At 69.2% G+C, this 40,975-nt stretch carries 38 protein-coding genes (1 of these 38 running past the window's edge); 20 read left to right on the top strand and 18 right to left on the bottom strand.

Translation table 11 applies throughout. From position 1 onward, the window contains the following. The 12 genes from RCO38_RS21930 to RCO38_RS21985 all read right to left on the bottom strand — a co-directional run. Positions 1 to 914, bottom strand: the 5' portion of a protein-coding gene (locus RCO38_RS21930; protein ID WP_308330584.1) for a hypothetical protein. Its footprint begins 505 nt before the window's first position; only the first 914 of its 1,419 coding nucleotides appear in the window; its start codon is at positions 912 to 914; its stop codon lies off the left edge, out of view. Positions 915 to 917: 3 nt separating this feature from the next. Then, on the bottom strand, positions 918 to 2,054 hold the full coding sequence (locus tag RCO38_RS21935; RefSeq protein ID WP_308330585.1) for a glycosyltransferase: 1,137 nt from the start codon (positions 2,052 to 2,054) through the stop codon (positions 918 to 920). After that, positions 2,051 to 3,535, bottom strand: coding sequence for a mannose-1-phosphate guanylyltransferase/mannose-6-phosphate isomerase (locus RCO38_RS21940; protein WP_308330586.1), 1,485 nt, complete (start codon positions 3,533 to 3,535; stop codon positions 2,051 to 2,053). The genes RCO38_RS21935 and RCO38_RS21940 overlap by 4 nt, the downstream gene beginning before the upstream one ends. A 76-nt stretch (positions 3,536 to 3,611) precedes the next feature. Then, entirely contained in the window at positions 3,612 to 5,189 is a 1,578-nt protein-coding gene (gene wbaP / locus RCO38_RS21945) for an undecaprenyl-phosphate galactose phosphotransferase WbaP (protein WP_308330587.1), read from the bottom strand. 397 nt (positions 5,190 to 5,586) lie between these two features. Then, complete coding sequence (locus RCO38_RS21950) at positions 5,587 to 6,429, bottom strand: polysaccharide biosynthesis/export family protein (protein ID WP_308330588.1); 843 nt, start codon at positions 6,427 to 6,429, stop codon at positions 5,587 to 5,589. Between the two features lie 254 nt (positions 6,430 to 6,683). Further along, positions 6,684 to 7,160: a hypothetical protein gene (locus RCO38_RS21955; protein WP_308330589.1), complete on the bottom strand. Its 477-nt coding sequence runs from the start codon at positions 7,158 to 7,160 to the stop codon at positions 6,684 to 6,686. Between the two features lie 54 nt (positions 7,161 to 7,214). Next, complete coding sequence (locus RCO38_RS21960; protein ID WP_308330590.1) at positions 7,215 to 9,158, bottom strand: carboxypeptidase-like regulatory domain-containing protein; 1,944 nt, start codon at positions 9,156 to 9,158, stop codon at positions 7,215 to 7,217. Next, a complete protein-coding gene (locus tag RCO38_RS21965; RefSeq protein ID WP_308330591.1) occupies positions 9,155 to 9,940 on the bottom strand; it encodes a COG1470 family protein in 786 nt (261 codons plus the stop codon). The genes RCO38_RS21960 and RCO38_RS21965 overlap by 4 nt, the downstream gene beginning before the upstream one ends. Before the next feature lie 9 nt (positions 9,941 to 9,949). Further along, on the bottom strand, positions 9,950 to 10,408 hold the full coding sequence (locus RCO38_RS21970) for a hypothetical protein (RefSeq protein WP_308330592.1): 459 nt from the start codon (positions 10,406 to 10,408) through the stop codon (positions 9,950 to 9,952). After that, positions 10,405 to 11,037 carry a hypothetical protein gene (locus RCO38_RS21975; RefSeq protein ID WP_308330593.1) on the bottom strand — a complete coding sequence of 211 codons (633 nt, stop codon included), beginning with the start codon at positions 11,035 to 11,037 and terminating at the stop codon, positions 10,405 to 10,407. Before RCO38_RS21975 ends, RCO38_RS21970 begins: the two co-directional genes overlap by 4 nt. 89 nt (positions 11,038 to 11,126) lie before the next feature. Then, positions 11,127 to 11,720 carry a hypothetical protein gene (locus tag RCO38_RS21980; RefSeq protein ID WP_308330594.1) on the bottom strand — a complete coding sequence of 198 codons (594 nt, stop codon included), beginning with the start codon at positions 11,718 to 11,720 and terminating at the stop codon, positions 11,127 to 11,129. 200 nt (positions 11,721 to 11,920) lie between these two features. After that, positions 11,921 to 12,430 (bottom strand): Lrp/AsnC family transcriptional regulator, encoded by a 510-nt coding sequence (locus RCO38_RS21985; protein WP_308330595.1) that lies wholly within the window; start codon positions 12,428 to 12,430, stop codon positions 11,921 to 11,923. 180 nt (positions 12,431 to 12,610) lie between these two features. Here RCO38_RS21985 and RCO38_RS21990 point away from each other — a divergent pair, with 180 nt between their 5' ends. From RCO38_RS21990 to RCO38_RS22010, 5 genes are all read left to right on the top strand, one after another. Then, positions 12,611 to 16,204, top strand: coding sequence for an indolepyruvate ferredoxin oxidoreductase family protein (locus RCO38_RS21990; protein WP_308330596.1), 3,594 nt, complete (start codon positions 12,611 to 12,613; stop codon positions 16,202 to 16,204). Positions 16,205 to 16,349: 145 nt separating this feature from the next. Further along, a complete protein-coding gene (yajC, locus tag RCO38_RS21995) occupies positions 16,350 to 16,673 on the top strand; it encodes a preprotein translocase subunit YajC (protein WP_066159282.1) in 324 nt (107 codons plus the stop codon). Between the two features lie 24 nt (positions 16,674 to 16,697). After that, entirely contained in the window at positions 16,698 to 18,578 is a 1,881-nt protein-coding gene (gene secD / locus RCO38_RS22000) for a protein translocase subunit SecD (RefSeq protein ID WP_308330597.1), read from the top strand. A gap of 14 nt (positions 18,579 to 18,592) precedes the next feature. Beyond that, a complete protein-coding gene (gene secF, locus RCO38_RS22005; protein ID WP_308330598.1) occupies positions 18,593 to 19,549 on the top strand; it encodes a protein translocase subunit SecF in 957 nt (318 codons plus the stop codon). Between the two features lie 92 nt (positions 19,550 to 19,641). Next, entirely contained in the window at positions 19,642 to 22,050 is a 2,409-nt protein-coding gene (locus RCO38_RS22010) for a DUF1631 family protein (RefSeq protein ID WP_308330600.1), read from the top strand. Between the two features lies 1 nt (position 22,051). Here the strand turns inward: RCO38_RS22010 and dprA are convergent, their stop codons facing one another. Next, on the bottom strand, positions 22,052 to 23,143 hold the full coding sequence (dprA, locus tag RCO38_RS22015) for a DNA-processing protein DprA (protein ID WP_308330602.1): 1,092 nt from the start codon (positions 23,141 to 23,143) through the stop codon (positions 22,052 to 22,054). Positions 23,144 to 23,152: 9 nt separating this feature from the next. Then, positions 23,153 to 24,487 carry a LysM peptidoglycan-binding domain-containing protein gene (locus RCO38_RS22020; protein WP_374694574.1) on the bottom strand — a complete coding sequence of 445 codons (1,335 nt, stop codon included), beginning with the start codon at positions 24,485 to 24,487 and terminating at the stop codon, positions 23,153 to 23,155. 227 nt (positions 24,488 to 24,714) lie between these two features. On the opposite strand from RCO38_RS22020, the gene def reads away from it, so the two are divergent. The 8 genes from def (at position 24,715) to RCO38_RS22060 (ending at position 31,547) form a co-directional block, all read left to right on the top strand. After that, the gene (gene def, locus RCO38_RS22025) at positions 24,715 to 25,236 is read left to right on the top strand and encodes a peptide deformylase (RefSeq protein WP_308330603.1); all 522 of its coding nucleotides are present in this window, start codon (positions 24,715 to 24,717) and stop codon (positions 25,234 to 25,236) included. Positions 25,237 to 25,241: 5 nt separating this feature from the next. Beyond that, on the top strand, positions 25,242 to 26,210 hold the full coding sequence (gene fmt, locus RCO38_RS22030) for a methionyl-tRNA formyltransferase (protein WP_308330629.1): 969 nt from the start codon (positions 25,242 to 25,244) through the stop codon (positions 26,208 to 26,210). Beyond that, positions 26,210 to 26,947 (top strand): AzlC family ABC transporter permease, encoded by a 738-nt coding sequence (locus RCO38_RS22035; RefSeq protein WP_308330604.1) that lies wholly within the window; start codon positions 26,210 to 26,212, stop codon positions 26,945 to 26,947. The genes fmt and RCO38_RS22035 overlap by 1 nt, the downstream gene beginning before the upstream one ends. Next, complete coding sequence (locus RCO38_RS22040) at positions 26,934 to 27,269, top strand: AzlD domain-containing protein (RefSeq protein ID WP_308330605.1); 336 nt, start codon at positions 26,934 to 26,936, stop codon at positions 27,267 to 27,269. The genes RCO38_RS22035 and RCO38_RS22040 overlap by 14 nt, the downstream gene beginning before the upstream one ends. A gap of 113 nt (positions 27,270 to 27,382) precedes the next feature. Continuing rightward, positions 27,383 to 28,174 (top strand): glycosyltransferase family 2 protein, encoded by a 792-nt coding sequence (locus RCO38_RS22045; RefSeq protein ID WP_308330606.1) that lies wholly within the window; start codon positions 27,383 to 27,385, stop codon positions 28,172 to 28,174. Then, positions 28,158 to 28,841, top strand: a complete 684-nt coding sequence (locus RCO38_RS22050) for a TVP38/TMEM64 family protein (RefSeq protein ID WP_308330607.1) — start codon at positions 28,158 to 28,160, stop codon at positions 28,839 to 28,841. Before RCO38_RS22045 ends, RCO38_RS22050 begins: the two co-directional genes overlap by 17 nt. Further along, on the top strand, positions 28,825 to 30,546 hold the full coding sequence (locus RCO38_RS22055) for an ArnT family glycosyltransferase (RefSeq protein WP_308330608.1): 1,722 nt from the start codon (positions 28,825 to 28,827) through the stop codon (positions 30,544 to 30,546). Before RCO38_RS22050 ends, RCO38_RS22055 begins: the two co-directional genes overlap by 17 nt. After that, the gene (locus RCO38_RS22060; protein WP_308330609.1) at positions 30,543 to 31,547 is read left to right on the top strand and encodes an NAD-dependent epimerase/dehydratase family protein; all 1,005 of its coding nucleotides are present in this window, start codon (positions 30,543 to 30,545) and stop codon (positions 31,545 to 31,547) included. The genes RCO38_RS22055 and RCO38_RS22060 overlap by 4 nt, the downstream gene beginning before the upstream one ends. On the opposite strand, the gene RCO38_RS22065 is transcribed toward RCO38_RS22060, so the two are convergent. Continuing rightward, positions 31,532 to 32,281, bottom strand: a complete 750-nt coding sequence (locus tag RCO38_RS22065; protein WP_308330610.1) for a phosphatase PAP2 family protein — start codon at positions 32,279 to 32,281, stop codon at positions 31,532 to 31,534. The genes RCO38_RS22060 and RCO38_RS22065 overlap by 16 nt on opposite strands. Before the next feature lie 98 nt (positions 32,282 to 32,379). Here RCO38_RS22065 and RCO38_RS22070 point away from each other — a divergent pair, with 98 nt between their 5' ends. The 3 genes from RCO38_RS22070 to RCO38_RS22080 all read left to right on the top strand — a co-directional run bounded on the left by RCO38_RS22070 (position 32,380) and on the right by RCO38_RS22080 (position 36,300). Further along, on the top strand, positions 32,380 to 33,111 hold the full coding sequence (locus tag RCO38_RS22070; RefSeq protein ID WP_308330611.1) for a response regulator transcription factor: 732 nt from the start codon (positions 32,380 to 32,382) through the stop codon (positions 33,109 to 33,111). After that, entirely contained in the window at positions 33,108 to 34,469 is a 1,362-nt protein-coding gene (locus RCO38_RS22075; protein ID WP_308330612.1) for a sensor histidine kinase, read from the top strand. Before RCO38_RS22070 ends, RCO38_RS22075 begins: the two co-directional genes overlap by 4 nt. Positions 34,470 to 34,548: 79 nt before the next feature. Further along, positions 34,549 to 36,300 carry a phosphoethanolamine transferase gene (locus RCO38_RS22080; RefSeq protein WP_308330614.1) on the top strand — a complete coding sequence of 584 codons (1,752 nt, stop codon included), beginning with the start codon at positions 34,549 to 34,551 and terminating at the stop codon, positions 36,298 to 36,300. Here RCO38_RS22080 and RCO38_RS22085 read toward each other — a convergent pair. Genes RCO38_RS22085 through RCO38_RS22095 form a run of 3 tightly spaced genes read right to left on the bottom strand, consistent with a single transcriptional unit; the run spans position 36,278 to position 38,683 of the window. Further along, positions 36,278 to 37,663, bottom strand: a complete 1,386-nt coding sequence (locus tag RCO38_RS22085) for a sensor histidine kinase (protein WP_308330615.1) — start codon at positions 37,661 to 37,663, stop codon at positions 36,278 to 36,280. The two genes, RCO38_RS22080 and RCO38_RS22085, sit on opposite strands and share 23 nt — an antisense overlap. 7 nt (positions 37,664 to 37,670) lie before the next feature. Further along, a complete protein-coding gene (locus RCO38_RS22090; protein ID WP_308330616.1) occupies positions 37,671 to 38,333 on the bottom strand; it encodes a response regulator transcription factor in 663 nt (220 codons plus the stop codon). After that, positions 38,330 to 38,683 carry a PepSY domain-containing protein gene (locus RCO38_RS22095; RefSeq protein WP_308330617.1) on the bottom strand — a complete coding sequence of 118 codons (354 nt, stop codon included), beginning with the start codon at positions 38,681 to 38,683 and terminating at the stop codon, positions 38,330 to 38,332. Before RCO38_RS22095 ends, RCO38_RS22090 begins: the two co-directional genes overlap by 4 nt. A gap of 109 nt (positions 38,684 to 38,792) precedes the next feature. Here RCO38_RS22095 and RCO38_RS22100 point away from each other — a divergent pair, with 109 nt between their 5' ends. The 4 genes from RCO38_RS22100 to pgk form a co-directional block, all read left to right on the top strand. Then, a complete protein-coding gene (locus RCO38_RS22100; RefSeq protein ID WP_308330618.1) occupies positions 38,793 to 39,197 on the top strand; it encodes a DUF1924 domain-containing protein in 405 nt (134 codons plus the stop codon). A 23-nt stretch (positions 39,198 to 39,220) separates the two neighbouring features. Beyond that, entirely contained in the window at positions 39,221 to 39,739 is a 519-nt protein-coding gene (locus RCO38_RS22105) for a diheme cytochrome c (protein ID WP_308330619.1), read from the top strand. Between the two features lie 16 nt (positions 39,740 to 39,755). Then, positions 39,756 to 40,508 carry a cytochrome b/b6 domain-containing protein gene (locus RCO38_RS22110; RefSeq protein WP_308330620.1) on the top strand — a complete coding sequence of 251 codons (753 nt, stop codon included), beginning with the start codon at positions 39,756 to 39,758 and terminating at the stop codon, positions 40,506 to 40,508. A 54-nt stretch (positions 40,509 to 40,562) separates the two neighbouring features. Next, positions 40,563 to 40,975 (top strand): phosphoglycerate kinase (gene pgk / locus RCO38_RS22115; protein WP_308330621.1); only part of this gene is annotated, 413 nt, incomplete at its 3' end.

The following is a 40,975-nucleotide window of genomic DNA, read 5'->3' on the forward strand; positions in this document are numbered from 1 at the left end:
CACCACAGCAGCGCGGTCTTGGTGAACGGGGTCTTGCGCACGCTCACGTCGCCCCAGAGCCAGTCCACCAGCACCAGCACCATGAAGACGCCCACGCACACCATGGCGGCCGACGAGGTCGAGAGCAGCGCCATCAGCACCAGGGCCAGCACCAGGGCCATGTTCTTGGCATAGCCCAGCGGGTCCTTGTGCACGGACAGGCGGAGGAAGTACAGCAAGGACAGGAAGAAGACGCACACCGCCCCGTAGGACGAGGCCTCCGGCGTCAGTCCCACGGTGCGCTTGTTGCCGAACACCTCGTTGGTGGTGAGCAGCGCGTAGGTGGCGGTGCGGAACGGGTCGAGCAGCGCATCCAGGTTGACGAAGTTGCTGGCGTAGTCGAGGGCGCCGGTCGCGACGGTGATGAATGCGCCGACCCGGATGGGGCCGAGCAGGTCGGCCACATTGAAGTGCCGGCTCGTGAGCCGCACGAAGCAGAACACGCCGAACACCGAGACGGAGAGGTAGGCCAGCTGGGAAATGTTCTGGGTGGTCGGGTGCAGCAGCTCCTCCACGATCATCTCGGCCGAGCGCACCGGGAAGATGGTGACTTCACCCTCGAAGATCCGGGGCATGAGCAGCGTCGCCGCGCAGGCGACCAGCCAGAACGCCGTGAGGTAGACGGTGCCGCTCTTGGACAGCGCGATGCGGGCCAGCGCGCTGCGGTCGTCGCGGTTGAGCAGCAGCCGCAGCCCGATGAGCAGCGCGATGATCGGCGTGGGCGTGAGGGTGAGCCCGCCGGTCAGGTTGGTGGGCACCACCGCCAGGGCGCCGAACGGGATGGAGCCGAAGAAGATGCTCAGGCCGGTGCGGGTGCTGCCGATCAGCACGCGCACCGCCAGCACCCAGAACAGACCGATGACCAGGGCTTCCATGGCTTAGCCCCATCCCTCGGCGGGCGTCTGCGGCGCGGCCCTGTGCAACGCCAGCGCGCCCTCCACGGCCCGCAGGAACCGGTGCTGGAAGACGCTCTTGTCGAAGCCCGCCGCATGCTCCCGCAGCACCCCCACGTCGAAGCGGTGATGGCCGGCCTCGAAGCCGCGGACCGCGGCTTCGAGCGCCTCGGGGCTCTGCTCGTCGAACAGCAGGCCGGTCTTGCCATGGACGATGGTGTCCAGCGCGCCGCCCTTGCCGTAGGCGATCACGGGCGCGCCGCTGGCCATGGCCTCCACCGGCACGATGCCGAAATCCTCCAGGCCCGGGAACACCAGCGCCTTGCAGGTCTCCAGCTTCTCCTTGACCACGCCGAAGGCCTGGCGTCCCATCAGCTGCACATTGGGGCCCGCGACGGCCCTGAGCCGGTCGAGCAGCTCGCCCTCACCGATCACCACCAGGGGCAGACCCAGCCGGTTGAACACGTCGACTACCATGTCGGCCCGCTTGTAGGCCACGAGCTGGCCCAGGCACAGGTAGAAATCGCCGCGCTCGCGGCGGTGGTCGAAGGCCGTCACGTTCACCGGCGGGTACACCACCTCGGCGGGGCGCCGGTAGAACTTGCGGATGCGCGAGGCGACGAAGCTGGAGTTGGCCACGAAGTGGTCCACGCGGTCGGCCGAGGCGCGGTCCCAGACGCGCAGCCAGTGCGCCACCCACGGGAACAGCGCGCGCACGAGACGGCCGGCGCCCTGCAGGTAGCTGGGGTACATGTCCCACACATAGCGCATGGGCGAATGGCAGTAGCAGACATGCAGCGCGTCGGGGCGTGTGACCACCCCCTTGGCCGGGCCCGACTCGCTGCTGATCACCAGGTCGTAGGCGGAGAGGTCGAGCTGCTCCAGCGCCACCGGCATCAGCGGCAGGTACTTCTGGTAGTGCCGCGCCGCGCCCGGCAGGCGGGCGATGAAGGTGGTGATCACCCGGCCCCGGAAACCCGTGCCCAGGGTCTTGCGCACCAGCGCTTCGTCGCAGACATGCACGAACAGGTCGGCCTCGGGATACAGCTCGGCGATGGCGGCCACGACGGCTTCTCCCCCGCGGTTGCTGAGCCACCAGTAATGGACGATGGCGACCTTCATCGGGCGAGGGCTGCCCGCGCCGGGGTCTCGGGCGGCGCGGCCCGGGGCGCCGTGGCGCGCCCGTAGGTGTCCTCGAAGCGCACGATGTCGTCTTCGCCGAGGTAGCTGCCCGACTGCACCTCGATCATCTCGAGTTCCATTCGGCCGGGGTTGTGCAGGCGGTGCAGCTCACCCACCGGGATGTAGGTGGACTGGTTCTCCGAAAGCAGGAACGTCTCCTTGCCGCGCGTGACCTCGGCCGTGCCCTTGACGACGACCCAGTGCTCGGCGCGGTGGTGGTGCATCTGCAGGCTCAGGCTGGCGCCGGGCTTGACGCCGATGCGCTTGACCTGGAAGCGCTCGCCCAGGTCGATGCTGTCGTACCAGCCCCAGGGGCGCGCCACCTTGCGGTGGGTCAGGGCCTCGGCGCACTGCTGGTCCTGCAGCCGCGCGACGATGTCCTTGACCTGTTCGACGCAGTCCTTGTGGGCCACCAGCAGCGCATCGGGCGTGTCGACGATCAGCAGGTCCTGCGTGCCCAGGGCGACCACCGGCCGGTGGGGCGCGTGGATGTAGGTGTTGCGCGCCTGGTGGTGCAGGCCCTGGCCCTGCACGCGGTTGCCGTCGGCGTCGGCGGTGCTCAGGTCGGCCACGGCGTTCCAGCTGCCCACATCGCTCCAGGCGCCCGGGTAAGGCACCACGGCCACGTTGTCGTGGTGCTCCATCACGGCGTAGTCGATGCTCTGCGAGCGGCAGGCGGCGAATTCGGGCGCCGTGGGGGTGATCCACTGCGGCGCAGCCCCGGGGGCCGGCGGTGTCATCGCCGAGGGCGGCGCGGGCAGGGACTTGCGGCCGGCGGCCAGGATGTCGGGGGCGTGGCGCTCCATGGCCTGCAGCAGGACGCTGGCCCGGCACAGGAAGATGCCGGCGTTCCAGAGCACGCCACCGCCCAGCAGCAGCGCCTGTGCGGCCTCGGCCTGGGGCTTCTCGATGAAGCGCTCCACCTGCTGCGCGCCGTCCGGGCGCCGCGCGCCGTGGCGGATGTAGCCGTAGGCCGTGCTGGGAAAGCTCGGCACGATGCCGAAGGTGACGATGGCGCCGCCCTCGGCCGCGGGCACGCCCTCCCGGACCGCGCGCACGAAGGCCTCCGTGTCCGGGATGTGCTGGTCGGCCGGGCAGAACAGCAGCAGCGCGTCGGGCTCACCGTTGTCGGTGGCCTGCAGCGCCGCCAGGGCCATGGCCGCCGCGGTGTTGCGGCTGACCGGCTCCAGGATGGCCTGGGTGCCGACCGGCAGGCCCTGCAGCGCGTCCGACACCATGAAGCGGTGGCTTTCGGAGGCCACCACCATCAGCTGCGCACCGAGCGGACACACCCGCTGCAAGGTCAGCTGCAACAGGCTCTTGCCTTCGATCAGCGGCACGAACTGCTTGGGAAAACTTTTGCGGCTCAGGGGCCACAGGCGGGTGCCGGAGCCGCCGCAGAGGATGACGGGGGTGATCATGATGCGCTGCGAAGAAAGAGGGGTGAAACGCTGCCGACGGCAGGCCTGGGCGATGCGGTGCGGGGTGTGGACTGGTTCAGACGGCGCCCTCCTGCTTGAGCACCACGCGCACCGTGCGCAGCATGATCACGAGGTCGTACCAGAGCGACCAGTTGCGCACGTACCAGGCGTCGAAACGGATGCGCGAGACGTAGGTGGTGTCGCTGCGACCGCTCACCTGCCACAGGCCGGTCATGCCGGGGCGGGAGGTGAGGTAGTAGGTGACGTCCTTGCCGTAGCGCGCCAGTTCGTCGTGGATGAGGGGGCGGGGCCCCACCAGGCTCATCTCGCCGATCAGCACGTTCCAGAGCTGGGGCAGTTCGTCCAGGCTGGTGCGGCGCAGGAAACGGCCGATCTTGCTGATGCGCGGGTCGTTGCGCAGCTTGAAGTCCCGCTCCCACTCCGCCCGAGCCTCGGGGTCGCTGGCCAGCAGCTTCTTGAGCTGCTCCTGGGCGTCGACCACCATGGAGCGGAACTTGTAGCACTTGAAGGGTTTGCCGCCCTGCCCGACGCGCACATGGCCGAAGAAGGGGCTGCCCCCGTCGCGGGAGATCTTCCAGGCGAAGTACGCAAACAGGGGCGAGAGCAGCAGCAGCAGCGAGGCCGAACCGACGATGTCCAGCGTCCGCTTGAGGATTTGCGGCCCCGGACGGTGCAGGTTGTTGCGCGCGCGCAGGAACAGCACGTCGTGGCTGAAGAGGTGGGACGCTTCCATGCCGTACATCGGCAGGTCGCCCAGGGCGGGCACCATCACGAGGTCGTCCCGGGTGTGCATCAGCTCCTCTGACAACTCGCGCAGCCAGTTGTTGTCCCGGATGCCCAGCACGCCGACCAGCTGGTAGGCGCCGGGCCGGGCCAGAAACTCCCTCACGGCCGGTGTGAGCGGCGTCGGGGCCACCACCGGCCCGTTCTTGAACGCCACCAGGCGCTCGCCGGGATGGGGGCACACCACCGCCACCGGCTGGTAGCCCAGCAGCGGTTCGCTGGCCAGGGCGGCGGCGGCTTTCTCCACGTCCTCGGGGTGGCCGATCAGCACATAAGGCTGGGTCAGCAGCCCGGCGCGCAGCAGCCGCCGGCGGATGGCCAGACGGGCCAGCGGCAGGCCCAGCAGGATGAGCGCCCAGGTCGCACCGGTCCAGAGGCGGGACAGCGGCCACTGGGCGCTGTAGATGATCATGGCGTCGATCAGGGCCGCGCACAGCACCACATGGATGATCTGGCGCACCTCGTCCCACCAGGGCTTGCGGCGGTGGGCGTTGTAGTGGCCCTGCACCGTCCCCATCCAGGCGATCATGCCGGCCACGATGACCATGAACAGGGTCAGGCGCAGCTGGCCGTTGTCGGCCCACCAGACGTTCAGCGCCTGCGGCAGTGTGGCCTCGCCGAGCAGCCATGCGGGCAGCCGGCCTGCAACGAAACAGCACCACAGCACGCTGAGGTCGGTGACGATCAGCCGTGCGCTGACCCAGCGCTGGCGCCGCGTGAGCTGCGCCCACGGGGCGAGGCTGCGGGCGAGATCGTGTTCGTTGTACAGCGAGACAACCGTGTCGCCACCACTTTCCGTGGACGGCTGCTGCGGCGCTGCTTGTGGCAACGGCGATGGACGAGCGTTCATGGCACCTCCCTCTTTGTGCTGCGAACCGGTGCGTGACAGACTTCACGCAGGAATCAGCAAACTTCAGGCCAGACACTGCTGGACGGGGGCGAAGTATTAGTCCGAAAGGGTCTATTTGCTGCAATGCAGCACGAAACTTAGGTAACACATCGTATTTACAGGGTAAACACGGGATGTGACGTTGGTGTGGCCGCCGCGAACATCGGGCCGTAAGTCTTTCGTGCACCAGCGTGGCGGCCCGCCTGTTGCACCTGCAGACGAAAGAAACAGATCCCGGACATGTCAGGCCCCGATAGCGGGCGCCGCACTGCAAATTGGTGCGTCGGAGGGGCGGGTGGAGGGCGGGTCCGGGCGCCCGGCCGCTGCCACGAAGAAAGGGCTCTGAGGGCCCTTTTCTTTATTTGAAGGGGTTGATGGTGTCCAGAATGTCGCGGAACAGCGAGTCGCGCAGCGCCGTGCGTTTGGGGTTGCGCTTGACCACGATCACGTCGTCCGACTGCACGAGGGGGTCGGGCACTGCGCCCGAGCGGATCTTTTCGAGGTCGAACACCAGCGGATCGGCCGGCCGGCCCTGGGCGTTTCGGAACAGCATGATCTCGCTGAGTTCGGCGTACTGGGCCCCGCCGCCGGCCAGGGCCAGGGCGCGCAGCAGCGTCAGCTGGCCGGTCACCGGGTAGATGCCCGGTTTGGCCACCGCGCCCTCGATCGTGATGCGCTGCGTCGTGAACTCCTTGATGAAGACCGACACCTGTGGGTTCTGCAGGTAGTTTTCGCCGTACTTCTGGGCCAGCTGGGCCTCGGCCTCCTGGGCCGTGAGGCCGGCCAGCTGGACGCTCCCGATCAGCGGCAGCGAGACCGCGCCAGAGCCGTTCACCCGCACCGAGCGCTTCATGTCGGGCACCCCGAACACGTCGAACTCCAGCAAGTCGTTGGCACCGATGCGGTAATCGGACTTGACGGCGGCCAGCGAGTTCAGAGGTGCCACATCGGCCGGGGTCGGGGCCGCCCCCGCGCCCTTGGTGGTGCCGACGGCGGCCGCGCTCTCGGTGACCACCGGGCGGGCCGGCTGCCGGCTGCTGTCCACCGGGGTCTGCAGGGGCTCCTGCTGGAGGGGCTGCACGGGCGTCTGGGCGAACGCCGCGCCCGCAAAGACGGAACCGAGCAGCAGCGCCCGCCGGAAGGGCTTGAGGTGCGGTCGGGAGGTCCCGGTGCCGCGGTGGTGCGTGGTGTTGATGTCCATGTGTTCCAGTTCCCTGAACTCCTGCGCCCGAGCCCGTCGGGGAAGGTGCTGGTGTGCCCGTGGACCGGGGCCGCGCGAGAAGGAGCGTTGCAGAAAGAGCAAGACCTGCGCCAAGAGGGTGCCAAGAGGTCTTTTGACTTCAGTCGATCATGGCACACCGTCGCCCCGTGTGGGGTGCGCTGTTTCCATTCCACACAAGAAACCGGGCGTGCTGACGCACCCTGCCCATGGCGGGACGGAGGGTGGCGGCTGTCTCAGATGGCCGAAATATCGGTCTGCACCGGCCAGTGCATGGCCTGGGCGCCCGGTGCGTGCACGCCGAACTCGTGCCGCAGCACCATGGTGTAGCGCCCGGGGCGGTCGCTGCACAGGCGGTAGGCCTGGCCCGCTGATTCAAGGGTCACGCCGGGTTCGGGGACCGCCTGCACCTGCCACTGCTCGACCTCGGGCGATCGCAGCCGCAGCGTGACGCAGAAGCCCCGTTTCATGTTCGAGAGCACCACCAGGCGCTGCTGGCCCCCGAGCGAACCGTCGGCGTCGCTGGTGAGCTGAGGCGGGTGGCTGTTCTCCAGCACCCGCATCACGGGCGGCACGATGATGCGGAAATCCAGCGCCCCGCTGGCGGCCGGCGCCGTGGTCGCGAGCTGCGCTTCTCCCTGGCCGGCCACCGGGGCCAGCACCAGGCCCAGGCAGACAACCAGGGCAGACAGACGGCGGTGTGCGGGCTTCATGCCCGCTGTATCGGCGCGCCGGGCGCGGACTTGACCGCTTGCCGATGTGCGGCGTCAGCGGGGCCGCTGCACCGGCAGGCTCAGTCGGGTCGTCTCGCGCAGGCGCACATCGATCGTGACCTGTCCGTCGTCGACCACGCTCCAGGGCAGCGGCAGGGTGTCGTTGCGCACGCTCACCGTGCGCGGACCGGCGGCCACGAAGGGGAAGCTGAAGCGGCCCTGCGCGTCGGTGCGCACCGCGTACCGGTTGTCGAGCGCGACGGTCACGCCGGGCGCCCCGGTTTCGCTGGCGTCCTGCGTGCCGCTGGCGTTGTCGTCGAAATACACGATGCCTTCGATGCGGCCACCGCCCTCCTGGGGCCGGCCGCCCAGCGGAACATTGCGGCTGCCCGCTTCGTCCTCGTACCGCAGCAGCACCAGGAAGCTGCGGTCGCTGTTGCCGGTGGTGGTCGTGGGCAGCGGCGCCAGCGGGTCCAGCGGCCGGCGCTCCGGCGTCTGACCGATTGCGCGGGTGTACTGGCCGCTGATGCTCCAGTGGCGGTTCAGGCGCCACTGGGCGCCCAGGTTCAGGTTGTGGCGCTGCTGGCCGTTGTCGCGCCGCTCGGTGCCGAGCTGGCCGCGCAGGTCGGCACCGTTGCTCAGCGGGGCCTGCAGCGCGAGCGCACCGGACCAGAAGTTGTCGCTGCCCTGATTGGCGGCGTAGCGGCCCATGCCCAGGGTGGACGAAAGGGTCCAGCCCAGTGGCACGTCCCATTCCTGGTCGTAGCTCAGCACCCGCGCGGGGCCCTGGAGGTCGGCGCCGCCGGCCAGTTCGAGCCGCCATCCGCTCTGGCCCCAGTCGTTGGTGCGGCGCCAGTCGGCGAAGCTGTTCCAGGCCTGGCCATCGAAACGGCGCAGTGCGGCACCGGCGCTGAACTGGTTGTCCCGGTCGATGCGCCAGCGCGCGCTGGCCGAGGCGTAGCTGCCGTTGCCCACCCGCCCGCTGACCGAGCGCAGCCAGTCGTAGGAGGCTTCTGCCGACCACTGGCGGGTGCGCCACTGGCTGCGCAGGGTGGCGCCCTGCACGTCGGACGGCATGGCCTGCGCGGCCCAACTCAGACCGGGGTCGAGCCGGTACAGGCTCAGGCCGTGCTGGCGCGGGCCCTCGTCCCATTCGCTGTCCACCCAGACGCCCTGGGCGCTCACGCCCCCCGCGCCGGTGCGGCTGCTCACCAGCTGGGCCTGGCTGCGGTGGCTGGCGCTGTCCCGCCGCAGGGCGAGGTGGCTGGCGTCGGCGTCGGTGCGTCCCGAGGGGTTGTCCAGCGAGGCGCTGGTGAGCACATCGGTGGCGCGTTCGTGCTGCAGGGCGAGCGTCCAGCCGTCGGGTTCGGTGGCGCGCGCGCCGGGGCTGCGCCACTGCGCGCCAGCCAGGTGGCGCCGTCCGCCCAGGCCCTGGAACCCGGTCACCGGCTGGCTGGTGAGCTGGCCGGGCTCGCCGCCCGCGGCCAGCAGCTGCAGCCCCTGTCCCGTGTGTTCCCACTGGCCGCCGAGCCCGCGCAGCTGGGTACTCGGGAGCAGCACGCGCGAGGGCAGGCGCGACAGGTCGGTACCGGGGGCGGTGATCACGCCCAGATCGTGGTCGCCGGTCCAGCCGCCGGGCAGCGGCAGTGCGCGCTGGCGCAGCGTCAGGGTGTATTCGCGCGGGCTGGGCGAGACGCTGCCGTCCATCGACAGCATGCCGTGGTTGGGGGTTTCGATCAGGCCTTCCAGGGCGTAGGCCAGGCGGGCGCGGCGCGAGGCGTCAAAGGCCTGGTTGCCGAGCCGGGTCTCCAGGCGCAGGTAGCGCGGCCAGCCGCCGCGGTCGTAGTCGTTCTGGCCGTCGTTCTCGTCGGCCAGTGGCGCCAGGCCCTCAATGATCCGGTCCTCGTAGGGCGCGGGAGCGGGGGCATTGGCCGCGGTCTGCGCCTGCGCTGCGCCCAGTGCCAGGGCGCCGGCCAGCAGCCACCCTCCCCGGATCATGGGGCGAAGCTCGCGTCCAGCGGCAGCTTGTTCTTGCCGGATTCCAGCTGGCCCCGGACCTTGATCGGAAAACGCAGCGTGGGTGCGTTCTTGCCGTCGACCGCCACCGGCGCGAGGGCGATGCGGCGGGTCTCGCCGGGCAGGATGGGCAGGTCGGCGGGCGACATCTCGGCGCTCTGGCCGGCAGCGTCGGTGGCGTCCAGGAAACCCTCGACCCGGCCGGTGGCGGTGCCGGTGTTGCGCACCCGCACGGTGGCGGTGGGCTGGCCGTTGGCCTGGACAGTCTCGGTGCCGGCGATCGACAGGGCCGGCGCCACGTCGCCGATGGCGGCGTAGACGATGACGCCGATGCGTCCGCCGACCGGGAAGCTGACCGCACCCTCGACCTTGGCGGCCTCCAGGCCCTCCACCATGATGGCGAAGCGGCACTCGCGCGGCGGGGTGCCGGCTGGCGGGGCGATCTCGAAGCGGTAGCGGTAGCGGGCCCCGGGCTGCAGGGTCAGCTCGCGCCGTTCGATCGCCACCCAGGGGCGGCAGCTGTCCGGGGCCAGTTCGTTCGTGAACGCGACCTGGTGGTCGGCATCGAGCGTCCAGTCGTTGGTGTAGATGCGGTAGTTGCCGGGGGCGCGGCCGACGTGCTGGATTTCGAGCACCTGGCGCAGCGGCTGGCCGGCCACGGTCCTGACCTCGAAGCGCGGCGGCGAGATGAAGGCGGCAAAGCCCTGGGCCCAGGCCATCGCGGGCAGCAGGACGAGCAGGGAAAATGAAACGAGGCGGCGCATGTCGGCGGGTCAGTCGGTGTCGAACTCGAAGTGGAAGTTCAGGCGGCGGCTGGCGCTCTGCCAGTCGGGGCCGGAGCGCAGGCGCACCTGCATCTGGTCGCGCAGGCTGTCGGCGCCGATGGTGCCGGCCCAGACCAGTGCACGCTCGCCCGAGACCAGGCGGCCCGAGCGCAGCGGGCCGTTGGTGGTCCAGACGGCTTCGATGGATGAGGCTTGGTCGAGCGGCAGCACCATGTAGATGCGCCCGCTGCGTCCCACCCAGTCGCGGGTGTCGATGTGCAGGTGCACGCGGACCCAGGTTTCCATGCCGCCGTCGCGGTCGCCCGGGGTCTGGGGCAGCCACTCCATCTGCGCGGTGGGCGGCGTGGTGTGGCTCAGCGAGTCGTCCAGGCGGTGGGTGCCCGCGCTGGCGGAGGCGCAGGCGCTGGCCAAGGCCAGCACCAGGCCGGTCAGGAGACTTGTGTTCACGGGCTGCTCAGGGTGTAGGTGACCCGGCCGTTGTAGGTGCCGGCGGCGCGGATGGCGCTGTTGGCGTAGCGGAACGTGTGACAGTTCTCTATATAGGTATTGGCCGGGATCGTGGTCAGGGTCTGGGTGCCACCGTTGAAGGTCCCGGCCGGGATCACGTTGGGCACGCCGCTGCCCGCCGCCGAGACGGTCCAGCTGATCTCGCTGAACGGGATGGTGTCGCCCGCAGTGGTGGTCAGGCTGGCGGGCGAGGTGACGCGCAGCGTGGCGCTGGCGGGCCCATTGTTGTTGTTGCTGCGCCGGTAGGAGGCGCCGATCATTACCTGCGCGGACGGCGTCGGGCAGGTGCTGTAGCCGTCCCCGTAGAGGCTGGTCGATTGCGTGCTGTTGCTGGTCATGGCCTGCGGAGCGCCCGACAGCAGCTGGGCGGCGGTGAGGTTGGCCGAGACGAGATTGACCGTGCCATTGTTGCCGTCGGCGGTGCCGTTGCCGACGTGCAGGAAGACCCGGCGCGTGGCGCTGGCGATGGTCAGAGACCAGGCCTGTGCCGGCAGCGCCTGCAGCCCGGCGCTCACCACCAGACCGGCGCCGATCAGGCGCAGCAGGGAGGGGGTCGGGGCGGTCTTCATGGCTGTGTCGTGTTCCGCCACCGGTGGTGCGGACACCAGGGAGCGGGCGACCGCCGGCGCAGGCCGGCCAGCGGTCGGGCGGCGCCAGGTCAGGGCATGGCCGCGGTGTAGGTCACGCGGCCGTTGGTGGTGCCGTAGGTGCCTGGAGCGACCACGGCCGAGTTGGCGTAGCTGAAGGTCCAGTTGGCCGAGCGGTCGGTGATCTTGGTGCCCGACGACAGAGTGACGTTGCTGGCCACGCCGGCGCCGGTCAGCGGGATGGCCGGGCTGGGCAGGGCCGCCAGGCTGGAGGTGGCCGTGATCTGCGACCAGGCAATGGTGTCGGCCGTGCCGTTGGTCAGGGCGCCGGTGGTGTTGGCGGTCAGGGTGATCTGGCCGTTGTTGCCCACCACGCGCACCGGCACCACGTTGCCGGTGATGGTGCCTGCCGCCGCACCCGTGCCGATGGCCGAGGGGTTGCTGCTGTAGTCGAAGGTCACCGTATCGATGGTGGAGTTGGCGGTCAGGCCGGCAGCGCCGGTGCCCACGCCGAGGAACAGCACGCGCGGGACCACGATGCGGAAATCCAGACGGGCGTTGGCATCGCCGGTGCCGACGGTCAGCTGCGACTCGGCCGATGCGAGCAGGGGGGTGGCCAGGGCCAGGGCCAGGGCGGACTTGAGGATCAGGGAGGACTTGTTCACGACGTTTCCTTCTTCAGGGTTGCGCAGCGCCGATGAACACTTTCTGATGCCATCGTCCCGCTGCTGAGCAGGCCGCACTGTACGCAGCCAGTCCCCTGGAGCCAAGAGACAAGGCGGGAAAAAGTCACACTTTTCAAAGACTTGGCCGCCATTCCCGACCCAGCGGTCAAACCAAGGGGATAAGCGGTAACAAAAAGTGCTCAAGTTTTGGATCGGTTCGCCGAGCCGACACTTTGGTTCGCAAGATGCCCCAGTGGCAGCGCGCTGCTGGCCTTGACCTCACCGAGCGAAAAGCTGGTGTGCAGGTCTTTCACGTTGGGCAGGTGGATCAGCACCTCGCGCGCGAAGCGGCTGAACTCGGCCAGATCGGGACACACCACCTGCAGCTCGAAGGTGCCCGAGCCGCTGATGTAGTGACAGCTGACGATCTCCGGGATCTGCCGGATGGCCTTCTCCATCTGGCCCAGCGCGTCGCCGCTGTTGCGTTCGGCGTCCAGCCGCACGAAGGCCAGCACACCCAGGCCGATCTTGCTGCGGTTGAGCTCGGCCCGGTAGCCGGTGATGAAGCCCGCCTCCTCCAGCGCCCGCACCCGGCGCCAGCAGGGCGCGGCCGACAGCCCGACCCGGCTGGCCAGCTCGGCGTTGGTCAGCCGGCCGTCGGCCTGCAGTTGGTTCAGGATGGCCAGGTCGAACTTGTCCAGTGTTTCCATGAATCCGTATTTTGAGAAAGACTCTTTCTTGAATATCGCAAAACCGGGCACGAAAAGCAAACACCTGTCGGCGACCGGGGCATACACTGAGCGGCACACTGGCACCAGCCTACCCGGCTGTCTGTTGGTCACCGATCCGCCCACAAGGCGGGCCATTCCACCCCTGCAGGAGACAACAAGATGAACGCCCCACTGCCCGAGCACATCCGTCGCGCGCTCGAAACCGTCACGCTGGACGACAAATACGCCCTGGACCACGGGCCCGCCTTCATGAGCGGGGTCCAGGCCCTGGTGAAGCTGCCGATGCTGCAGCGCCAGCGCGATGCCATGGTCGGCAAGAACACCGCGGGCTTCGTCAGCGGCTACCGGGGCTCGCCCCTGGGTGGCTACGACCAGGCGCTGCAGAAGGCCGCGCCCTATCTGAAACAGCAGAACGTGGTGTTCCAGCCCGGGGTCAACGAGGAGCTGGCGGCCACGGCCGTGTGGGGTACGCAGCAGCTGGGTTTCGCGCCCAAGGGCAGCAACAAGTTCGACGGGGTGTTCGGCATCTGGTACGGCAAGGGCCCGGGCGTGGACCGCTGCTCCGACGTGTTCAAGCACGCCAACATGGCCGGCACCACGCCCTGGGGCGGCGTGATCGCGGTGGCCGGTGACGACCACGTGGCCAAGAGCTCCACAGCGGCCCACCAGAGCGACCACATTTTCAAGGCCTGCGGCCTGCCGGTGTTCTTCCCGTCCACGGTGCAGGAGATCCTGGATCTCGGTCTGCACGCGTTTGCCATGAGCCGCTTCAGCGGCGTGTGGACCGGCATGAAGACGATCCAGGAGATCGTCGAGTCCAGCGCCACCGCCATGATCGATCCCGAGCGGGTGCAGATCGTGATTCCCGAGTTCGACATGCCGCCGGGCGGCCTGCACATCCGCTGGCCCGACGCGGCGCTGGACCAGGAGGCGCGGCTGTTCGACTACAAGTGGTACGCGGCGCTGGCCTACGTGCGCGCCAACAAGCTCAACCACAACGTGATCGACGGCCCGCACGACCGCTTCGGCCTGATCGCCAGCGGCAAGGCCTTCAACGACACGCGCCAGGCCCTGCTCGACCTGGGTCTGGACGACGCCACCTGCCGCCAGCTGGGCATCCGCCTGCACAAAGTGGCCGTGGTGTGGCCGCTGGAAGCGGGCATCACGCGCGAGTTCGCCACCGGGTTGCGCGAGATCCTGGTGGTGGAAGAGAAGCGCCAGGTCATCGAATACCAGCTCAAGGAAGAGCTCTACAACTGGCGCCCGGACGTGCGCCCCAACGTGCTGGGCAAGTTCGACGAGGTCGAAGGCGATTACTCGGGCGGCGAGTGGAGCCGCCCCAACCCCAGCAGCCACCAGCTGCTGCGTGCGAACGCCGACCTGAACCCGGCCCTGATCGCGCGCGCCATTGCGCGGCGCCTGAAGAAGCTGGGCATTCCCTCGGACATCGAGGCCCGCATCGACGCACAGCTGGCCATCCTCGACGCGCAGGAGCGCTCGACCCAGACCCTGCTGGCCGGTGCCTCGGCCGACGCCAACCGCCAGCCTTGGTTCTGTTCGGGCTGCCCGCACAACACCTCGACCCGCGTGCCCGAAGGCTCGCGCGCCATGGCCGGCATCGGCTGCCACTTCATGACCATCTGGATGGACCGCGCCACCGTGGGCTTCACCCAGATGGGCGGCGAGGGCGTGCCCTGGGTCGGCCAGCAGCCGTTCAGCAACGACCAGCACATGTTCGCCAACCTGGGCGACGGCACCTACTTCCACAGCGGCCTGCTGGCGGTGCGCCAGAGCATTGCCTCGGGCGTGAACATCACCTACAAGATCCTCTACAACGACGCGGTCGCCATGACCGGTGGCCAGCAGGTGGGCGAACGGCCCGAGGGCCACTCGGTCGTGCAGATCGCGCAGAGCATGCGCGCCGAGGGCGCGGTCAAGATCACCATCGTCACCGACGAGCCGGAGAAGTACGCGGCGGTGCAGGGGCTGCCCAGCGGCATCGCCATCCAGCACCGCGACACCCTGGATGCCGTGCAGCGCGAGTTCCGCGAGATCAAGGGCACGACGGTCATCATCTACGACCAGACCTGCGCCACCGAAAAGCGCCGCCGCCGCAAGCGCGGCACCATGGCGGAGCCGGACAAACGGGTGGTCATCAACGAGCTGGTCTGCGAGGGCTGCGGCGACTGCGGCGAGCAGAGCAACTGCCTTTCCGTGGAGCCGCTGGAGACCGAGTTCGGCCGCAAGCGCCGCATCAACCAGAGCAGCTGCAACAAGGACTTCTCCTGCGTCAAGGGCTTCTGCCCCAGCTTCGTCACCGTTCAGGGCGGCCAGCTGCGCAAGAAGGACAAGAAGGGCGCGGCCCTGGCCTGGTCCGGCGCCGAGCCGCCGCTGCCGCGCCTGCCCCAGCTGACCGACGAGGCCTGGGGCATCGTGGTGGCCGGTGTGGGCGGCACGGGTGTCATCACCATCGGCCAGTTGCTGGGCATGGCCGCGCACATCGAAGGCAAGGGCATCGTCACGCAGGACGCAGCGGGCCTGGCGCAAAAGGGTGGCGCGACCTGGAGCCATGTGCTGATCGGCGCCAGCCAGGACCACATCCGCACCACGCGCGTGGGCACGGCCTCGGCCGACCTGGTGATCGGCTGCGACCCCCTCGTGGCCGCCGGCAAGGAGACGCTGCAGCGCCTGCGCGCCGGCCGCAGCCATGTGGCCCTGAACACCAGCGCCACCCCCACGGCCGCGTTCGTGAAGAACCCGCAGTGGCAGAACCCGGCGCAGGCCTGTGTGGAGTCGCTGGTCGCCGCGCTGGGCGATGCCGCGGTCGGCCGTTTCGACGCCGAAGCCGCCGCCACGCGACTGATGGGCGACTCGATCTACACCAACCCCATGATGCTGGGCTACGCGTGGCAGAAGGGCTGGGTGCCGCTGGGGCTGGAGTCGCTGATGCGCGCCATCGAGCTCAATGCGGTGCAGGTGGAGAAGAACAGGCAGGCCTTCGAATGGGGCCGCCGCGCCGCCCACGACCCGCAGGCCATGGCGGCGCTGCTGGCGCCGGCCACCCCGGCACAGGTGATCCAGTTCAAGAAGCGCGACACCGTCGAGGAACTGGTGGCGCGTCGCGTCGAGTTCCTGACGGCCTACCAGAACGCCGCCTACGCCCGGACCTACCAGGACTTCGTCGAGAAGGTGCGCCAGGCCGAAAGCCGCCTGGGCAAGACGGCGCTGACCGAGGCGGTGGCGCGCTACCTGTTCAAGCTGATGGCCTACAAGGACGAGTACGAGGTGGCGCGCCTGCACACCGACCCGGCCTTCCGGGCGCAGATCGCCGAGCAGTTCGAGGGCGACTACCGCCTGCAGCTGCACCTGGCGCCGCCGCTGTTCGCGAAGACGAACGACAAGGGCGAACTGATCAAGCAGACCTATGGCCCCTGGATGCTCAAGGCCATGGCGGTGCTGGCCCGATTCAAGGGTCTGCGCGGCACCGCGCTGGACGTGTTCGGCCGCACCGAGGAGCGCCGCACCGAGCGCGAACTGATCATGCGGTACCGCGCCGACATCGAGGGCCTGCTGGCCGGTCTGAACGCCGATTCCCATGCCCTCGCCCTGGAAGTCGCGCGCCTGCCCGAGCAGATCCGCGGCTACGGCCACGTCAAGGCCCGGCACCTGTCGGCCGTGCAGACCCGGCGCGAGCAGCTGCTGGCCCAGTGGCGCGAGAGCACCGCTGGCGCGCCGCGCAGCCGGGCCGCCTGAGCCAGGCCCCTGTCCGGCCAATCTCCCCCGGTCGCCGGCCTGGGGAGGCCGCGACTTACAATGACCGGTTCCGCCGCAAGGCCCGGCTGGGTGCGCCCACCGGGCCTTCGGTTTGTCCCCTGACCTTTTCGTTGGAGACCGTCCCGTGTTCATTTCTTCTGCATATGCCCAGGCCGCCGCAGGCGCCGGCGACACCCAGAGCACCCTGATCAGCATGCTGCCCTTGGTGCTGATGTTCGTGGTGCTGTACTTCGTGATGATCCGGCCCCAGATGAAGCGCCAGAAAGAGCACAAGGCCATGATCGAGGCCCTGGCCAAGGGCGACGAGATCGTGACCGCCGGCGGCTTCCTGGGCAAGGTCTCCAAGATCGGCGAGACCTACATCGGCGTGGAACTCGCCGACGGCATGGAAGTCCAGATGCAGCGCACCGCGGTTGTCCAGGTGCTGCCCAAGGGAACCATCAAGTAACCAGCCGGTGCCGAAGGCCCTGACATGAACCGTTATCCGCTCTGGAAGTACCTGGTCATCGCGCTGGCGCTGGTGATCGGGGTGCTGTATTCGCTGCCCAACCTGTTCGGCGAATCGCCGGCGGTGCAGGTTTCGGCCGCCCGCTCCTCCGTCAAGGTCGACGAGACCACGCTGACGCGGGTCGAGCAGGCACTGGGTCGTGAGAGCCTGACGCCCACGCTGACCCAGCTGGAGGGCGGCTCGGTCAGGGCCCGCTTCGATTCCACCGACAACCAGCTCAAGGCGCGCGACGCCATCGAGCGCACGCTCAATCCCGATCCAGCCAACCCGAGTTTTGTGGTGGCACTGAATCTGGTGCCGCGCACCCCGGCCTGGCTGGCGGGCATCGGTGCCGCACCGATGTACCTCGGCCTGGATCTGCGCGGGGGCGTGCACTTCATGCTGCAGGTCGACATGCCGGCGGCGCTGCAGCGCAAGACCGATGTGCTGGCCACCGACCTGCGCACCGCGCTGCGCGAGAAGAATGTGCGCCACGGTGGCATCCAGCGCAACGCGACGACCATTGAACTGCGCGCCCGTGACGAGGCCACCGCCACAGCGATCGAAAACCTGATCGCTGACCAGTTCGCCGATCTGCAGGTGGCGCGCGCGCCCGAAGGCGCCGAGTTCCGCCTCACGGCCACGCTCAAGCCGCAGGCGGCGCTGGCGGTGCAGTCCCAGGCGGTCAAGCAGAACATCACGACACTGCACAACCGGATCAACGAACTCGGGGTGGCGGAGCCGGTGATCCAGCAGCAGGGGGCTGACCGCATCGTGGTCCAACTGCCCGGCGTGCAGGACACGGCCAAGGCCAAGGACATTCTCGGCCGGACAGCGACCCTGGAGCTGCGGCTGGTGGACGAAAGCACCGAAGGGGTGGCGGCCGAGAGCGGTGTCGGCGTGGTCCCCTTCGGTTCGGAGAAATACCTCGAGCGCAACGGCCGCCCCGTGATCGTCAAGCGCGAGGTGCTGCTCACGGGCGAAAACCTCACCGATGCGCAGGCCGGCTTCGACGACCAGCAGCAGCCGGCGGTCCACCTCACGCTGGATGGCAAGGGCGCGCGCATCTTCCGCGACGTGACGCGCGAGAACATCAACAAGCGCATGGCCATCATCCTGTTCGAGAAGGGCAAGGGTGAGGTCGTGACGGCCCCCGTGATCCGTTCCGAGATCGGCGGCGGTCGCGTGCAGATCTCCGGCAGCATGACGACGGTCGAAGCCAACGACACCGCGCTGCTGCTGCGCGCCGGTTCGCTGGCCGCGCCAATGGAAATCATCGAAGAGCGCACCATCGGTCCGAGCCTGGGCAAGGAAAACATCGAGCGCGGCTTCAACAGCGTGATCTGGGGCTTCGTCGTGATCGTCGCCTTCATGTGTGTCTACTACATGCTGTTCGGCGTGTTCTCCAGCCTGGCGCTGGGTTTCAACCTCGTGCTGCTGGTGGCGGTGCTGTCGATGCTGCAGGCCACGCTGACGCTGCCGGGCATTGCCGCCATGGCACTTGCGCTGGGCATGGCCATCGACGCCAACGTGCTGATCAACGAGCGGGTGCGCGAGGAGCTGCGCAATGGCGCGTCGCCGCAGACCGCGATCAACATCGGCTACGACCACGCCTGGGGCACGATCCTGGACTCCAACGTCACCTCGCTGATCGCGGGCATCGCGTTGCTGATTTTCGGCTCCGGCCCGGTGCGCGGCTTTGCCGTGGTGCACTGCATCGGCATCCTGACCAGCATGTTTTCGGCCGTGGTGTTCTCGCGTGGCCTGGTCAATCTCTGGTACGGCCGGCAGAAGAAGCTCAAGAGCGTGTCGATCGGCACGGTGTGGCGCCCCGAGGGCGCCAATGCGGTGGGCAAGGCTGACTGACCGGGAAGAACAAGATGGAACTGTTTCGCATCCGCAAGGACATCCCTTTCATGCGCCACGCGCTGGTGCTCAACGCGATCTCGGTCGTGACTTTCGTGCTCGCGGTGTTTTTTCTCGTGACGCGTGGTCTGCACCTGTCGGTGGAGTTCACCGGTGGCACCGTGATGGAGGTGGCCTACCAGCAACCGGCCGATCTGGAGTCCGTGCGTTCGGTGATCGATGGGCTGGGCTACGCCGATGTGCCGGTGCAGAACTTCGGCACCTCGCAGGACGTGCTGCTGCGCCTGCCCGCCCGGCAGGGGCTCACCTCGGGCCAGCAGAGCGAGGCTGTGATGGCCGCCCTGAAGGCGCAGAACCCCAGTGTCCAGCTGCGCCGCACCGAATTTGTCGGTCCGCAGGTCGGGCAGGAACTGGTGGAGCACGGCCTGATGGCTCTGGGCCTGGTGATCGCAGGCATCATGATCTATCTGGCGGTGCGCTTCGAGTGGAAGTACGCGGTGTCGGCCATCATCGCCAACCTGCACGACGTGGTCATCATCCTGGGCTTCTTTGCCTTCTTCCAGTGGGAGTTTTCGCTCGCGGTGCTGGCGGCCGTGCTGGCGGTACTGGGCTACTCGGTCAACGAATCTGTTGTTATTTTTGATCGCATCCGTGAAACATTCCGCCGCCAGCGAAAAATGTCCACGGTTCAGATCATCGACCGCGCCATCACTTCGACCATCAGCCGGACCATCATCACGCACGGTTCGACGCAGATCATGGTGCTGTCCATGCTGCTGTTCGGCGGCCCGACGCTGCACTATTTCGCCATGGCCCTGACCATCGGCATCCTGTTCGGCATCTACTCCTCCGTATTCGTGGCGGCGGCTATCGCCATGTGGCTGGGGGTCAAGCGAGAGGACCTGATCAAGGCGTCGGCGAAGTCTGCGCCAGGCGATCCGGACGACCCCAACAGTGGGGCCGTGGTCTGATCCTGCGGGTCCGGTGGATGCTCCTGAAATGAGAGCGGAGCCCCGTGCGACGTGAAAAATGAATGTTTCCTTTCGTGTCATACTGATCTCCCGTGGCAACCTCCGATCAGCATGTTTCGTCCCTGGCCAAGCAGGCACGTGAACTCTTCGTGGTTCACGTGGGACGGACCCTGCCCGATCTGGTCAAGGCCTGTGAAAACAGACTGACCGCGATCCTGGATCAGGCCGGTCCGGCGCGTGAAATGCAGGACAGGCGGGACGCCTGGAGCGGGTTCCAGAAAAGCCAGGGGGCTTGGCTCAACCAGAGCCGCAAGGCCTTGCAGCGCACCTTGTTGCCGCGCACCACCCATTCCGGGCAGCAGACGCTGACTGGGCGGCTCGAACTGCTGGCCGAAGGGGCGATCGACGACCAGATTCTGGCGTCCCGCCTCGCCATGCGCGTGCTGGAGCAGGTGTCCACCGAACTCAACGAGTTGCGGCTGCGTGTTCAGCACCTGGAAAAGCGGCAGGAGCTGCCGCGGGGCGACGTGCTGCTGCCCGATGTCGTCTGCCGCATTCTGGTGGACCAGTGGCTGGACGTGCAGATGACCCGCGAAGCCTGGACGCTGGTGCAGGACGCCATCTCGCCGGTGCTGGCCCAATCAATGCTGGAGGCCTACAAGGCCGCCAACGAGTTCCTGGTTTCCAGCGGCGTGATGAAGGAGATCGACCTTCAGGCGCTGGTCAAGCGGTCCCCGGGCAGCCGGTCGACAATGCCCCCACCCGCCCCCCGTGGCGCTGCACCGCAGGCATCCACAGCGGGGGCGGACTGGGACGCAAGCTCGGGTCACGGCATGACGGGCGCTCCGTCGTTTTCCAGTGGCGAATCGGGCGGAGGTCTCGGCACCGGTGGTTCTGGCGGCAGTGCCTTCGCGGGCGCCCCTGCGACGGGGCGCACGCCTACAGGCATGGGCGTGCACGACGAAACCCGCATGATGACCCATTCGTCGCCGCTGGCCAGGGCCAGGATGAGGGCGCAAGGGGTGGTGGGTCGCCTGCGGCGGCTGCTGGCCGACAAGATTGGCGGCGATTTCGAAGCCACGCAGCTGCTGCCGTCGTCCCCGCGGCTGCAGCAGGCCATGCTGGACGTGGTGCCGATTCCGATGCCGGATGTGACCACCACCGGTTCGGGTGGCATACGGTCGGCCGCTCCTGCCATAGACCACTCGCACGTGGCCCAGGCGGCGTCGGCATTGCGCCAGCGCACGGCCGAACTCAAGCAGGCGGCATCGACGCCCTCCGAAAAGGCCACCGTCGAGGTGGTGGCCCTGATGTTCCAGAGCATCCTGGCCGAGGAGCGGATTCCTCCCAGCGTGAGGGTCTGGTTCGCGCGTCTGCAGATCCCGGTCCTGCGGGTGGCCCTGGCCGAGCCCGAGTTCTTCAGCGCGCTGCAGCACCCGGCGCGCCGTCTCATCGACCGAATGGGCGCTTGTGTGCTGGGCTTTGAGTCCAACGTCAGTTCTGCGGCCCTGGAGGCGGAGATCAAGCGGGTGGTGCAGGTCATCGAGCAGTACCCCGAGACCGGTCGTCGCGTTTTCCAGCTCGTGCTCGACGAGTTCCAGAAGTTCCTGTCCACCTACCTCAGCGAGCAGGGCGGAGCCAGCCGTTTCGTGAGCGTCGCACAGCAGGTGGAGCAGAAGGAAACGCTGTCGGTGCAGTACACCATCGAATTGCGCAAGCTGCTGGACGACATCACGGTGCGCGAAGAGGTGCGCGAGTTCCTGTTCAGGGTCTGGGTCGAGGTGCTGGCCGTCGCCAGTGTGAAGTACGGGGTCAAGCACGAAGAGACCGCCTCGCTCAAGCGGGTGGCCTCCGATCTGCTCTGGGCCGCCAGTGCCAAACCCAACCGCAACGACCGTGCCCGCGTCATCCAGCAGTTGCCGGGTCTTCTGCAGCGGCTTCGCCAGGGCATGAGCCTGCTGGGCTATTCACCCAGTGTGCAGGACGGGCACATCAAGTCGGTGAGCGATACGCTGGCCGATGCCTTCATGTCGCGCACCGAAGCCATCTCTCAGGAAAGCCTGGACAAGCTCTCCGAGCGGCTGGCGAATCTGGAGGATTACCTGCCGGACAGTGGTGTGGGCGATCTTGATCTCGACAACGAAAGCATCGAGATGATCACCGGGGTGGATGCCACCAACATCGAGGTGATCCGCCAGGGCGGCAGCCAGCCCACCGAGGCGATGAAGGCCTGGGCCCAGGAACTGCAGATCGGCTCCTGGTTCGGACTTGACCACAACGGCAAGCTCAACAGCGTGCAATTCGCCTGGCGAAGCGACCGGGGGCAGCTGTACCTGTTCGTGACCAATGTCGGTCGCTGCTTCCTGATCCAGGCCACGCGAGTGGCCGCTTACCTCCAGTCGGGCTTGCTGGTGCCCAGCGAAGACGAGGCGCTGACTGTGCGCGCGACCCGCGACGCGCTGGCCAAATTGGACGCCAATCCCGAGCGCTTGCTCGGCTGAATCACACCTGTCCGGTGCGCTGAAGCAGGCCGCCGGGGAGGCGCCCGACCTGCCCGTCCAGCTCCAGTTCCAGCAGACGGGCCTGCAGTGCGGCGGTGTCCAGTCCCGTGCGTGCCTGCAGGGCATCGAGACCGATGGGATCGAACCCCATGGCGCGCAGCACACCGTCTTGGTCGTCCGGCAGTGCAGGCTGGTGGGGTGTCTGGGGGGTGGACAGGTGCAGATCTTCAAGAATGTCCTGCGCGGACTCCACCAGTTTGGCGCCTTGCCGGATCAGCGCATGGCAGCCACGCGACTGTGGCGCATGGATCGAACCGGGAATCGCAAACACCTCCCGTCCCTGCTCCGCCGCCAGCCGGGCCGTGATCAGGGAACCGGACCGCACTGCGGCTTCGACCACCAGCGTGCCGTGGCCCAGACCCGCGATGATCCGGTTGCGCTGGGGAAAGTTGGCCGCCAGTGGAGGCGTGCCCAACAGGTATTCACTGATGAGTGCACCGGAGGCAGCGATGCGTCGGGCCAGTGCCGCGTGCCGTTGGGGGTACACGGTGTCCAGTCCGGTGCCGACCACGGCCAGTGTCTGGCCGCCGCCCTCCAGAGCCCCGGTGTGGGCCGCTCCATCCACGCCGAGGGCCAGGCCCGAGACCACACACAGACCCGATTCAGCCAGGCTGCGAGCAAACTGGCGCGCGTTCGCCTCCCCCTGCGGTGTGGGGTTGCGGCTGCCCACGACCGCCAGCTTGTGCGGATGGTCCACGGCGTCCAGCCGGCCCTGCACATGCAGCAGCAGGGGTGGGTCGGCGGTCTGGAGCAGGCTGGGCGGGTAGCGAGGATCGGCCAGCGTGATGAGATGCCGGTCGCTGTCCCCGGCCAGCCAGGCCTGCAGCCGTTCAAGGGCCGGGGCTAGCCCGGGCGGCTCCGACTGCAGTGCCCTCGCGATGCGGGCGTTGGTGACGGTTTCCCAGGCGCTGGGACCGTGCTTCCAGATGTCCGCGGGCAGACCGAACGCGGCCAGCAGGCGCCGAGCCGTGTCCCGGCCGACACCGGGGGTGAGCAGCAACCTGAGCCAGGCGGCCCATTCGTTCTGCTCCATGGGCGGGCGTCAGGGGTTGGAAAAGTGGTCGCCGACCTTGACCCCGTCGACGATGTCCAGGACGAGGGCGTAGGACACCTTGTCGAAGGTCTTGAAGACCATCATGAGCCCGTTGGGCTCGCCGGGCAGACGGATCTGGGGGCGGCTTTCGTCGGTCTTGTCGATGCGGGTGCTGGAGTCGCGGATGAGGGCCAGCACATGGCCTTCTTCCACACCATGGGTGCGTCCGCGGTTGATCGAGACCACCTGGTTCTGCGCCGCATAGCGCACGGCATTGCCGTACACCGACACGATCTGGCCCGAGGTGGGTTTGCCCGGGGCGCGCGGCACGTAGTGCGGGAACTCGCGGGGAGGCTCGGGCAGCAGTCGGTCGCCCACCCGGATTTCCTCCTTGGCCTTGACGATGTCGATCGTGGCCGGGACGATCTCGCCGGTGGCCACCGGCTTGAGCGGCGCCTTCTCCTCGACCGGAACACGGGCGAAGTTGTGCGTCGTGTTTTCGTACTGGGGCTTGAACGTGTCCTTGCCTTCCGGCTTCTTCGCCGACGCCGGCTCTGCGATGTCGCGCCGCGTTTCCGGGCGCACGATCTCGGCCTTGCCGACGTACTGCGCCTCATAGGCCAGCACCTCGCCGGTGCCGGGGTCCTTCAGCGGCACCGCGTTGCGGAAGACGCGGTAGGTGATGGACTTGCCGGCTCCCAGGGTGAGGGCTTCTTCGCTCAGGTTGCCGACGTCGCCGTATTGACCCCGGGCGTACGCACGGTCGCCCAGGCTCAGCAGCACGCGGTTCTCGGGTGTGGCCACAATGCGCGCCGCACGCGCGTAGGTGGCTTCATCGACGATCAGGGGTTCGGTCAGGAAGGCCTCGATGGCCTGCATGTTCACCGGCGGGATGGCCGATTCGGACAGGCTCTCGCTGCGCACGCGCGGGGACACGCGCACGGTGGGGGTATCGCCGTCGCCGGGCTTGCGGGTGCTCAACCGGGCACGGCCACCGCTCTTGTCCAGGTACAGGACCTGGCCGGGATAGATACGGTGGGGATTCTTGATTTCCTCCATGTTCATGCCCCAGAGCTCGGGCCAGCGCCAGGGGCTCTTGAGGAAGATCTTGGAGATGGCCCACAGGGTGTCGCCGCGCTTGACGGTGTGGCTGTCCGGGGCATTGGGGGCGAGTTCCGACAGCGCCACACCGGACTGCGCCACCTGGCTGGCGGTGGCCCGCTGCCCGGCGGTGACCGGGAGGTTCTGGGCCGAGGCCGCGCCAGCGAGGGTGGCCATGGCCACCAGGCAGGCAGCAGCGGGGCCGGTCAGGTGCAGGGCAGTCGGAAGATGTTTCAAATGCATGTGTAGGCCCCTGGGGCTGGCGCAAACAGGCGCGTCGGACTTGACAATTCGCATTTGATTTTGCGCCCAAGCCCTTGATTAGGCAATATTAATAGGTCCCTGCATCCACCCGGGAATGCAAAAGTGGCGAAAATAGCGACAACCCCCTGACCCAGCGGCGGCCCGGCACACATCCCCGAGAGGCCCCCTTTTCCGGCGACATTGGCCCGCCGGTCCATGACACTGAAATGAATGCTTCCGAACTGCTCACCATCCTGCGGTATCCCGACCCGCGCCTGAACACCGTGGCCAAACCGGTGGAGAGCGTGGACGACCGCGTGCGCGCACTCGCCGACCGGATGCTGGCGACCATGTACGACGCCCACGGCATCGGGCTGGCGGCGACGCAGGTCGACGTGCACGAGCGGCTGATCGTGATCGACGTCAGCGAATCGCGCGACCAGCCGATGGTGCTGATCAACCCGGTGATCGAATGGGCCAGCCCGGAAACCCGCAAGGGCGAGGAGGGCTGCCTTTCCGTGCCCGGCATCTACGACGGTGTGGAGCGTTCCTTGGCCATCCGTGTCAGCGCGCTGGACGAACATGGCAAAAGCCGGGTCATCGAGGCAGAAGGCATGCTGGCGGTCTGCATCCAGCACGAGATGGACCACCTCATGGGCAAGGTGTTCGTGGAGTACCTCTCGCCGCTCAAGCGCAACCGGATCAAGAGCAAGCTGCTGAAGTCCCAGCGCGAAGCGCAGCGGGCATGACACCCATGCGCGTGGTGTTTGCCGGTACGCCGGAGTTTGCGCGCGTGGCCCTGGAGAGGCTGCATGCGGCCGGGTTCGAGATTCCTCTGGTGCTGACGCAGCCCGACCGGCCGGCCGGCCGCGGCATGAAGCTGCAGGCGTCGGCGGTCAAGCAGTTCGCGCTGGCGCAGGGCATTCAGGTCGCGCAACCCCGCAGCCTGCGGCTGGACGGCAAGTATCCGGCAGAGGCCGCCACGGCGCGCGAGGCCCTGCTGGCCGCGCAGCCGGACGTGATGGTGGTGGCCGCCTACGGCCTGATCCTGCCGCAGTGGGTGCTGGACCTGCCGCGCCTGGGCTGTCTGAACATCCATGCTTCTCTGCTGCCCCGGTGGCGCGGCGCGGCGCCGATCCACCGCGCCATCGAGGCCGGCGATGCCGTGACCGGCGTGACCATCATGCAGATGGATGCCGGGCTGGACACCGGCGACATGTTGCTGGTCGAGCCGCTGCCGATCACCTCGGCCGACACCACCGGCGGCCTGCACGACCGACTGGCCGAGCTGGGCGGTCGGATGATCGTCGAAGCCCTGGAACTGGCCGCCTGCGGTGGCCTGCGGCCGGTGCCGCAGCCGGCCGACGGCGTGACCTACGCGGCCAAGATCGAGAAGGCGGAATCGCTGATCGACTGGCACCGTCCGGCCGCCGAGACCGAGCGCCGGTCCCGGGCCTTTTCGCCCGCACCGGGGCTGGTCACCGAGCTGGCCGGCGAGGCGGTCAAGGTGTGGCGGGTGGAGACCAGCACCGCCGACGGCGGCGACGCGGTGCCCGGCCAGATCCTGTCCGCCGGGCCCGAAGGCATTCGCGTGGCGACCGGCGGCGGGGTGCTGATCCTGTTGGACCTGCAACGCGCAGGGGGCAAGCGCCTGCCGGTGCGCGAGTTCCTGCAGGGTTTCGCGCTCACGCCCGGCCAGGTCTTCGGCGCGCCGACGCCCTGATGTTTTTCCTGGCCGAACACCGGCGCCGGCCGGAATTCCGCGAAGGCATCACCGATCAGGGCACGGTGGCCATGGGCATTGCCGCCTGGGGCCTGATGACCGGTGTGGCCATGGTGCAGTCGGGCATGTCGACGCTGGAGGCGCTGCTGATGACGCTGATCGTCTACGCCGGCAGTGCGCAACTGGCCGCGGTACCGATGATCGGTGCGGGAGCGCCGATGTGGGTGATTCTGGCGGCGGCGTTCTGCGTGAACCTGCGCTTCGTGGTGTTTTCCGCGCACCTGCGGCCCTACCTGATGCACCTGCCGCGCTGGCAGCGACTGGTGAGTGGCTACGTGACCGGCGACCTGAGTTACGTGTTTTTTGCCAAGCGCTACCCGCACCCGGGCCGGAATGCCGAGGAGCGGGCGCAGCAGCAGGCCTACCTGATGGGCAACTGCGCGGTGAACTATGTGGCCTGGATGGTGGCGAGCGTGGCCGGCGTGCTGCTGGCCAACATCGTGCCCCTGTCGTGGGGGCTGGGGTTCGCCGGCATCCTCGCGCTGCTGGGCGTGCTGTGTTCGCTGGCCACGTCCCGGTTGCGGGTGGTCTCCGCCGGTGTGGCGGCCACGGCGGCGGTGGCGGCCTGGGCGCTGCCGCTGCGGCTGAACATCCTGGTGGCGATCGCGAGCGCGGTGGCCATCTGCCTGCTGATCGAGCACACCAGGGGAGCGGAGCCCGGACATGCCGGACATTGACCTGCACACCCTGCTGACCATCGTCGCGCTGGGCGTGGTCACGGTGATCACGCGCGGCTTCTTTCTCATCTCCGACAAGCCCTGGACCCTGCCCCACTGGGCCCAGCGCGGCCTGCAGTACGCGCCGATTGCAGCACTGTCGGCCGTGGTGCTGCCCGAGATCGTCATGAGCCAGGGGCATCTGGTGCAGACCTGGATGGACGCGCGGCTGTTCGCCGCCGCAGCGGGAGCCCTGTATTTCTTCTGGCGCCAGGGGGTGCTGGGCACCATCGTCACCGGCATGGCGGTCTACCTGCCGCTGCATGTTGGCCTGGGGTGGTGACACGGGCGGGTGGGACAATCGGCGTTCTTCGGGGTGCCGAACCTTAAGGCGGTCTTAAGGTGCCTCACCGACCATCCGACGTTTGCGGGCAGCGCGCCCACGGATTTCCTGACATGACTGAATTTGCTGCGGCCGCTGCCGCCAGCGCCGAGCCGCTGGTGTCGGTGCTCATTCCTGCGAAAAACGAGACCGGCAACATCGGCTCGCTGGTGGCCGAGGTGGTGGCGGCGCTGCGGCCCGAATGCGCCTTCGAGATCGTGCTGGTCGACGACGGCAGCGACGACGGGACGGGCGACGAGTTCCTGCAGCGCTGCGCCGAGCTGGGCTCGGCCGCCCGGCTGATCCGCCACGAAAAGAGCGTGGGACAGAGCACGGCGCTGATGAGCGCCGCCCGCCAGGCGCGGGGCCGCTACCTGATCACCATCGACGGCGACGGACAGAACGACCCGGCCGACATGCCGGCCCTGCTGCGCAGCGCGCGCGAGACCGAGGCGCAGGGCGAACATTTCTGCATCGCCGGCTACCGCAAGAACCGGCAGGACACGGAGTGGAAGAAGTTCCAGTCGCGCATTGCCAACGCGGTGCGGCAGAAGATCCTCAACGACCAGGTGCCCGACACCGGCTGTGGCCTGAAGCTGATCCCGCGCGCCACCTGGTCGCAGCTGCCCTATTTCGACCACATGCACCGCTACCTGCCGGCGCTCGTGCTGCGCCTGGGCGGCGCGATCCGCGTGGTGCCGGTGAACCACCGCGCGCGCCAGGCCGGCGTTTCCAAGTACAACGCCTGGAACCGGCTGTGGGTCGGTCTGGTCGACATGGCCGGCGTGGTGTGGCTGACCCGGCGCGGCAAGCGCCCGGTGATCGCGCAGGTCCGCACGCTCGCTGCGCATGAAAAGCCTCATTAAGCCGCTGCTCCTGACGGCGGTCCTGACGCTGGCCTTCCTGTCCCTGCACCTGGGCTGGTGGGGGCCGGTGACCGAGGAGGTGCTGCTGCAGCAGCTGTTCCAGCAGCACTGGACCGTCGCCTGGCCGGTGTTCGTGCTGGGCTCGGTGGTTTACACCGCGCTGGGGGGTCCGCGCCAGGTGCTGGCGTTTTCCTGCGGCTTCCTGTTCGGCGGCTGGCAGGGCGGGCTGATCGGCACCCTGCTCACGGGCTTCGGCGCCATGCTCACCATGGCCGCGGTGCACCAGCTGGGCTTCGACTGGGTGCGGCAGAAGCACGCGCAGAAGATCGAGCTGATCAAGGCCGTGCTGGCCGAGGACACCTGGATCTGGGTCTGCGTGATCCGGCTGATCCCGGTCGGCAGCAACCTGGTGACCAACATCGCCGCCGCGCTGTCGGACCTGCGGCCGCTGGCCGTGTTTTTCGGCAGCCTGCTGGGTTACCTGCCGCAAATGCTGCTGTTCGCCTACGCGGGGTCGGGCATCGCGCTGCACGACAGTTCCCAGTTGTGGATGAGCCTGGTGATGCTGGTGATCTCCACCGGCCTGGGCCTGTACCTCTACCACCACGGCTTCAAGCAGCGGCTCCAGAGGTTCCGCCAAGAACACGCCCATGCGCCTGCCCACTGACGAAACGATCCGCCGCCAGACCCTGTTCTGGCTGATCGCCACCGCCCTTGTGCTGCTGCTGGGCATCGGGCTGCGCTACCCCTGGCCGGCCGACGAACCGCGATTCGCGCAGGTGGCGCGCGAGATGGTCGAGAGCGGCCAGTGGCTGTTCCCCACCCGCGGCGGCGAGCCCTACCCGGACAAGCCACCGGTGTTCATGTGGCTCAGCGCCGCCGCGTTCGCGCTGGTCGGCAACCTCAAGCTCTCCTTCCTGCTGCCCAGCGCGCTGGCCTCGGTCGGCACGCTGCTGCTGGTGCTCGACATCGGCCGCCGGCTGTGGGGCCGCGAGGTGGCGCTGGCGGCGCTGTTGGTGCTGGTGTTCACGCCGCAGTTCCTGCTGCAGGGCAAGGCGGCGCAGATCGACGCGGTGGTCACCTTCTGGATCACGCTGGGCTGCTACGGCCTGCTGCGGCACTTTTTCACCGGCCCGCACTGGGGCTGGTACTTCAGCGCCTGGGCCGCGATGGCGCTGGGCATCATGACCAAGGGCGTGGGCTTTCTGCCCCTGCTGATGCTCATTCCACTTGCGTTGTGGGTGAAGAACCCCGCAGGGGAGGATGCGAAGGTCTGGCGCTGGCGTCTGGCCGCCGGTCTGGCGGTGATGCTCGCGGTGATCGCGCTGTGGCTGGGCCCCATGCTCTGGCAGGTGCACAGCATCGGCACCGACACCATGGTCGCCTACCGCAACGACCTGCTGTTCCGCCAGACCGGCGAGCGCTTCGTCAACGCCTGGCACCACGTCAAGCCCTGGCACTACTTCTTCACCCAGGCGATCCCCACGGTCTGGTTCCCGCTGCCGGTGCTGCTGCTGGTGTTCTTCAAGCCCTTGCTGGCGCTGCTGCGCGAGGACCGGCGCGCGCGCGTGCTGCTGGCCTGGGTGGGGCTGGTGCTGCTGTTCTTCTCGCTGAGCTCGGGCAAGCGCGAGGTCTACATGTTTCCGGCGCTGCCGATGCTGGCGCTGGTGGTGGGGGCGCTCTGGGTGCGGGTGCGGGGTGGCGTGGCGGCGGCGCGCACCGGGGCCTTCTTCCAGGGCCTGCTGTTGCTGATCGCCGCGGCGCTGGCCGGGCTGGGCGTGGCGCTCACCGTTTCGCCGGACAGGCTGCTGCGCAAAGTGCCCGACTACGCCGACGCGATCACTCCCCTGTCGCTGCCGCTGGTCGCCATGGGACTGGCCCTGCTGGTGCTGCTGGTGCTGATCCGCCGCCGCGACCTGCTGCAGCGGCTGGCCGCGACCAGCCTGGTGATCTGGGCATTTGTCTCGCTGCTGGTCTGGCCCCGGGTCGATCCGCACCGCACGCCACAGGCCATGATGGAGCAGATCGAGCAGCGGCTGCCGCCTGCATCGGAACTGGGCCTGCTGTATTTCAAGGAACAGTTCCTGCTGTTCAGCCACCGGCCGCTGACCCACTTCAGCTACCTCGCGCCGCTGGAGGATCAGGAACGCAACGCCTGGCAGTGGATGAAGGAACAGCCCGGACGCCACCTGCTGGCGCCCACCGACGCCGAGCTGAAGTGCTTCGACGTGACCAAGACCGAGTCGCTGGGCGAAGCGCACCGCCGCGAGTGGGTGGTCTACGGCCCGGCCTCCATGCGCGCCACCTGCGAACCACCGCTGCGCCCGCGCCGCTTTGTCTACCGCCCCGTGACCGAGGGCGTGCTGCCATGAACCTCCTGGATGCTTCTCCCGCCCCGCGCGTGCTGGTCACCGGTGCCGCGGGCTTCATCGGTTACCACCTGAGCCAGCGTCTGCTGGACCGGGGGCTGCAGGTCGACGGGGTCGACAACCTGAGCGCCTATTACGACCCCGCTCTCAAGCAGGCCCGGCTGGACCGGCTGCTGGCGCGGCCGGGGTTCCGCTTCCACCGCCTGGACCTGGCCGACCGCGACGGCGTGGCGCGCCTGTTTGCCGACGGCCGCTACGACCTCGTGCTGCACCTGGCGGCGCAGGCCGGCGTGCGCTACTCGGTCGAGCAGCCCATGGCCTACCTGGACAGCAACCTCGCGGGCATGCTCATTGTGCTCGAAGGCTGCCGCCACAGCGGCGTGAAGCACCTGGTCTACGCCTCGTCCAGCTCCATCTACGGCGCCGCGCGCGAGATGCCGCTGCGCGAGGACATGGTGACCGATTCGCCGATCTCGCTCTACGCCGCCAGCAAGAAGGCCAACGAGCTGATGGCCCACAGCTACAGCCACCTTTACCGCATCCCGGCCTCGGCGCTGCGCTTCTTCACCGTCTACGGTCCCTGGGGCCGGCCCGACATGGCGATCTTCAAGTTCGTGCGCGCGATCTTCGAAGGCCGGCCCATCGACGTCTACAACCACGGCCACCTGCGGCGCGACTTCACCTATGTCGACGACGTGGTGGACGCGGTGCTGGCGGTGGCGGACCGGCCGCCGCAGGCCGGCGAGGGCCAGGTGCCGCACCGCGTGCTCAACGTCGGCCACAACGGCCCGGTGCCGCTGATGGAGTTCATCGCCTGCCTGGAGCGCGCCTGCGGCCGCGAGGCGGTCAAGAACTTCCTGCCCATGCAGGCCGGCGACGTGCCCGACACCTGGGCCGACACCTCGCGGCTGGAAAGCGAATTCGGCGTGCGGGCCGGCACCGACCTGCGGCTCGGTGTGCAGCGGTTCGTGGATTGGTACGTCGACTACTACGGCGTGAACTGATGGCCCCCACGCTCCGCCGCTGACGCAGTTTGTGTTTCCTCGCCACGCAGCCAGGGCAGAGCGAGCCGCCAGCCGGCCAGCGCGATCGCGCCGCAGATGAGCAGGGTCCACAGGGTGTGGCTGGGCGGGTGGGCGCCGCGCAGGGTCTGCGTCACCCCCGCCAGGCCGCCGGCCAGCAGCACCGCGATGAGCCAGCGCCAGCCCGGCGCCCGGCGCCGTCCGGCCACCGGCGACCGGAGCCAGGGCAGGCACAGCGCCAGAAACGACAGAGCGGACGAGGCGTGCCCGCCAGGGAAACAGCCGCCGGTGCCCCCGTCGCCGGCCAGCAGGTTCCAGTGCGAGGTGTAGACGGCGGTGCCGCCGAAGGCGCTCCACTCCCAGGGGCAGCTGGACCGGCTGGCCTGCTTGAGCAGGCCCACCGTCACCATGGACAGGGTGACCAGCGCCAGCACGGTCCCACGCTCGCGCCGCGAGGGGCCGCTGGACACAGGCCACAGCACCCAGCCCCACAGCAGCAGGTAGGCCCCGGTGGCGAGCTGGCGCCCGCCGTCGTGCAGCACGGTCTCCAGCAGCGGGTGGTGGCGCCACGGAAAGCCGGCGCTGGTCCCGATCTGGCTCATCACCGGCAGGTCCATGCCCGCGGCATCCCAGCCCAGCGTCAGCAGCAGCAGCACCAGCCAGGCCCGGGCGATGGCGGTTGCGGTGGAAACAACAGGGGGGCGGAGGTGGGACATGGCGCCGCATGCTCGGCGGCGGACTTTAAGAGGGCCTTAAGGGGTGCCGGGATAATTCGGTTTCTTTGACCGATGGGCCCTGCGCCGTCCTGAAGAACATGCGAGCACTCGTGGTGGAAGACGATCCCGGCATTGCCAGCGGCCTGAGCCTGTCGCTGCGGCAGGCCGGCTATGCGGTGGACGTGTGCGGCACGCTGGAGTCGGCGTGGACAGCCCTGTGCGTCGAGCCCTTCGACGCGGTGCTGCTGGACCTGGGCCTGCCCGACGGCGATGGCCTGGATCTGCTGACCCGCCTGCGGCGCCAGAGTGAGCGCCGGCCGGGCCAGTCCACCCTGCCGGCGCGCGACCTGCCGGTGCTGATCATGACCGCTCGCGACGGCGTCAGCGACCGCATCTTCGGCCTGGACGAAGGCGCCGACGACTACATCGTCAAGCCCTTCGACCCCAACGAGCTGCTGGCCCGCCTGCGCGCCATGCTGAGGCGCGCCAGCGGCCGCAGCAAGCCGGTGATCGAATACGGCGACATCGTGGTCGACCCGGCCACGCGCTCGGTCGAACGCGCCGGTCTGCCGGTGGCGCTGGGCGGCAAGGAGTTCGCGCTGCTGCTGACCCTGCTGCAGGCCAAGCCGCAGGTGCTGTCCAAGGCGCGGCTGGAATCGGCGATGTACGGCTTCGGCGAGGGGCTGGAGAGCAATGCCATCGAGGTCCACGTGCACCACCTGCGCCGCAAGCTGGGCGAATCGCTGATCAAGACCGTGCGCGGCGTGGGCTACTTCGTGCCCCAGGATCCGCCCGCGCCGAAACCCGCCGACACCGCTGGAGGCCTGTGAAGCTGCCGCTGCCCGCCGCGCGCCGCACGCTGTCGCGCCACCTGCTGGTCTGGACCCTCGGGGCCCAGCTGGCGGTGTGGGCGGTGATGGTGGCGGTGGGCTGGAGCACCAGCCTGCGCGAGACGCGCAAGTTCACCGACGGCCACCTGGTTGCCGTGGCCCAGCTCTGGCTGGGCACCGCGTCCTGGAACCAGGGGCCCGTCTCGGCACCCCTGCCGGTGCCGCGCGAGGACGTGCACGAGTACGCCCAGGACGTGGCCATCCTGGTCTGGGACAACGGCCGCCTGGTGACCGACAGCGACCAGCTCGCCGCCGGGCTGGACCTGGCGACGCTGCCCGAGAAGGGGTTGATGACGGTGGTGGTGCGCGACGCCGACGGCGAACCCCACAACTGGCGCGCCTATTTCGAGACCTACCGGGGCGAGGGCCACGAGCGCCGGGTGGCGGCCCTGCTGGACCTGAAGAAGCGCTACGTGCTGGCCAGCGACATCGCCGAGCACCTGGCCTCGCCGTCCCTGATCCTGCTGCCGCTGGTGGCGCTGGTGATGTGGTGGACCATCCGCCGCGGCCTGCGCCCGCTGGACCAGCTCTCGGACGAGATGGCCGCGCTCGACGGCTTCGCCGGGCAGCGCCTGGACACCCAGCACCGCTTCCACGAGTTCTCCAGCACGGTGACGGCGATCAACACCATGGTCGACGGCCTGCAGGCGCAGGCCCAGCGCGAGCGCCAGTTCGCCTCCGACGTGGCGCACGAGCTGCGCACCCCGCTGACGGCGATCACGCTGCAGGCCCGCGCCGCGCAGGCCGACCCCTCGCCGCCGCGGCTGGCTCGTCTGGAACAGGAGGCCCTGCGCGCCGGTCGCATCCTGACCCAGCTGCTGGACCTGGCGCGCGCGCAGCGCGCCGGCCAGCAGGGGGCGGCGCACGCCGGCGATGCGGTGCAGGACACCGCTCTGGGCGAGATGGCCGCCCGCCTGATCTCGGCCCACGCCCAGCTGGCCCATGAGAGCGACCACGAGATGTCGCTGGTTCGGGAACAGGGCGAGGTCGGCGTCCGGGTCCAGCCCATGCTGCTGGAACTGGCGCTGCGCAACCTGATCGAGAACGCACTGCGCCACACGCCGCCGGGCACGCAGGTGGAGGTGGCGGTGTGGCGCGACGACCGGGGCCAGGGTGTGTCGGTCAGCGACGACGGCCAGCGCGCCGGTGTGACCGCGCCCGCGGCGCAGGCTTCGTCCGGGCTGGGTCTGGGCCTGCGCCTGGTCGAGCGCATCGCCGAAGAACTGGGCGCGCGACTGGAGCGTGACAGCGGGGTGGCGCCGATGACCACGCGCTTCTCGCTGCGGTGGCCGGTCTGAGGGGGTCGCGGGGATGGCGCGCGATAAGGTTCGTTTAACGTCGTCGCAAGACACTGCCGGCAATGCCACATTGGGGGCCATGGCCCCGCCGTTCTCCATGCAGCTGTCTTCTTCCCTGTCCGGCCGGAATGCCACCGGCCTGTCGCTCGTCCGTGGTGAGGCGCGCGGGCCGCTGGTCCTGCTGGTGGTGCTGTCGCTGTGGCTGGCGGTGCCCGGCAACCTGCCCTTGTGGCAGCGCGTGGCCGCCCTGACCGCGACCGCCGACCACCGCCCAGGGCTGATGCTCATGCTCGGGCTGGTACTGGTCGCCGGCACCCTGGCCCTGCTGGCGCTGTGCCACTGGCCGCGCATGTTCCGTCCGCTGGCCACCGTGCTGGTGCTGGCAGCGGCGCTCAACAGCCACTTCATGTGGCAGTACGGCGTGGTGATCGACAGCACCATGATGGCCAACGTGGCGCAGACCAATGCCAACGAGGTGCGGGACCTGCTGTCCTGGCCGCTGCTGCTGGCCCTGCTGGCCATTGCCGGTCCGGCCCTGTGGTGGATCTGGCGCGTGCCGCCCGCGCCGCTGGCGCTGCTGCCCCGCCTGCGGCACAACCTGGCCCTGCTGGCGCTCTCGCTGGCGGTCGCCGCCGTCGCCCTGCTGGCCGGCTACCAGGGCCTGGCCTCGCTCATGCGCGGCCACAAGGACTTGCGCTACATGATCAACCCCATGAACACCCTGGTGGCCTCGGGCACGCTGCTGGCCGAGCGTGGCCAGCACGCTGCGCAGCCGCTGCTGCCGTTGGGCGAGGACGCGCGGCTGGGGGCGAGCTACGCCTCGCAGAGCCGGCCGCCGCTGCTGCTGGTGGTGGTGGGCGAAACCGCGCGGGCACAGAACTGGAGCCTCAACGGCTATGGCCGCCCGACCACGCCGTCGCTGACCGGCTGGCGCGCGCGCGGCGGTCTGGTGAACTTCCCCCATGCCAGTTCCTGCGGCACCAGCACCCAGGTCTCGGTGCCCTGCATGTTCTCGCCCCTCACGCGCAAGGAAGGCGGCGACGAGACCACACGCAGCGAGAACCTGCTCGATGTGCTGCAGCGCGCCGGTCTGGCCGTGCTGTGGATCGACAACCAGGCCGGCTGCAAGGGCGTGTGCGACCGCGTGCCCACGGTGCGCATCGCCGACGCGCCGATCCCCGGCCTGTGCGAGGGCGGCGAATGCCTGGACGAGGCCATGATGCACGGGCTGGACGCCCGCATCGCCGCGCTCGACCCGCAGCGCCGTGCGCGCGGCGTGGTGGTGGTGATGCACCAGATGGGCAGCCACGGACCGGCCTACCACAAGCGCTCGCCAGCCAACCGCAAGCCCTTCCAGCCCGAGTGCCGCAGCGTCACGCTGGCCGACTGCTCGCAGGACGAACTGGTCAACGCCTACGACAACTCCATCGCCTACACCGACCGCTTCCTCAACCACGCGCTGTCGTGGCTGCGCGCCCAGTCGACCGCAGGCCGCTTCGACACCGGGCTGTACTACGTCTCGGACCATGGCGAATCGCTGGGCGAGAACGGCCTGTACCTGCACGGCGTGCCCTATGCGCTGGCGCCCGAGCAGCAGACCCATGTGCCCATGGTGGCCTGGCTGTCCGAGGGCCTGCAGCAGCGCAGCGGCGTGCGCACCGACTGCCTGCGCGAACGCGCGGAGCGGCCCGTCGCGCACGACCACCTGTTCCACTCGGTGCTGGGGCTGATGGACGTCTCGACCGCGGTGCGCCGGCCGGGCCTGGACCTGTTCGAGCCCTGCCTGCTGCCAGCCGCGGCGGCACCCGTCAGCGGACCGCGGGCAGGCTGATCCGCGCCAGCAACCCGCCGGCGCCGCCGGCCTCCAGGGACAGCGCGCCGCCGTAGAGCGCCACCAGGTCGGCCACGATGGCCAGGCCCAGGCCGCTGCCGGGGGTGGCCTCGTCCAGCCGCACGCCGCGCGCCAGCACCGCCTGGCGCTGCTCCGGCGCGATGCCGGGGCCGTCGTCTTCCACCACCACCTGCAGCTGCCCGCCGTGCAGCCGGGCCTCGACCCGCACCCGTGCGCGCGCCCAGAGGCAGGCGTTGTCCAGCAGGTTGCCCAGCATCTCCTGCAGGTCCTGCTCTTCACCGGCAAAGGCCCAGTCGGCGGGGATGTCGGCGCAGTCCAGCCGCAGCGCCCGCTCGGCGTGCACCTTGGCCATCACGCGCAGCAGGCCGGCCAGCACCGGCGCCAGCGGGGTGCGCTGGCCCGGCAGGCGCTGCGAGGCCGCCACACGCGCGCGCGCCAGGTGCCAGTCGATGTGGCGCCGGGCGCGCCCGACCTGGTCGCGCACCAGGGCCGCCAGCGGCGCCGGGTCCGGGCCGTCGGCGCGGCTGGCGGCCTGGTCCAGCACCGCCAGCGGGGTCTTGAGCGCATGGGCCAGGTTGCCGGCCTGCGTGCGCGCGCGCTCGACCACCTCGGCGTTGCGGTCCAGCACGCGGTTGAAGTCGTCGATCAGGGGCTGCACCTCGGCCGGAAACTGGCCCTGCAGCCGGGCCGTGCGCCCTTCGCGCAGCGCGGTCAGCGCGCGCTGCAGGGCGCGCAGCGGTGCCAGGCCCACCGACACCTGGGCCAGCGCCGCCAGCGCCAGCAGCAGGCCCAGTCCCAGCAGCGAGAGGGCCAGCACGCGCGCGAAACGCGCCGAGGCGACGGTGACTTCCTGCAGGTCGCCCGCCACCACCAGCCGCCAGCGCCGCTGCGGCGCGTCGGCCGGGTACACCGTGCGCTCCACCAGCAGCAGCCGCGCATCGCGCGGACCCGTGCCCTCGTGCACGTGCAGCTGGCCGTCGGCTGGCGCGTCGGGTTCGGGGCGCAGCCGGTCGTCCCAGAGCGAGCGCGAGCGCAGCGCACCCTGCGCGTCCGCGGGCGCGCCGACCTCGTCGAGCTGCCAGTACAGGCCCGAGTAGGGCCGGTGCCAGCGCGGGTCGGACAGCTGCGCCGGGTCGAGGCTGGCCTGGCCGGAGGGGTCGAACTCCAGTCGCGCGGTGAGCTGGTCCAGCTGCTGCGTGAGCGTGGTCTGGAACTGGCGCAGCACATGGTCCTGGAACAGGCTGTGCAGGAACACACCCGCCAGCACCAGCGCCACGGCGAGCGCAGCCAGCGTGGCCGCCAGCCAGCGCACCCGCAGGGAAAGCGCCCGGCGCCAGGGCATCAGCACCTCACCGGGGCGCCGCCATGCGATAGCCCAGGCCCCGCACGGTTTCGATCAGGTCGGGCGGCAGCTTCTTGCGCAGGCGGCCGACAAAAACCTCGATGGTGTTGGAGTCGCGGTCGAAGTCCTGCGCGTAGATGTGTTCGGTCAGCTCGCTGCGCGAGACCACCGCGCCCGGCCGGTGCATCAGGTAGTCCAGCACCTTGTACTCGTGGCTGGTGAGCGCGACCGGCTGGCCCCCGCAGGTGACGCGGCCGCTGCGCGTGTCCAGCGCCAGCGGGCCGCAGCGCAGCACCGGCGAGGCCTGGCCGCTGGCGCGGCGGATCAGGGCGCGCACGCGGGCCAGCAGTTCCTCCATGTGGAAGGGCTTGGTCAGGTAGTCGTCTGCGCCGGCGTCGATGCCGGCCACCTTCTCGTTCCACTGGTCGCGCGCCGTGAGGATCAGCACCGGCATGGACCGGCCCGCGTCGCGCCAGCGCTTGAGCACGGTCAGCCCGTCGAGCACCGGCAGGCCGAGGTCGAGGACCACGGCGTCGAAGGTTTCGGTGTCGCCCAGGAAGTGCGCGTCGCGCCCGTTGTCGGCCTCGTCCACCACGTAGCCCGCCGCCGTGAGCCCATCGCGCAGCTGGGCGCGCAGCGTCGGCTCGTCTTCGACCAGCAGCAGCCTCACCGAGGCTCTCCGTGGGGCGGGCGTGGCGGGCGCACACGGCGCCCGATCACCTCGCCGGTGCCGGCGTCTATCACCAGCTTCTGCAACTGGCCATCGGGTTGCAGCAGCTTGACCTCGTAGATCCAGCGCCGGTCTTCGGACTCCAGTTCGATCTCCAGCACCCGGCCCGCCTGTTCGCGTTCCAGTCGATCGAGCACCGTGCGCAGCGGCAGGATCTGGCCGGCGACCACGGCCTCGCGCGCGCGTTCGTGGTCGCCGCGGTCGCGCGCCAGGGCGCCCGCCGAACCCAGCGCGGCCAGCACCAGCACCGTGGCGCGGAGCGGCAAAAAGCGGGGGGTCGCAGAGGCCATGAAGCGATTGTGCGCCGCCGAACTGAACGCCCGATGAACGGCGGGTTCAGGGCCGGTTCAAGGCGCGGGACGCAGCATCACCCCACACCACAACAACCCCGAGAACCCCATGAACCTCCGTTTGACCTCCTTGTTCTCCGCCGCACTGCTGGCGCTGCTGTGTGCCGGCACCGCCCAGGCCGCCGAGACCACGCCCGCGGCCCAGCTGCAGCGCTGGAGCGCCCAGGCCGGCGCCTCGGGCAATGCGGCCAAGGGCCAGACCTTCTTCAACGCCAAACATGGTGGCGAATGGTCGTGTGCGTCCTGCCACGGCACGCCGCCCACCGCGCAGGGCCAACACGCCAACACCGGCAAGGTGATCGCGCCGCTGGCACCGGCCTTCAACGCCAAGGCCTTCACCGACAGCGCCAAGGTCGACAAGTGGTTCAAGCGCAACTGCAACGACGTGCTGACCCGCGAATGCAGTGCCGCCGAGAAGGCCGACGTGCTGGCCTACCTCAACAACCTGAAGTGACACCCCATCGCCAAGGAGATGCCATGAACACCTTCTCAAACCGACTGATCCGCCCCGGTGTGGCCGTCCTGCTGGGCCTGGCCGCGCTCGGCGCCGCGCATGCCGATGGCGGCCGCAGGATGCCGCGCGACGTGCCCAAGGCCTACATCGCCGAGTGCGCCGCCTGCCACATCGCTTACGCGCCAGGCCTGCTGCCGGCGCGCTCGTGGCAACGCATCATGAGCGGCCTCGACCACCACTACGGCACCGACGCCTCGCTGGATGAGGCCACGGTCCGTCAGCTGTCGACCTGGCTGGTGGCCAATGCCCGCACCTACAAGCGGGTGAACGAGGAGCCGCCGCAGGACCGGCTCACCCGCTCGGCCTGGTTCGAGCGCAAGCACGACGACATCCCGCCCTCCGTGTGGGAGCACGCGGCCATCAGGAGCGCCGCCAACTGCGGCGCCTGCCACACCGGCGCCGACCGGGGCGATTTCGACGACGACCACATCCGGCTGCCGGCCGGCGTGAGCCTGGGCCTGCGCCGCTTCTGGCACGACTGAACCCAGGGAGCCCACCATGAACGTCTCCACCTCACTGAACCCCGGCGCCCGCGCGGCGCAGGCCGGCGCCACCCCCGTGCGGCGCATCACCGACGCGCCCACGCGCATGTTCCACTGGCTGTTCGCGCTGAGCTTTCTCGGCGCCTACCTGACGGCCGATGGCGAACGCTGGCGCATGCTGCACGTCACCCTGGGTTACACGATGGCGGGCCTGCTGGCCTTCCGGGTGCTCTACGGTCTCTTCGGTCCGCGCCAAGCCGGCCTGGGCCTGCTCTGGCGCAAGCTCACCGGTGTGCCCGCCTGGCTGCGGTCGTTGCGCGGGGCGGCATCGCTGTCTGCCATCAACTGGCGCCAGGGCCAGAACCTGCTGATGGCGCTGGCCGTGGTGGCCCTGATGGTGCTGGTGCTGCCCCTGACGCTGACCGGTGACGCCAGCTTCAACGAATGGGGCGTGTTCCCCGGTGAAGACTGGCTGGGCGAGCTGCACGAGTTCTTCGGCGAAGCCATGCTGGTGGTGGTGCTGGCGCACCTCGCGCTGATCGCGGTCTTGAGCCTGCTGCGGCGCAAGAACATGGCCTCGCCCATGCTCACCGGCCGCCTCGAAGGCCCCGGACCGAACCCGGTGCCGCACAACCGGGTCTGGCTGGCCGCCCTGCTGTTGCTGGCGGTGCTGGCCTACGGCGCCTGGGAGTGGCAGCAGTCACCCCAGGGCCTGATCCCGGCGGGTGCGTGGGGGGCGGTGGTGCACGGCGATCGCGACGACGACTGAGCTTTGCGGCGCATTCCCTACAATTTGCCCCGATCATCCGACCGAGGCTTCATCATGCAATTCATCCGTTTCTCCGATCTCTGCGCCCAGGGCAAGGCCAAGGGCCAGCGCGTGTTCATCCGCGCCGACCTGAACGTCCCGCAGGACGACGCCGGCAACATCACCGAAGACACGCGCATCCGCGCCAGCATTCCCGCCATCCAGATGGCGCTGGACGCCGGCGCCGCGGTGATGGTCACGAGCCACCTGGGCCGTCCCACCGAGGGTGAGTTCAAGCCCGAGGACTCGCTGGCGCCCGTGGCCGCGCGCCTGGGCCAGCTGATGAACCGCAGCATCCGCGTGGTCGCCAACTGGGTCGACGGTGACTTCTCCGTCGCACCGGGCGAAGTCGTGCTGCTGGAGAACTGCCGCCTGAACGTGGGCGAGAAGAAGAACAAGCCCGAGCTGGCCGCCAAGCTGGGCAAGCT

The organism is Hydrogenophaga pseudoflava, from assembly GCF_031020795.1.
Taxonomy (GTDB): domain Bacteria; phylum Pseudomonadota; class Gammaproteobacteria; order Burkholderiales; family Burkholderiaceae_C; genus Hydrogenophaga; species Hydrogenophaga pseudoflava_A.

Coding starts and splice junctions, on each gene's coding strand:
- RCO38_RS21935 (WP_308330585.1), bottom strand. CDS start 2,054: ATGAAGGTCGCCATCGTCCATTACTGGTGGCTCAGCAACCGCGGGGGA.
- RCO38_RS21940 (WP_308330586.1), bottom strand. CDS start 3,535: ATGATCACCCCCGTCATCCTCTGCGGCGGCTCCGGCACCCGCCTGTGG.
- wbaP (WP_308330587.1), bottom strand. CDS start 5,189: ATGAACGCTCGTCCATCGCCGTTGCCACAAGCAGCGCCGCAGCAGCCG.
- RCO38_RS21950 (WP_308330588.1), bottom strand. CDS start 6,429: ATGGACATCAACACCACGCACCACCGCGGCACCGGGACCTCCCGACCG.
- RCO38_RS21955 (WP_308330589.1), bottom strand. CDS start 7,160: ATGAAGCCCGCACACCGCCGTCTGTCTGCCCTGGTTGTCTGCCTGGGC.
- RCO38_RS21960 (WP_308330590.1), bottom strand. CDS start 9,158: ATGATCCGGGGAGGGTGGCTGCTGGCCGGCGCCCTGGCACTGGGCGCA.
- RCO38_RS21965 (WP_308330591.1), bottom strand. CDS start 9,940: ATGCGCCGCCTCGTTTCATTTTCCCTGCTCGTCCTGCTGCCCGCGATG.
- RCO38_RS21975 (WP_308330593.1), bottom strand. CDS start 11,037: ATGAAGACCGCCCCGACCCCCTCCCTGCTGCGCCTGATCGGCGCCGGT.
- RCO38_RS21985 (WP_308330595.1), bottom strand. CDS start 12,430: ATGGAAACACTGGACAAGTTCGACCTGGCCATCCTGAACCAACTGCAG.
- RCO38_RS21990 (WP_308330596.1), top strand. CDS start 12,611: ATGAACGCCCCACTGCCCGAGCACATCCGTCGCGCGCTCGAAACCGTC.
- secD (WP_308330597.1), top strand. CDS start 16,698: ATGAACCGTTATCCGCTCTGGAAGTACCTGGTCATCGCGCTGGCGCTG.
- secF (WP_308330598.1), top strand. CDS start 18,593: ATGGAACTGTTTCGCATCCGCAAGGACATCCCTTTCATGCGCCACGCG.
- dprA (WP_308330602.1), bottom strand. CDS start 23,143: ATGGAGCAGAACGAATGGGCCGCCTGGCTCAGGTTGCTGCTCACCCCC.
- RCO38_RS22020 (WP_374694574.1), bottom strand. CDS start 24,487: ATGCATTTGAAACATCTTCCGACTGCCCTGCACCTGACCGGCCCCGCT.
- def (WP_308330603.1), top strand. CDS start 24,715: ATGAATGCTTCCGAACTGCTCACCATCCTGCGGTATCCCGACCCGCGC.
- fmt (WP_308330629.1), top strand. CDS start 25,242: ATGCGCGTGGTGTTTGCCGGTACGCCGGAGTTTGCGCGCGTGGCCCTG.
- RCO38_RS22035 (WP_308330604.1), top strand. CDS start 26,210: ATGTTTTTCCTGGCCGAACACCGGCGCCGGCCGGAATTCCGCGAAGGC.
- RCO38_RS22040 (WP_308330605.1), top strand. CDS start 26,934: ATGCCGGACATTGACCTGCACACCCTGCTGACCATCGTCGCGCTGGGC.
- RCO38_RS22045 (WP_308330606.1), top strand. CDS start 27,383: ATGACTGAATTTGCTGCGGCCGCTGCCGCCAGCGCCGAGCCGCTGGTG.
- RCO38_RS22050 (WP_308330607.1), top strand. CDS start 28,158: ATGAAAAGCCTCATTAAGCCGCTGCTCCTGACGGCGGTCCTGACGCTG.
- RCO38_RS22055 (WP_308330608.1), top strand. CDS start 28,825: ATGCGCCTGCCCACTGACGAAACGATCCGCCGCCAGACCCTGTTCTGG.
- RCO38_RS22060 (WP_308330609.1), top strand. CDS start 30,543: ATGAACCTCCTGGATGCTTCTCCCGCCCCGCGCGTGCTGGTCACCGGT.
- RCO38_RS22065 (WP_308330610.1), bottom strand. CDS start 32,281: ATGTCCCACCTCCGCCCCCCTGTTGTTTCCACCGCAACCGCCATCGCC.
- RCO38_RS22070 (WP_308330611.1), top strand. CDS start 32,380: ATGCGAGCACTCGTGGTGGAAGACGATCCCGGCATTGCCAGCGGCCTG.
- RCO38_RS22080 (WP_308330614.1), top strand. CDS start 34,549: ATGGCCCCGCCGTTCTCCATGCAGCTGTCTTCTTCCCTGTCCGGCCGG.
- RCO38_RS22085 (WP_308330615.1), bottom strand. CDS start 37,663: ATGCCCTGGCGCCGGGCGCTTTCCCTGCGGGTGCGCTGGCTGGCGGCC.
- RCO38_RS22095 (WP_308330617.1), bottom strand. CDS start 38,683: ATGGCCTCTGCGACCCCCCGCTTTTTGCCGCTCCGCGCCACGGTGCTG.
- RCO38_RS22100 (WP_308330618.1), top strand. CDS start 38,793: ATGAACCTCCGTTTGACCTCCTTGTTCTCCGCCGCACTGCTGGCGCTG.
- RCO38_RS22105 (WP_308330619.1), top strand. CDS start 39,221: ATGAACACCTTCTCAAACCGACTGATCCGCCCCGGTGTGGCCGTCCTG.
- RCO38_RS22110 (WP_308330620.1), top strand. CDS start 39,756: ATGAACGTCTCCACCTCACTGAACCCCGGCGCCCGCGCGGCGCAGGCC.